Source organism: Azospirillum brasilense (genome assembly GCF_001315015.1).
Classification (GTDB): Bacteria; Pseudomonadota; Alphaproteobacteria; order Azospirillales; family Azospirillaceae; genus Azospirillum; species Azospirillum brasilense.
This window is the reverse complement of the sequence record NZ_CP012914.1, coordinates 1,686,904-1,727,500: the sequence shown is the minus strand read 5'-3', so window position 1 is coordinate 1,727,500 and position 40,597 is coordinate 1,686,904. Positions and strand designations below refer to the sequence as shown.

The window sequence follows — 40,597 nt, the reverse complement described above, 5'->3', positions numbered from 1 at the left end:
GCGCTCCGTCGATCCGGAGCCGGGACCCTGCATGGCGGGTAGTTTGACTGGGGCGGTCGCCTCCCAAAGTGTAACGGAGGCGCGCGATGGTGGGCTCAGAGCGGTCGGAAATCGCTCGACGAGTGCAATGGCATAAGCCCGCCTGACTGCAAGACAGACAAGTCGAGCAGAGACGAAAGTCGGCCATAGTGATCCGGTGGTTCCATGTGGACGGGCCATCGCTCAACGGATAAAAGGTACGCCGGGGATAACAGGCTGATGACTCCCAAGAGTCCATATCGACGGAGTCGTTTGGCACCTCGATGTCGGCTCATCACATCCTGGGGCTGGAGCAGGTCCCAAGGGTTCGGCTGTTCGCCGATTAAAGTGGTACGTGAGCTGGGTTTAGAACGTCGTGAGACAGTTCGGTCCCTATCTGCCGTGGGTGTCGGAGTTTTGCGAGGATCTGTCCCTAGTACGAGAGGACCGGGATGGACATACCTCTGGTGCACCGGTTGTCACGCCAGTGGCATGGCCGGGTAGCTAAGTATGGACGGGATAACCGCTGAAAGCATCTAAGCGGGAAACCCACCTCAAAACCAGAACTCCCTTGAGAGCCGTGACAGACCATCACGTCGATAGGAGGCATGTGGACGGGCGGCAACGCCTGAAGCTGAGCCTTACTAATCGCTCGATCGGCTTGATCCTTCCCAGTCGGTAGCCCGCGCGCAGCGGCAAGCCCTGGGCGCACGAGCCAACACCGCAAAGAACAAGAGCAAACGTCCTCGCTCAAACGAAACCCTCTGCCGTCCCTGTCCGGATGGTTCGCGTGTGCCTTGGTGACCTGGTGGTCATGGCGAGGCTCCCAACACCCGATCCCATTCCGAACTCGGCCGTGAAACGCCTCAGCGCCGATGGTACTGCGTCTTAAGACGTGGGAGAGTAGGTCGCCGCCAGGTCACCACGGCACACGCCAAACCAAAACGGACGCGGACGCAGCAGGCTTCAAGCACACTTGACAATCGGCTTCATGAACGGCAAGGCCGGCGCTTTTCCCTGCGGGAAGCGCCGGCTTTTCGTTGTGTCTGGGGTCCGCCACGGGCCCCCTCCCTAACCCTCCCCCGCTCCGCGGGGGAGGGGACAGACGGGCGGGGAGTGGGGGAGGCGGACGAGGAAGAACAGGAAAATGCTATGCTGACCGAGGATGGCGTACCGGATTGCGAAAGCTGCGGGGCCTGTTGCGCCTACTCCTGGGAGTGGCCCACCTTCATCGGCGATTGGGACGGCGACGGGATCATGGAGCACTTGAAGGAGGACGGGCGCATGCGGTGCAATGGCAACCGCTGCGCCGCACTGATGGGAACCCTCGGCGAGTCCGTCTTTTGCAGCGTCTATGAGCACCGCCCCTTGGTGTGCCGGGAATTCACGGCGGGAAGCGACGCCTGTCACACCGTCAGGGCTCAGTTGGGGTTGCGAGATTGAACCATGCGCCGACCCGGTGACGCAGGCTGCGCCAGCGGTTTTCCTCCGGGGCCGGGGCAATGTCCCAATCCCAGGCGCGGTCGGGAGAGGGAAGATCGAGCCCCCAGAGCGAAGTCTCGCGCTCCTGAACGGCGCCACTCTCCATCCAGAGACTTTCCGTATCGGTGAAGAGCGTGGCCTGTTCGGCGATGCGGGAAAGCCAGGAGCGATGAGTCTGCGCCAGGGTTCGGGCGAAGCGGTCCCGCTCCGCCTCCGGCGTGTTCGGTGCCTTGCGGTCGATAGCGTCCAAGGGCAGAAGCGGGAGCTGTGACAGGAGATTGCAGGACAGGGCAAAGGCGAACCGCTCCCCCGGCAGGTTCGGCGGTGAGGGTAGGGGAAGCGGGGAACCATCGGAGAGAGCGGTATCCAGCGGCGCCAGCGCGCCGGTGACGTCGAGAGTGAGCAGTCGGACGTTGGGATGGCGCCGCGCCTGCAGGCGAGCGGTGTGTGTGTGAACCATGTCGACCAGCACCACCTCGCCGAATCGCTCGGCCAGCAGCGGCAGCGGAACCTCGATCAGCAAGCCGGACCCCGCCACCAGCGCCCGCCCGCCTCGCGGTGCCCTCTCCGCAGCTTCCTGGACGAAGCGGCGGCAGGCATCGACGTGGGGAGCCCAGGCCCGCCGCTGGCGCCGGTGGCGCGCGCCGAGGGCAACCGCTTCCGCCAGATAGCCGTAACGGCGGGCCAGAGGCGGGCAAGGCGTGGTCAGATACTCGAAGGCTTCTCTCAGCATGGCCGCGTCCCGCTCCGCGCGTCTTTCACCGATCCGGTCATTGACCGAAGGGAACCCTCTTGACCGGAACGGGTGGCAGGGTACCTATGGCGGCATGGTGGAGATCAAGAGGAAAGCGGCCCTGGTCACCGGGGCGGGAAAGCGGATCGGACGCGCCATCGCGCTCGACCTCGCGGTGCGTGGCTGGCGGGTGGGAGTCCATTTCGGGCATTCCCGCAATGAGGCCGACGCGGTGGTGACGCAGATTGTCGGGCAGGGCGGCGTCGCCGTCGCGCTCCAAGCCGACCTGGAGCGTGAGATGGATGCGCAGGCGTTGGTGCCTGAAGCCGTCGAGCGGCTGGGCACTTTGTCACTGCTGGTCAACAACGCTTCCCGCTTCGAGCGGGACGAGGTGGAGGACGTGACCCGCGAGTCCTGGGACCGCCACATGGAGGCTAATCTTCGCGCCCCCTTCGTGTTGAGCCAAGCCTTCGCGGCTCAGGTGCCGGGCGACGCCGAGGGACTGATCGTCAACATGATCGATCAGCGGGTGTGGAACCTCACTCCGCACTTCATCTCCTACACCTTGTCGAAGGCCGGCCTGTGGACGTTGACCCAGACACTCGCCATGGCACTCGCCCCGCGCATCCGGGTCAACGCGATCGGACCAGGCCCGACGTTGAAGAATGTCCGGCAGACGGACGAGGAGTTCGCCGCGCAACGCGACGCGACTCCGCTGAGACGCGGCCCCTCGCCGGAAGAGATTTGCGCGGCTTTGCGTTTCCTCATGGACGCGCCGTCGGTCACCGGGCAAATGGTCGCGCTCGACGGCGGCGAGCATTTGGGATGGGCGCAGCCGTCCTTGGGATTCGTGCCGACGGAATAGGCGGTTCGGCCAGGATCCGTCTGGCCGTCAAGCGAACAACCCCATGGTCGATCGGGCCCCCCGGCATGACGACCGCGCGTTGTACACATCCGGCTTCATCGGCGCAAGGGGCTGTTCGCGCGATTCGGAAAAATAGCGACGCAGCGCCAAAGTGCCGACTTGACTTGGGGTGCCCCCAATAAAAACAGTAGCTTACAAGGAGTGCTCAATTTTTGTGCATAGCCTTGGAATCCCTTGGGTTATCATGGGTCCGCTGGGGTAACTCTTGGGTTATCGACATACTTATCCACATGAGTCGTGGATATCCTGACGGATGCCCACCCAAGGGGTGAGTCGTTCGTCTTAACCATTCAGGACGGGGGGTGGTTGACCCCCTCCCAGGATCCGACGACATTCGAGACATGGCCGACACCGCAGACACCCCCACGGACCTCATCCTCCCGGAGACGGAAGGCGCCGATCTTTTGGGTGCCGACGCTTCAGACGCGGATCCCCAAAGCGTGGACAAGACGCCACGCCCGCGACGGCGCCCCGCCGATCTCGCCCGGGGGGCAGAGGTGATCCGCGACCACCTGAAAACCCTGCCGCAGACGCCCGGCGTCTATCGCATGCTGGCGGGCGACGGAGCCGTGCTCTATGTCGGCAAGGCCAAGAACCTGAAGCGGCGGGTGTTCAACTACACCCAGGTCAACCGCCTGCCCGTGCGGCTGCAGCGCATGGTGTCGGAGACGGAGACCATGGAGTTCGTCACGACCCACACCGAGGTCGAGGCGCTGCTCCTCGAATCGAACCTGATCAAGCGGCTGATGCCGCGCTACAACGTGCTGCTGCGGGACGACAAGACCTTCCCGCACATCATGATCACCAAGGACCACGACTATCCGCAGCTGACCAAGCACCGGGGGGCGCGGTCGCGCGACGCCGACTATTTCGGTCCCTTCGCCTCGGCGGGGGCGGTCAACCGGACGATCACGGCGCTCCAGCGCGCCTTCCTGCTGCGCAACTGCGCCGACACGGTGTTCGCCGCGCGCACCCGGCCCTGCCTGCAGTACCAGATCAAGCGCTGCACCGCGCCCTGCGTGGAACGGGTCAGCCCGGCGGAGTATCAGGCGCAGGTCGATCAGGCCCGCGCCTTCCTGTCCGGCAAGAGCCGGGACATCCAGACGGAGTTCGTCGCCAAGATGACCGAGGCGGCGGAGAATCTCGACTACGAGACCGCCGCCCGCTACCGCGACCGTATCCGGGCGTTGACCGCGGTGCAGGCGCACCAGGACATCAACATCGAAGGGGTGATCGAGGACGCCGACGTGATCGCCGCCTACGCCGAGGGCGGGATGACCTGCGTGCAGGTCTTCTTCTTCCGCGGCGGGCGCAACTACGGCAACCGGGCCTATTTCCCCAGCCACGACAAGACCGCCGAGACCCCGGAGGTGTTGGCCGCCTTCATCGCCCAGTTCTACGAGAACAAGGCCGCCCCCGGCCTTGTCCTGGTCAGCCACGACCTGCCGGAGCAGGAACTGCTGACCGAAGCCCTGGCGCTGCGCGCCGGCCATCGGGTGGAACTGGCCGCGCCGAAGCGGGGCGACAAGCGCCGCATCGTCGAGCACGCCCTGACCAACGCGCGGGAGGCCCATGGGCGTCGGCTGGCCGAAAGCTCATCCCAGGCGCGGCTGCTCGACGGGGTGGCGACGGTGTTCGGGCTGGACGGCCCGCCGCAACGCATCGAGGTCTACGACAACTCGCACGTCCAGGGCGCCCACGCCATCGGCGCCATGATCGTCGCCGGGCCGGATGGCTTCATCAAGAACGCCTATCGCAAGTTCAACATCAAGACCGAGGGCGCCGCCGGCGACGACTTCGCGATGATGCGTGAGGTCATGGCCCGCCGCTTCGGCCGGGCGATCAAGGAGGACCCGGAGCGGACGCAGGGCACCTGGCCCGATCTGGTGCTGATCGACGGCGGCATCGGGCAGCTCAACATGGCGCTGGGCGTGCTGGCTGATCTGGGGATCGACGACGTGACGCTGGTCGGCATCGCCAAGGGGCCGGACCGCGACGCCGGGCGTGAGCGCTTCTTCATGCCGGACCGCGCGCCGTTCCAGCTGGAAATGCGCGACCCGGTGCTCTATTTCCTGCAACGGCTGCGGGACGAGGCGCACCGCTTCGCCATCGGCACCCATCGGGCGAAGCGCACCAAGGCGTTGGGCAAATCGATGATCGACGAGATTCCCGGAATCGGACCCAGCCGCAAGAAGGCCCTGCTGCACCATTTCGGGAGCGCCGTTGCCGTCTCCCGCGCCGGACTGGCGGATTTGGAGTCGGTCGAAGGGATCAGCAAGACAGTGGCGAAAAAGATATACGATCATTTCCATTCAGACGGTTAGAATGACGCCGCCCGCCGCGCGTTTCCCCCGATTCCAGAGTTGCGACCGATGCTGACCAGCCTGCCGAACCTGCTCACCCTGTCGCGCATCGCGGTGATTCCCGTCGTGGTCGGGTTGTTCTATGTACCGGAGGCGTGGGCCGCCTATACAGCCTGCGCCCTGTTCGCCGCGGCCTGCATCACCGACTGGTTCGACGGCTATCTGGCCCGCGCCTGGGAGCAGGAAAGCGTCATTGGCAAGTTCCTCGACCCCATCGCGGACAAGCTGCTGGTCGCCGCGACGCTGATCATGCTGGTCGCCTTCGCCCGGCTGTCCGGGCTGTCGGTGCTGGCCGCCGTGGTCATCCTGCTGCGCGAGGTCCTGGTGTCCGGCCTGCGCGAGTATCTGGCCGGGCTGAACGTCGGGGTGCCGGTCACCTGGATGGCCAAGTGGAAGACGACGATCCAGATGGTGGCGATCGGCTTTCTGATCGTCGGCGACTACGGCCCAACCCACATTCCGGTCACGCTGATCGGCACGCTGGGCCTGTGGGCGGCGGCGATCCTCACCTTCGTCACCGGGTGGGATTACATGCGCGCCGGGCTGAAGCACATGATGGCCCACCAACCGGCCAAGCCCCGGAAGGGCGCCCCGGGCAACCCGGCCCGCACGCCGGGCTGAGCCGTGTTTCGGAGCCGAGTCGCTTTTTTTCGCAAACGGCTTTCCGGCTGGCGGCAGAGCGGACCACAAATCCGGTTTGTCCGTTCGCATGCCCGTGTGTTTCTGCTATGTGACCGGGGAACGCCCGCGCAGCGATGGGCGGCAAGGCGGAGGATAGAGGCTTCCATGAAGATGTTCGGCCTGACGGGGTGGAGCGGCAGCGGCAAGACGACGCTGATCGTTCGTCTGATCCCGGCGCTGATCCGGCGTGGCCTGACCGTTTCGACCATGAAGCACGCGCACAAGGGCTTCGACATCGATCATCGCGGCAAGGACAGCCACAACCACCGCGAGGCCGGCGCCACCGAGGTGCTGGTCAGTTCGCCCCGCCGCTGGGCGCTGATGCACGAGATCCGGGACGACGAGCCGGAGTTGTCCCTGGCGGAACTTCTGCCGAAGCTGTCGCCGGTTGATCTGCTGCTGATCGAAGGCTTCAAGCGCGAGCCGCATGAGAAGATCGAGGTGTGGCGCGCCTCGGTGGGCAAGTCGCTGATCGCGCGCGACGATCCGAGCATCGTCGCGATCGCCAGCGACGGGCCGGTGCCGGACGCCGGGGTGCCCGTCTTCGACCTGAACGACGAGGAGGCCATCGCGTCCTTCATCATCGAGCGTTGCGCGCTGGACCGGTGCAGGGCGACGGGGCAGGCTGTCTGAGACGGCGGATGGCCTGAAGCAGGTTGGTCCGACATAAGGTCATCGGTCGGCGGTGTGCGGGGTGGAGTGGGGCGATGGCTCAGCTTAGCGACGATTGCTTCGCCTTCGGCGGAGAGATGATGGCGGTGGACCGGGCGCTGGCGCTTCTTTCCGGCCGCCTCCACCCCGTCACGGAGGCCCATAGGATCGGCCTTGCCGATGCGCTGGGCCATGTGCTGGCCGAGGATGTCGTCGCTCCGTTCAATGTGCCGCCCCACGACAATTCGGCGGTGGACGGTTACGCCGTCTTCTTCGACGACCTGACGCCCGACGCGGCCACGTTGTTGCCGGTTACGGCGCGCGTCGCCGCCGGCCATGCGCTGAATCGTCCGGGACGGCGCGGCGAGGCGGTGCGCATCTTCACCGGTGCGCCGATGCCCGAGGGCTTCGACACCGTGCTGATGCAGGAGGACTGCAAGGCGGAGGAGGGCTCCGTCGCCATTCCCCCCGGCATCCGCCGCGGCGCCAACCGCCGCCGCGCCGGGGAGGATATGACGCAGGGCAGCACCGTCCTGACCGCCGGCCGCCGGCTGCGGGCGGAGGACATCGGCCTGCTCGCCTCGCTGGGACGGCAGGAGGTGACGGTGCGCACCGCCTTGCGCGTCGCCGTCTTCTCCACCGGCGACGAGGTGCGGGAGCCGGGCGTGCCGCTTGAGCCGGGCTGCATCTACGACGCCAACCGCTTCGCCCTGATCGCCGCCCTGCGCCAGCTCGGTTGCCGCGTGACTGACCTCGGCATCCTGCCCGACCGCCTCGACGCTGTTCGCGGCGCGTTGGAGGCCGCGGCGGGGACGCACGACGTCCTCATCACCTCCGGCGGCATGTCCACCGGGGAGGAGGACCACGTCAAGGCGGCGGTGGAGGCTCTCGGCGGGCTGCATTTTTGGCGGCTGGCGATCAAGCCGGGACGCCCGGTGGCGCTGGGCACGGCCAAGAGCGCGGTCTTCGTCGGCCTGCCGGGCAACCCGGTGGCGGTGATGGTCACCTTCCTGCGCATCGCCCGCCCGATTCTGTTGCGCCTGATGGGGGCGGCCGACGAGGTGCCCGCCTTGTTCCCGCTGCGCGCGGGCTTTACCTACAAGAAGAAGGCGGGGCGGCGCGAGTATGTGCGGGCCACGCTCGCCCGCGCCGCCGACGGGGTTTTGACCGCGGTCAAGCACCCGCGCGACGGGGCGGGCATCCTGTCGTCGATGGTCGAGTCCGACGGGCTCGTCGAACTGCCGGAAGAGATCACCCGCGTCGAGCCGGGAATGATCGTGGATTTCCTGCCTTTCAGTGAGGTTCGGTGATGAAGATCCTCTATTTCGCCTGGCTGCGCACCAAGATCGGCGTGGCGACCGAGACGGTGGACCTGCCGGCGGAGGTCCGGGACGTCGGCGCCCTGGTGGAGTGGCTGAAGACCCGCAGCCCGAAGCACGCCGACGCGCTCGCCAACAGCACGGTGGTCAAGGTCGCGGTGAACCAGGAGCATGTGCCCTACGACCACCCGGTCGGCGCCGGCGACGAGGTGGCCCTGTTCCCGCCCGTGACCGGCGGCTGAGGAAGGAAACTTTGCCGTGACGGTGAAGGTGCAGGGCGAGGATTTCGACGTCGGGGCGGAACTGGCCGCGATGACCGGCGGCAAGACGGGCATCGGCGGGGTGACCCTGTTTGTCGGGCTGGTGCGCGACATGGCCGGCGGCGAGTCCGTCAGCGCCATGACGCTGGAGCATTATCCCGGCATGACCGAGCGGCAGTTGGAGGCGATCGAGGCGGAGGCGCGGGCGCGCTGGCCGCTGGACGACGCTCTGATCATCCACCGCTATGGGCGGCTGGAGCCGGGCGACCGGATCGTGCTGGTCGCCACCGCCAGCGCCCACCGCGAGGCGGCCTTCGAAAGCTGCCATTTCCTGATCGACTGGCTGAAGACCAGGGCGCCTTTCTGGAAGATGGAGGCCACCCCGGAGGGCGAGCGCTGGGTGGAGGCCAAGGACTCCGACGACGCGGCGGCGGCCCGCTGGACGAAACCGGGGTGAGGTGAGAGGCAGGGCACAGACGGCGCCCTCCTTACGGTGATTGGATCCGCTCCCGCGCAAGGCTGTGCGCGCATGCGGAGTGTCCGATCATGCGAACCCGGTTCCTGCTTGCCGGACTGGTGGCCCTGTCGCTGGGCGCGTTCCTATCGTGCCCCGTCCAAGGGAAGGAGCGGCAAACGGCGGAACGGGTCCTGACCGACCCGGTCAGCGGTTGCCGCGTCCACGACCACAAGCTGAGTCCGGGGAGGTCCGTCCGATGGAGCGGACCCTGCCGCAACGGCTTCGCCCACGGCACTGGAGTTCTTGAAATGTTCGATGGCGCGGAACCGGCGGACTGGATCGAGGCGGTCTTTGTCGATGGTCGGGCCGAAGGGCCTGGACGCGGTGGACGTGAGGATGGGACGGTTTTTCAGGGCCGGTTCCGGCATGGCCTCGCCACCGGTTTCGGGACGTTGACCCTGCCGGAGGGTCACCGTTATGTCGGCGAATTCGCGTTCGGGCGCCCGACCGGGCAGGGGGAGTTCATCGCCTCCATGGGGTTGCGCTACCGTGCGCGGGTCGACCGGGACGGGCGGGTGTGGCCCGGCGCGCTTCTCGGCGCGAAGACTTCCGAGCCCATCCAGTCGGCCGAGCGGCCGGATCTGAAGGGCCGGGCATTGCCGGGCAGCCTGGAGGAGTGGCTTCGCACGCCGCCATGGGATTACCGTGATCCAGGCCGGCCCAACCTGGACGGGCGTTGACCAGCTTTGCGCAGGCGGCGTTTGCCAGACGCGCCGCGTCGTGGTGACATCCTGGACCCCTTCGGAAGACGGCGATGAACTGGCAGACCCTCGGATTCTTCTTCGCGACGGCCTTCGTGCTGTCGATGACTCCCGGCCCCAACATGCTGCTGGCGATGAGCCTCGGCCTGCGCTACGGCGTCCGCCGCGCGGCCTGGGGAGGGTTCGGCATGTGCGTGGCGCTGACGACGATGGCCACCCTGTCGGTGCTGGGCCTCGGCGCCTTGCTGGCGGCGTCGGAGCCGGCCTTCCAGGCGGTGAAGTGGGCGGGCGTCGCTTATCTGACCTGGCTCGGCATCGCCGCGTGGCGGGCGCCGGTGCCGGACGGCTCGCCGCGCGTCGGCGGCGCCGCGGCGGCGGAGGAAGCCCCGGCCCATCGCCTGTTCCTGCGCGGGCTTCTGGTCGCCTTCAGCAACCCGAAGGCGCTGGTCTTCATGGCGGCCCTGTTCCCGCAGTTCATCGACCCGGCGGCCCCGCTGATGCCGCAACTCGTGGCGCTGGTGGCGATCATGGTGGTGATCGAGTTCGGCTGGATCATGGCCTACGCCACCGGGGGCAACAGCATCGGCGCCCGACTGACCAGCGGGTCCGCCGCCCGCACCCTCAACCGCCTGACCGGCGGCCTGATGATCGGCGCCGGCGGGCTGTTGGCGCTCGCCCGCCGGCTGTGATCACTCAATCCATCCGGCGGAGGGTCGTCTCCAGACGGCCCTTGCCGGAGCGGTCCAGCCACGTGGCGGACAGGCGCCCGTCCGTCCGGATGCTGTAGCGCAGCACGTTGCGCCCCTTCTCGTCGAACACCAGTTCGTCGTTCTCGATGCGGCCCTTGCGCTGGGCGCGCTCCATCGGCTGGTCGGCCTCCATGCCCGGCCCCAGCACATAATCGGCATAGACGGCGTCGCCTTCGACGCGATCCACCGCCAGCGCGATCTCCCGCCCGTTGATGTAGGCGCCGTACCAGACGCCGAGGAAGGAGCGGGCCCCGGTGCCCGCCGGAGAGGAGGTGCCGCTGCCGGTGCGCGGCTCCGGCGCCGCGGCCCGCATCAGTTCGGCGCTCGGCGTGCGGCCCCAGGATTCGTCGCAGGACGGATCGCCCTGGCGCGGCGGCGCCTCGGCGAAGCGCAGGATGCAGGCTCCGAAGCGGCGGACGAACATCCCGGTCGTCGCGGCACCGTGGCCGGTCAACAGCGCCGGCTGATCGACCACGATGTGGTCCAGCCTGCGCGAGGACAGAATGCTGCGCGCCGACTCCCCGCGCCCGCCGGGGTCGAAATCGTCGCCGTGAAAGAAGAACAGCATCACCCGCGCGCTGTGGATGCCGCGCAGGATCGGCCAGAGCTGCGCCGCATTGTCGCGGAAGCTGTCGTAGGAGTCGGAGAAGTTGCCGAAGGCGGCGGGGGCGGTGCCGACGACAGCGTCCACCCGGTCGCTCTGCCCGGCGGCCATCAGCGAGAGGAAGGCGCCGAAGGACTGGCCGGTCAGCACGACCTTGCGATAGCCGCGGTCCTTCAACTGGTCGGCGTAGCCCGCCAGCGCGCGGGAGCTGTTCGGCAGCGTGTCGCTGACCCGCATGCGGTCCAGCCGGAACACGTCCCACCCGGCGTCCCGCATGGTCTTCATGTAGAGCGGCGTGGGGGCGTTCGAATCCTCCACCTCCACGGACCGGCCGTGGCTCCACACCACCGCGCCGCGGGCCATCGTCGGGCCGAGCAGGGTGCCGTCGCCATAGGCCGGGTTCAGGTGAATCTGGGCCGCCGCCGTCTGCGCCGTACCGAGCATTGCCAACGCCACCACCAATCCGAGCAGCGCCTGTCCGACTGTCCGCCTCATCCTTCCACGCTCCTGTTTGCGGGCGTGGAAAGGGTCTCGGAATATGGTTAACCCGACCTTTCCATCGGACCGGGCCGGCCTTTGTCACGGTGCGTTGTCACAGCCCCCATCGGCGCGGGTGCCCTGCGTCAGAAGGTCCGTTAATTGCAAATGCGAATGACTCGCAAATTAGGCGCGGATCGTCTAAGGTCAGTTCCGTCACTTCAGTCGGGAGGGGTCAACATGTGCGATTCGGTGGGCGAGGGGCGGTTGTCCCCCTGGACGGTGTCCGATCTGACGACGGCTGAGCGCGCGCTTCTGACCGGCTTCCGGCAGTGGTTCCGTCACGGCACCGCAGGCGGGATGGCCGCCATGCGGGCCAGCTTCGGCGTCGCCGGGGTGCCGTCGTCGGCTCTGCTGCCGCTGTTCGCCCTGTTGGGCACCTTCGCCGTGACCAACGCCAGCCGACCGGCGTTCCGCTGCCCGTCCTGCTCGCGGGTCGGGATGGACGAGATGGCGGTGCTGGACGCGCTGGCCGCCATGCAGGCCGGGGAAGGGGACGTGACAACCCAGGTGCTCGACCGCTGGCTTCCCCTGGTCGCCCTGACCATGGCCGCGGATTCCGCGCGGGAACTGGCGGACATCCTGGACAGCGCGCGCATCCGTCTGCCGCGCCGCCGCCCGGCGCGGCTCATAGCGCTGGCGGCGGAATGACCGGCGCGAAGCCGGCACTGGTCTGCCACGCCGCCTGCCGGAACAGCGGCTTGCGCATGATCCACTGATCGATGGGCACCTGGACCAGTTCGCCGGCCGGGGTGCGGTAGGAATAGCGCCCCCGCTCGGTGCCGCGCAGTTCGTATCCCAGGCGTTCGTAGAAGGCGAGGACCCCGCCGTTGTCCCGGTCCACGCCCAGTTCCGATTCCGAGTAGCCATGGTCGAGCGCGGCGCCCTCGGCCGCGGCCATCAGACGCGTGGCGATGCCCCGGTTGCGGAAGGGTTGGAACACCCGCAAAGCCCATAGCGTGGCGCGGCGCAGATGTCTCCTGCGCTGAAAGTCGATGCAGATCTGGCCGGCGGGAAAGGCGTTGATCTCCGCCACCAGGAGTGCGCCGCTTCCGCGTTCTTGGGCGCGGAAGGCTGTGGCGAGGATTTCGCGGTGTGGCGTGTGCAATCCGAACCATTCCAGATCCGACAGATCGGTCCGGCAGGCCGGGCGAATTGTGACAGGCAGGCTGATGACATCCTGCGACGCGGTGGCGGCGTCCATTCCTCCTCCGGACTTCGAACCATCTGAGGGAATGAACGGACCGACGCTGGCGGCGTTCCTTGCGCCCGATGAAAGTCTTACCGGGAAAAATCTGGCTACGAGCTTCGATGCAAAGGAAAGTATTTAGAAAAATTGCATATAAAACAGAGATCTCTCGGCGGCCTTAACAACTCAAAGGATATGACGATCGGCCTTGTTGACGAATTAGGGTGATTCTTGATAAGTCTCTAAACGAATTGGAGCTGGGAGGCAGCCGTTCGGTGATGAGGTGCCTCTCTCACGCAGAAAGAGTGCTCGGAGACAGGGAGGACCGTGCGATGATCAAAATTATCAACCTGGGGCGCACCGGCCTTTTCGTGGCTATGCAGAATGGTGCTTTGACCACCATCGGCGGCCGCAGCCATTGGCGCTCGCTTGACGATATCCGTTCGGCGGCCAACGCGGCGAAGATCAAGATCAGCGATACGGTTCTCCGCACCGTTCTTTGACGACAGCGCCAGCGTTCTCCGCCCATACAGCGGGCCGGTCCATCTCATGAGCCGGCGGCACCGCCTCGGGCCGCCGGCTACAAACCGTTCCAGCGATCAGCCGGCCCGAACCCGCGCCAGAAAACGGTCTACCTCCGCGTGCAGATTGTTCGATTGAACGGACAGTTCATTCGTCGCCGACAGGACGCTGCGCGCTTCGGCCCCCGTGTCCGACGCCGAGGAATTGACACGCACAATGGTTTCGCTGACCTCGCGGGTGCCGATCGACGCCTGCTGGACATTGCGGGCAATCTCGGTGGTGGCGGCACCCTGCTCCTCCATGGCCGAGGCGATAGAAGTCGAAATGTCGTTGATGCGCGCGATGGTCTCCGAGATCGAGCGGATGGCGAGTACAGCGTCCTGCGTTGCGCCCTGAACCGCGCCGATCTGGGAGTTGATCTCCTCCGTCGCCTTGGCGGTTTGGTTGGCAAGGCTTTTCACTTCCGACGCCACGACCGCAAAGCCTTTGCCGGCCTCCCCGGCGCGCGCCGCCTCAATGGTGGCGTTCAAGGCGAGGAGGTTGGTCTGGCTGGCGATGTCGTGGATCAGCTTCACCACCTGACCGATCCGGCTGGCGGCGTCGGCCAGCCCCTGAACGGTGGTGTTGGTGCGTTCCGCCTGTGACATGGCCTCACCGGCGATGGCCGCCGACTGGGTCACTTGGTGGCTGATCTCGCCGATGGATGCAGTCAGTTCCTCCGCCGCCGCAGCGACGGTCTGGATGTTGACGGAGGCCTCCTCCGCCGCCGCGGCCACCTGTGTGGACTGAGCGCTGGTCTCCTCGGCGGTGCGGCTCATGTTCTGAGCGGTGCCCTGGAGCTGCTGCGCGGCGGAGGCTACGGCCTGCACCACGCTCTTCACCTCGCGTTCGAACGAGTCGGCGGTGGTTCCCAGCTCGCGCGAAATGATCGCGGCGGTATTCAGGTCGACATAGACGGAGGTCGCCAGATCCATGTCCAGGAAGACCGCCTTATTGATCGCTTGCATCAGCTGGGCAAGCTTCTCCGGCTTCTTGCGGTAGACTTGATAGGCGAGGTCGATCAGTTTGTTCAACGTGAAGCAATAAGCACCCGTGTACCAGCGCGGTTCCAGACCGATGCGCTGGTGGGCCTGCCCGATCTTCAGAACCTGCGCCATGTAGGCGTCGTCGAAGGTGCCGGTGAAAACGTTCTTCAGCCAATGCTGCTTCTGCATCTCGCGCGCCCGGCTGACCACCGTGGGGTTGGCGAGCAGCGTCGCGATCTGCGGGACCGAGCGCAGGTAGCCGTAAAAATCCTCAAGGACCTGATCGATGCGCTGGGCGAGATGAGGTTGGAATTCTCGAAGAATGGCCTTTGAGGGTTCGTCGATTCGCAAGAAGGAGATTCGGTCGAGGATGGACTGTGTCTGGTCGGAATGCGACATGGATCGACTTCCCCGCGAAAATGGGACCGCATCAGATTAGCAAAATTTGTTTTTAATGCAAAGAAACTAACCTGCGCGCGCACTATGGAGGGTTACGATCGGTGTGGAAACCGGCAGCATTGTCGCAGGCCTTGCAAATCATCAGGTGTTAATGAAATAGAAACCGGCGGAGCCGTTTGGCATCCGCCGGTATGTTGTGAACCATCGTGAAAATGTCTGTTCGGCTACATCAGGCGGCCATATGGGCCGGGGCGCGGCGCAGAGCCTGGGCGGCACTCAGGACGGCCTTCTGCAGTTTTTCGAAGGCCCGAACCTCGATCTGGCGCACCCGCTCACGCGACACGCAGAACTGCTGGCTCAACGACTCCAGGGTGGACGGATCCTCCTTCAGGCGGCGCTCGAACAGGATGCGGCGTTCACGGTCGTCCAGGCGCTCCAGGGCCTGTCCGACCAGCCGGCGGCGCAGCGCCAACTCGTCGGCATCGGCGATCACGCTCTCCTGGGTTGGGCGGTCGTCGGCCAGAAGCTCCAGCCAGTTGGTTTCGCCATCGCTCGACATGGCGGCGTCGAGCGAGCTGTCGTTGGACGACAGCCGGCGGTTCATCTCGATCACCTCCTGCTCCGGCACATCCAGCTCGGTCGCGATGGCGGTAACGGTGGACGGAGACAGGTCGCCCTGCTCCAATTCCTGCATTTGGCTCTTCAGGCGGCGCAGGTTGAAGAACAGCTTCTTCTGCGCGGCGGTCGTGCCCATCTTCACCAGGGACCAGCTGTGCAGGATGTATTCCTGTATGGCCGCGCGGATCCACCAGGTGGCGTAGGTCGCGAAACGGAATCCACGGCCCGGATCGAATTTTTGAGCGGCCTGCATCAGACCCACATTGCCTTCGGCGACGAGGTCGACCAGCGGCAGACCGTAACCGCCGAAGCCGCGGGCGATCTTGATGACAAGCCGCAGGTGGCTACCCACCAGACGCTCCAGCGCATGGCCGTTCCCGCGGTCGCGCCAAGCGACGGCCAGCTCGCGCTCTTCGTCGGGGGCCAGGATGGGGAACCGCTTCGACTCCTCGACGTAACGGGTCAGGCTGGCGTTTTCACCAGTCAGGAGTTTCTTGAGCACACCGGCCTCCTCTCTCCAACGCTCCACCGTCTCTTGCCGTGGAACCTTTTCGATGGCCGTTCGCAGCCGCCCATCGTTTCGGCATTCTTATTGTGGGGATTTGCCGAAATTATCCAGGAACACGTCAATCAGACATTGATACTGTGCCGCCACCACCAAGTTGGATCAAGCCTTGAAACGGCGGGTCAGAAATATTTTTTGGCGTATATCCGGACTATTCGGTCCTTATGAATGCCAAAAAGATCGGGAGAACTTTTGGGAGATTGGCGAAAATATGACGGCTTTCGTTTGGAGTGAAGGCAGATGCGGCCATCTCCGCTTTGTCATCACTCAGCCGGAGATAGGTATCCATTTCATAAGCCATGGCCATACAGGCTAGATTGATTGGTCTTTTTGCATATTACCTTTTTCGGGGATGAGCAGAGCGGCGCAGGCGCGGTCCATGGTGACGCTTCTGTTCGGCGGGGTTGCCGGCGTGCTATTCCGGAAGGAAACCCAGGAAGACGCAAGGCGGGAGGCCCTATCATGAACATTCGCAGCAGCCGACCGGACGATCTGGTGCGCATCCAGGCGATCTACGCTCACCATGTCCTGACCGGTGCGGCCAGCTTCGAAGAAGTCCCACCCGGTCTGGAAGAGCTTGCCCGTCGGCGGGACGACGTGCTGGCTCGGGGTATGCCCTATGTCGTTGCGGAGATGGATGGGAGGGTCATAGGGTATGCCTATGCCGGTCCGTACCGGCTGCGCACCGCTTACCGCTACAGCGTCGAGGACTCGATTTATCTCGATCCGGAGTGCATGGGGCGCGGTGCTGGCCGGGCTTTGCTCTCGGCGGTGATCGATCGCTGTGAGGAGGCTGGATGCCGCCAGATGATCGCGGTGATCGGCGACAGTGCAAACGCCTCATCCATCGGTCTGCATCGCAGCCTGGGCTTCGAGCCGGCGGGCCTGCTGAAGGCGGTGGGGTTCAAGTTCGGGCGCTGGGTGGACAGCGTCCTGATGCAGCGCCCGCTCGGCAACGGGGATGCATCACCGCCTGAGGCGCCCTGAGGGGCATTGACGGGATTGGGAAAAAGGGCTGTTGGTTCGTCCAACGACCGGAGTTCAGGAAGGAAACACTCCGGAAGCGCATGCTGGGTTTTTTATGCCCCGCCGCACACGATGTCGTCGCGCTGGAGCGCCTTGATCGTTTCCCTGGCGTCGTTCCATGGCCGCTGAACGCAAGAACGGGCGCATCCTCACGATGCGCCCGTTCTTGCGTATACTGCGTAGGGCAGGGAATCAGTCTTGAACCACCCGCTTGCGGCCCAGGCCGAGCTTCGTGGCCATCTCCGACCGGGCCTTCGCATAGTTCGGGGCGACCATTGGATATTCCGCCGGCAGGCTCCATTTGGCGCGGTAATCGTCCGGGGACATGTCGTAGACGGTCTTCAGATGCCGCTTGAGCATCTTCAGCTTCTTCCCGTCTTCCAGGCAGATGATGTATTCTGGGGTCACCGACTTCTTGATCGGCACCGCGGGGACCAGATCGGCCTTGGCCGGTGCGGATTTCTCTTCGCCAAGGCCGTTGAAGGCCGTCTGCACGTTGAGGATGAGCGCCGGCAGGTCGGCGACCGGCACCGTGTTGTTGCCGACATAGGCCGCAACGACCTTGGCGGTCAGGGCCTGCAGTTCCGATGCTTCGATGGTCATGGCCGCGTTCAGCTCCGTTCCCCTGTGGATCAGCCGTTTGGAACAGCCTTGGATTTGGGCGATTTCGATCAGACGTTCACCACGTCGCGCAATTGCTTGGCCGGCTTGAACCGTGGCGCCTTGGACGCGGCGATCTGCACCACCTCGCCGGTGCGCGGGTTGCGCCCTTCGCGGGCGGCGCGCTCGGCAACCTCGAAAATGCCGAACCCGGCGAGGCGCACATCCTCACCGCGACCGAGCGCCGAGGAAATGCCTTCGAACACCGACTGGACGACCTTTGCCGCATCGGATTTGCGGATGCCGGCGTTGGTTGCGACGGTCTCGATGAGCTCGGCCTGGTTCATGCGAAACTCCTGATGCCTGTGCGCGTGTGGATTTTTCCGTGTTCTTGGCAGATTGAATCCATCGACACAAGAGCGATGGCCGTAAAGGCAACCATAAGTGTTTTGCCAATGATGAGTTCTTGCATCCCCTGTGGCCCGGATGCATCAAAGCGCCCGCCCACCGCGGCACAACGGTGTTGAGCGAGCGGAAAACGGAGGATGTTTTCTGTCGATAGTTGATCGACTCGCCGGAACCAGGCCTTGAACGGAAAAACAGCAACACCACTTGAGCGGCGTTCGGGTCCGGGCCCCTCTGACGGCTGAGGCGTCAGCCGTGATGTCGGACACCGCTTGAATTCACTGCAGACGCAGCGCAATCAAGTGGGTCTTGTTATGGATTCCCTTATCGCACCCATCTTTCTCGATTTCATGGGAAAGCCGGTGTGGGTCTGGCTGACCTTCGTCGGCCTCGTTCTGGCCTTGCTGGCCTTCGACCTCGGCATCCTCAACCGCCGCCGCGACCGTGAGATCGGCGTCAAGGAAAGCCTCCGTCTCTCCGCCTTCTACATCGCCGTTGCCTTGCTGTTCGGCGGCTGGGTCTGGTGGTCGATGGGCGACACCGCGGCGGCCCAGTACTACACCGGCTTCTTCATCGAAAAGAGCCTGTCGCTCGACAACGTCTTCGTCATCTCGTTGATCTTCACCTACTTCGCGGTCCCGCGCTCCTACCAGCACCGCGTGCTGTTCTGGGGCATCCTGGGCGTGATCGTGATGCGCGGCCTGATGATCGCCGCCGGCGCCGCGCTGGTCAGCGAGTTCCATTGGGTGCTCTACGTCTTCGGCGCCTTCCTGCTGCTCACCGGCGTGAAGATGCTGTTCGCCGTGGACAAGGAGCCGGACCTCGCCAACAACCCGGCGCTGCGCTTCCTGAACCGCCACCTGCGGATCACCGACGGCTTCCGCGGCCAGAAGTTCTTCGTGCGCGAGGCAGGGCCGGACGGGCGGACCGCCCTCTACGCCACGCCGCTTTTCCTGGCGCTGATGATGGTCGAGTTCGCCGATCTGATCTTCGCGGTGGACAGCGTGCCGGCCATCTTCGCCATCACCACCGATCCCTACATCATCTACACCAGCAACATCTTCGCCATCCTCGGCCTGCGCGCGCTCTACTTCGCGCTGGCGGCGATGGTCCACCGCTTCCGTTACCTGAAATACGCGCTGGCGCTGGTGCTCGTCTTCATCGGCGGCAAGATCTTCTACACGCAGGTCTTCGGCAAGCCGGACCCGCTGATCTCGCTGGGCGTGACGCTGACCCTGATCGCGGGGGGCGTGGTGGTCTCGCTTCTCAAGACGCGCAGCGAGGGCAAGCGGCTGCCGGCGGAGTGACGCCGCCGGTCAGCCGGTGAAGCCCAGGCGCTTCAGGGCGGCGATGCTCTCCTTCGCGCCGGTGTGGAGGATGAAGTCGCCGCCCGCCTTTGTCCAGGGATCGCGGGCCTTCTCACGGTCATCGACCAAAACGGTGCCCGGCCCGCCATGGCGGTGCTTGTCACGGGCCATGCAGGTGATGACCCGCACGTGGGGACCCAGCATATGGGTGACCCAGCGCCGTTTCTGCTCCGGCGCCCAGGAGCCGAGCGGCAGACCGGTCAGGATGGTCGGCGCGTAAGGTTCGCAAAATCGCCAAAGATCCTGCGCGTCGTGCATGAAGTCGAGCGTGCCGAAGAAGTCGGGATGGCGGGACAACTCCCGCCACATGACCTTCATCGGGATCTCCTCCGGGCGTTTGCCGGTGACCGCCTTCACGCCGCGGTCGAAGTCGGCCAGAACGCCGTCGAGGTCGAGAAACAGCTTGGGTCTCTGCATCGTCTGCCCTGTCTTCCCCTTCCAACATCCTGCTCGTCCGACTCCGGATGAACGCGACCGCAGAGTACCGATCGCATGGAACCTTCGCCAGCCGGTCGGGTTGCACCCGAAGGCATAGGCGCACGGCTTCGGTGCGGCAGGGGGTTCGGATGACGGTCATAGGCATTTCAGGGTCGTACGGCGGCTTGAATCTGGGGGACGAGGCGATCCTCACTTCGGCCATCGAGCAGTTGCGCGCCACGGTGCCGGGGGTGGAGGTGGTCGTCTTTTCGCGCAACGCCGCCCACACCCGCGAGAGCCATGCGGTGGACCGCGTCCTGAATCCGCGGGAAGCCATGAAGGACGAGATCACGCCGGAGGTCGAGCGGCTCGATCTGCTGCTCCTGGGGGGCGGCGGCATTCTCTACGACAGCGAGGCGCAGACCTACCTGCGCGAGGTCACCATCGCGCAGAAGCTGGGTGTCCCGACCTACACCTTCGCCATCGGCGTCGGTCCGCTGAAGGACCGGGTTGAGCGCGACGCGGTGCGCGAGGGGCTCAACCGCATGAGCGGTATCACCGTCCGCGAACCGAGCGCCAAGCGGCTGATTGAGGAGATCGGCGTGCAGGTCCCCGTGACGGTCACCGCCGATCCGGCACTGTTGCTGAAGCCGGAGCCCTTCACCGAAGATATGCTGGCCGAGGCCGGCATCCCGCGTGGCCGTCCGCTGGTCGGCCTGTCGGTGCGCGAGCAGGGCGCCGCAGCGCCGGAACTCACCGACGCGGCCTATCACCAGCTTTTGGCCGAAGCGGCGGACTACATCGTGCAGCGCTTCGGCGCCGATGTGGTGTTCGTGCCGATGGAGCGCGCCGACGTGCGGGAGGCTCACCGTGTCATGGGCCGCATGGCCGTGTCGGAACGCGCCCATCTGCTGCAGTACCGTTACACGCCGCGCCAGATCATCGGGTTGATGGATCATTTCGAAATGGCCGTGGGGATGCGGCTGCATTTCCTGATCTTCGCGGCCATCACCGGCACGCCGCTGATTGCGCTGCCCTACGCCTCCAAGGTGTCGGATTTCCTGTCCTCGGTGGGGCTGGAGCCGCGGGCGAGCGTGTCCCACACCACAGCCGGAACCTTCCTCGCCGATCTCGACCGCCTGTGGGACCACCGTGCGGAGCAGAAGGGACTGCTGCGCGACCGGATTCCCGTGTTGATGGACCGCGCCCGCGAAACGGCGCCGCTGGCCCTACGGACAGTGACCTCGCGCGCCGAAGCCGCGGTCGAGCCGGCGGAATGATAGTCGGCGGAATGACGAAAGGAGCCTGTCTTGCCCGTTCTGCCCTGTCCTCCGAACCCTGAATCGGTCACCCTGCCGCCGCGCCGCGCCATGAAGGTGGCGCGCTGCCACGTCCTCGTCGTCGGCGGCGGACCGGCCGGCATGGGGGCGGCCATCGGTGCGGCCCAGTCGGGGGCCGAGACCATCCTGGTGGAGCGTTACGGCTTCCTCGGCGGCAACGCCACGGCGGCGCTCGTCATGCCCTGGATGAGCTTCTACACCCAGCGCGGCTCGGTGGCGGTGGTGGACAACACCCGCCTGATGCCGCAGGACCACGGCCCCGGCGAGCCGGTGGTGGGCGGGGCGCTGGCCGTCTTTCTGGGGCGTCTCTACACCAACCAGGGGGCCGTTCCGCCCTCGCCGGACACCGGCTTCACCGTTCCCTTCGACCCGGAGGTGCTGAAGGTCACCGCGCAGCAAATTCTCGACGAGGCCGGGGTGAAGGTGCTGCTGCACGCCTTCGCCTCCACCGTCCTCGGCGAGCCTGGGAAGCCCGGCGCGGTGGTCTTCGAGACGAAGTCCGGCCCGGTGGTGATCGAGGCCGACGTGATCGTCGATTGCACCGGGGACGGCGACATCGCGGCGCTGGCCGGCTGCGACTACGAGGTCGGGCGGGAGGAGGACGGGCTGACCCAGCCCATGACGCTGATGTTCCGCATGGTCGCCTTCGACCACGACGCCTTCAACGGCTATGTGCGGGAGCATCCGACGCAATGGCGCGGCGTGCATGGGCTGTGGGACCTCGTGTCGAAGGCCACCGCCAACGGCGATCTCGATCTGGCGCGCGAGGACATCCTGTTCTTCGCCACCACCCACCCCGGGGAGATCGCCTTGAACTGCACGCGGGTCACCGGCGCGCTGGGAACCAACGTCTTCGACCTGACCCGCGCGGAATGGGAGAGCCATCGGCAGGCCGCGCAGATCGCCAATTTCCTGCGCAAATACGCCCCTGGATTCGCCAACGCCTACACCTGCCAGACCGGCACCGGCGTCGGCATCCGCGAGACGCGGCGCATCGTCGGCGACTACGCCATGACCGCGGACGACGTGCTGGGCGCGGCGAAGTTCAAGGACGCCATCGCGCGCGGCACCTACCCGGTGGACATCCACAGCCCGACCGGCCGCGGCACGGTTCTGAAGCGCGTGCCCTCCGGCGAATGGTACGAGGTGCCGATGCGCGCCCTGTTGCCCAAGGGCATGGAAAAGCTGCTGGTGGCGGGCCGCTGCATCTCCGGCAGCCATGAGGCCCATTCCTCCTACCGGGTCACGCCCACCTGCATGGCGACGGGGCAGGCCGCCGGCGTGTGCGCCTCGATGGCGGCGCGGCGCGGCGAACGCACCCGCGACATCCCGGTCGGGGCCATCCAGCGCGAACTGCTGCGCCAGGGTGCCCTGCTGCGCGAGCCGGAGGCGTAAGGTTTTTTAAGGTCAGCGCATTGCGAAGAGTTCCTGGTGGAAGCGCTGGTCCACCGGCAGGCCGTGGGCCGCGAAGTCGTGCCGCAGCGCCTGCCCAAAGCCGACCGGCCCGCAGAACCAGACGCTGGCGTCGCGCCATTCCGGCACCAGCGCACGGATGCGCTCGCCGTCCAGGCGGCCGTCGCGGCCGTCGATCAGGACATGGAGGCGAACCCCCGCCGCCGCAGCGTCGGCGGTGAGCTTCGCGATCGCGTCCCCGTCATACTCGCTGGTGGTGTGGAAGAAATCGATGGTTTGCCGTGGCCCTTTGGCGCTTGCCGCCAGGAACTTCATGCGGGCGATGAAGGGCGTGACGCCGATCCCGCCGCCCACCCAGATCTGGTGCGGGCAGGAGTCGTCGAAGGTGAAGCAGCCGTAGGGACCTTCGACCGTCACCGCCTGGCCAACCGCCAGCCGTTCCCGCAGCCGCCGGGTGTGGTCGCCCAGTTCCTTGACCACGAAGGTGATCTTGCGCTCGGCGTCGTTCCAGGCCGAGGCGATGGTGTAGGGATGGGCACCCTCCGCCCTGTCCGAGGTGGCGAAGGCGAACTGGCCCGCCTTGTGGCCCGGCCAGCCCTGCGGAACGTCAATCGCCACCTCCAGCGTGCGCACGCCTGGAAAGTAATGGAGGGCGTTGATTGTGCCGGGAACCCGCCGGTCGGCGGCGATCCGGCCGAGAAGCACGACGATAGCGGCCCAGGCGCTGGCGGCGAGCAGCGGCGCCATCACCCAGCCGATGGGCGAACTCCAGTAGGCGAAGTCGGTCAGCACGACGGCGTGGAAAACCAGCACGAGATAGGCGATCGTCAGCAGGCGGTGCGTCTTGAAGAACAGCCGGTAGGGGAGGCGCTTGAACAGTGCCAGGGCAATCAGCAGCACGGCCGCATAGAAGGCCCATTCGCCGAGCCATTCGGCGGTGCCGCGCAGGCTGCGGAGCGACTGTTCGAGGGAGCTGTCGGGAATCGCCCGCGGTCCCCGCTGCGGTCGGGCCAGCCATCCCCAGCCCACCGCCCATTTCGGCCCCTGGGCCCACAGCCAATGGACGACCGCCGCGACAAGGCCGGCGATGCCCAGCCATTTGTGCAGGCGGTACATCTTGTCGAGACCGCCGAACCACGCCTCCGGCCAGCGCGGCCGCAACGCCAGGATCATCGCCACGGCCATGCAGCCGATGGCAATGATTCCGCTGTATTGAACCAATTGGGCGCGAAGGCTGAAGAAACCATCCGCCAGAAACACGCCGGGTTCGGCGGCGATCCATAAAATCGTGAGAAGGGCTAAAATTCCCCATAAAGACAGCTTGATTGCTCTCATGGCGACATCCTCCGTGTCGGCCACCGTCAAGGTGTGGATGGAGGGATGTTTGGTGAGCGCCTTTCCGGTGACAAGCCGATTTCGATCATCGCAGCCATTCGAATCTTCGGCCACGGCAACGGCGGGGGAGGGCGGAGAATTCGGTTACTTGCGAATCCAGACTTTGGTTTCCATGAAGCGGTTGGCGAGGAAACGGTAGGTCTGCTTTTGCAACTGTTCGATGGCGGTGGACTTCTCTACCGGTGTGGTGTCCCAGGCCTGGAGGATGTCCTCCCACTCCAGAAGCCGGGCGCGCAGGTCGTCGCGGATCTTGCGGATGAAGGTCACGGTGGTGTCGAAGGACTTCAGCGCGCCGAAGATCTCGCCGGTCTGGGCATCCGCCTGTTCGAAGATGGCGTCATAATCCTTCAGCGGCTTGCCCAGCAGGCCCTGCATGCGCGCGACCTCGTTGCACAGGGTGCGATCGGTCCGGTAGATCTGGGTCAGCCGGGTCAGCTTGCCGCTGATGGCGCGGATCGCGTTGAAGCGGTCGCGCAACGCCTCGATGTAGGACAGCTCCTGGGTCAGGTCCTCGATGCGGTCGGTCAGGTATTGCTCATAGTTGTCCTTCAGGCCGAGCTTCGCCGCGATGTCCTTGAAGGCGGCCTTGACACGCTGCTTGGTCTGCGGGTCCTCGACGATCTGTTCCAGCTCGTCGGCCTTCACCACGATCATCTCAGTCCCGGAGATCGAGGAGACGAGCTGGACGGTCAGGCGCCCGCGCGCGATGGTCCGGTGCTTCTCCTCCACCGACCAGGAGGCCCGGCCGTCCAGCAGCTCGCCGGGAATCTGCTCGCCGGGGCGGATCTGCTTCACATACGCCAAGCCCTTTTCCACCACATCCAGCAGCTTGGCGTCGCGGCTGTCCTCCTTGATGTCGAAGGACTCCATCAGCGTGTTGAAGGGCAGGGCGGCCTTCAGATCGCCCAGAAGGATGTGCAGCACCGGCTGCTTGGACGAGGGGTCGATGCAGAAGAAGGCCCCGGACAGGCTGAAGACCTTGTGCTCGAAATCGAAGTGCGTGTCCCGCATCGGCGCAGCCGGAGAGGAATCGGGCGGCGCCGCGACGGCTGGCGCCGCCGTGGCATCGGCATCCGTGCTTCCGGTTTCGGGATCGGTAACGTCGGACATGGGCGGGGACCGGAAGCGGGAATGGGACGGGCAGGTTACAGCAGATCGCGCAGCCGGAACCAGAGCATCGCGAGGACAAGGGCGGGTGTGCGGAATCGCCGCCCGCCGGGGAAGGGCAGGTGGGGCACCCTGGCGAACACGTCGAACCGCTCCGCCGCGCCGCGGATCGCCTCCGCCATGACCCGACCGGCCATGCCGGCCAGCGCCACCCCGTGGCCCGAATAGCCGTGGGCGAAATAAGTGGTCGGCGTCAGCCGCCCGACCTGCGGCATGCGGTTCATGGTGATGGCGACATGGCCGCCCCAGAAGTGATCGACCGCGGCGCCGCGGAGCTGCGGGAAGACCGCCAGCATCTTGGACCGCATGGCGATCTTCAGCCCCGGCGCGTCCAGGCCGGAATAGCTGACGCCGCCGCCGAACAGCAGCCGGTGGTCGGCGGAGCGGCGGAAGTAGTTGAGCACGAAGTTCATGTCGCTGACCGCCAGATTGGTCGGCAGCAGGGACGTCGCAGTGGCCTCGCCCAGCGGCTCGGTGGCGATCATGTAGGTGGCGACGGGCATCACCACAGCCGACAGGCGCGGCGCCAGCGCCCCCAGATAGGCGTTCCCGGCCAGCACGAGGAAACGCGCTGTCACCCGGCCCTTCGCCGTGCTGGCAAAGGGACGATCCCCGGTGCCGATAGCGGCGACGCGGCTGTCCTCGAAGATGCGCACGCCGGCCCGCGCGGCGGCATCGGCGAGGCCCAGCGCGTAGTTCAGCGGGTGCAGGTGCCCGCTTCCGTCGTCGGCCAGCCCGCCGACATAGGCGTCGCTGCCCACCACCGCCCGCATGGCCTCGCGGTCGAGCGCGCGGACCTTGTCGTAGCCGTAGCGGTCGCGCATCTCGCGCTCCATCGCCGCCACGTCGTCCATGTGGCGCGGCTTCACCGCCGCGTGGGCGAAGCCCCAGGTGAGGTCGCAGGGAATGGCGTGCTTCGCCACCCGTTCCGCCAGCAATGCCTTCGACTCCTCGCCGAGGTCCCACAGGCGCCGGGCGTCCTCCGCCCCGACCCAGCGCTCGATGGTGCTCATCGACTTGTTGTAGCCGGTGATGATCTGCCCGCCGTTGCGGCCCGAAGCCCCCCAGCCGACGCGGTTGGCTTCCAGCAGAACCACGTCGTAGCCTTGCTCGGCCAGTTCCAGCGCGGTCATCAGCCCGGTGTAGCCGCCACCGACCACGCAGACGTCGCAGGACAGCGAGTCCTCCAGCACCGGGTGCTGCGGGTATGGAGTCGCGGTGTCGGCGTACCACGAGCGGATGTGGGATGATGTCGGCATGACCGCCGAGTTAGGGGAGGGACCCCCGCCCCGTCAATGATTCCAGCGGTCATATGGGCAGGATCTTTGTTCCCCTCTGGCGCGAGGTGGGGGTGCGGGATCATAGTAAGGCGGTCGTTCACAGCAGGGAGGGGCTGCCCACCGTCCGGTGCGGTCCATACGTTCATGGGTTTCATGGAAGACTTCATCAAGAAGAACCGCATCACCGAAGTGGAATGCCTCGTGCCCGACATGTCGGGCATCGCGCGCGGCAAGATCGTGCCCGCCGAGAAGTTCCTGCGCATCCTGCGCGACCGCGGTCTGCGGCTGCCCGAGGCGATCTTCGTCCAGACCGTCACCGGGGAGTACCCGGAGGACGACGCGGTCACCTCGGACGAGAATTCCGACATCTACATGATCCCGGACGAGCGGACGATCCGCTTCGTCCCCTGGTACGAGGAGCCGACCGCCCAGGTCATCACCGACTGCGTCTACGCCGACGGCAGCCCGGTGAACTTCTCGCCCCGCCATGTGCTGAAGCGGGTGCTGTCGCTCTATGAGGAGCGCGGCTGGAAGCCGATGGTGGCGCCGGAGCTGGAATTCTTCCTCGTCCAGGTCAACAAGGACCCCGATTATCCGCTGGTGCCGCCGGTCGGCCGCAACGGGCGGGTGGAGAGCGGGAGGCAGGCCTTCGGCATCGACGCGGTGAACGAGTTCGATCCGATCTTCGAGATGGTCTACGACTTCTGCGAAGCGCAGGACATCGACATCGACACCCTGACCCACGAGGCCGGGGCGGCGCAGATCGAGATCAACTTCAACCACGGCGACGCGCTGGAACTGGCCGACCAGGCCTTCCTGTTCAAGCGGACGGCGCGCGAGGCGGCGCTGCGCCATCAGGTCTACGCGACCTTCATGGCCAAGCCGATGCAGAACGAGCCGGGCAGCGCCATGCACATCCACCAGTCGGTGGTCGATGCGGATTCCGGGCGCAACCTGTTCTCCGACGCCAACGGGGCGGACACCCCGCTGTTCATGTCCCACATCGCCGGACTTCAGAAGTATCTGCCCTACGCGATGCCGCTTCTGGCGCCGAACGTGAACTCCTACCGCCGGCTGGTGCCGAACTCCGACGCGCCGATCAACGTGCATTGGGGCCGCGACAACCGCACCACCGGCCTGCGCGTTCCCGTCTCGCCCGCCGATTCGCGCCGGGTGGAGAACCGGGTGGCCGGCGCCGACGCGAATCCGTACCTCGCCATCGCCGCGTCGCTGGCCTGCGGCTATCTCGGCATGGCCCAGGGGCTGGAGCCGACCGACCCGGTGAAGGGGTCCGCCTACCGGCTGGCCTTCACCCTGCCGCGCCACCAGGGCGACGCGCTTCAGAAGTTCAACGCCTGCAAGCCCCTGAAGGAGGTGCTGGGCGAAAAATTCCTGGACGCGGTGACCTGCGTGAAGGAGGCGGAGTACGAAGCCTATCACCGCGTGATCAGCTCCTGGGAGCGCGAGAATCTTCTGCTGAACGTTTGAGCATATTTCCGCCCCCTTCCGCCGCCGCCGCGGAAGGGGGCGTTTCCGTTCCGCAAAACCCGCAAAACCACCCGCAAACCGTTGACAACGAACCCCCCCGTGGGTGCAATAGCGCTCGCGCCGGGGACGCCGTGCGATGCGCGCCGCCCCCCACGTCGAATGGAAAAAAGTCGACCAGTCACGAACTGACGAACGATCCAGAATTCGGGGGCTTTCTGCATGAAACGTTTCGCTCTCAGCGTCATCGGCGCCGTCGCGGCGATCGCCATCGCCGGCCCGGCGCTGGCCCAGGCCAAGAAGCCGGTCAACATCTACATCTGGAACGACTATCTGGGCGAATCGACGCTGGCGGACTTCACCAAGGCCACCGGCTACGACACCAAGGTGGACCTGTACGACAGCCTGGAACTGCTGGAGCAGAAGGTGCTGGTCGGCAAGTCGGGCTACGACGTGATCGTCCCCACCGCCGAGCCGACCCTGTCGCGCATGATCCAGGCGAAGGTCGTGGCGCCGCTCGACAAGGCGAAGATCCCGAATCTGAAGAACGTCGACCCGAAGGTTCTCAAGCTCCTCGAGAACTCGGACCCCAGCAACAAGTTCGCCGTGCCCTATCTGGGCGGCACGGTCGGCATCGCCATCATCCCGGAGAAGATCAAGGCCGTCGCCCCCGACGTCCCGCTCGACAGCTGGGACCTGATCTTCAAGCCGGAGGTGGCGAAGAAGGTCGCGGCCTGCGGCATCACCGTGATGGATTCGGCCATCGACGTGATCCCGTCGGTGCTGAACTACCTCGGCCTTGATCCGAACTCCGAGAAGAAGGAGGATCTGGACAAGGTCGAGAAGACGCTGCTGGCGGTCCGCCCCTACATCAAGCAGTTCGTCACCGGCCAGAACATCAACATCCTGGCGGGCGGCGACGCCTGCGTCGTCATGGCCTACAACGGCGACGCCATCCAGGGTGCCGCCCGCGCCGAGGAAGCCAAGAACGGCGTGAAGGTCGAATACATCACGCCGAAGGAAGGCGTGCAGGTGTGGTGGGACACGCTGGCCATCCCGGCGGACGCGCCGAACAAGGAGGGCGCGCACGCCTACATCAACTTCATCCTGGACCCGGCGAACACCGCCGCGATCTCCAACACGGTCAGCTACGCCAACGCCGTTCCGGCCTCGCTGGCCTCGGTCGACGAAGCGGTGAAGACCAACCCCGCCGTTTTCCTGCCGGAGAACAGCACCGTCAAGCTGTTCGCCCTGAAGTCGATCAAGCAGGCCACCGACCGGGCCCGCACCCGCGTCTGGACCAAGGTGAAGACCGGCAAGTAAGCGCGCCGCGCAAGCCGGCATGAACGACACGCGCCCCGGTCGCTCCCTGTCGGGAACGGCCGGGGCGTTCCCTTGAGAAGAGGACGCCGAGAGGAGCCGCATGGCCGTCCAGCCGATCCGCAAGCCCACGCGCCTGGAGCCCTGGCAGGACCCGGGACAGAAGCCCTATGTGCGAATCGAGAAGGTGACCAAGACCTTCGGCGATTTCGTCGCCGTGGACGAAGTCAGCCTGTCGATCTACCGGGGGGAGTTCTTTGCCCTGTTGGGCGGCTCCGGGTCCGGAAAGACCACTTTGCTGCGCATGTTGGCCGGGTTCGAGACGCCGACCGAGGGCAAGATCTTCATCGACGGCGTCGATATGGCCGGCATTCCGCCATACGAGCGGCCGGTCAACATGATGTTCCAGTCCTACGCCCTGTTCCCGCACATGTCGGTGGAGCAGAACGTCGCCTTCGGCCTGAAGCAGGACGGCGTCGCCAAGGCGGAGATCAAGGAGCGGGTGGGGGCGATCCTCGATCTCGTCCAGCTCGGCCAGTTCGGCAAGCGCAAGCCGCACCAGCTCTCCGGCGGCCAGCGGCAACGCGTGGCGCTGGCCCGCTCGCTGGTCAAGCGGCCCAAGCTGCTTCTGCTGGACGAGCCGCTGGGCGCGCTGGACAAGCGGCTGCGCGAGCGGACCCAGTTCGAGCTGGTCAACATACAGGAGAAGCTGGGCGTCACCTTCATCGTGGTCACCCACGATCAGGAGGAAGCGATGACTATGTCCTCGCGGATCGCCGTCATGAATCACGGCGTCATCGCCCAGACCGGCACGCCGACCGAGATCTACGAATACCCGCAATCCCGCTTCGTCGCCGAGTTTATCGGCTCGGTGAACATGTTCGAGGGCAGGGTGGTGGAGGATCAGGCCGACCATGTGCTGATCCGCTCCGAGGACGCCGGCTGCGACCTCTACATCAACCACGCGGTGGCGGTCCCCGCCGGCGCCACGGTGGGCGTCGCCGTCCGCCCTGAGAAGATCGCGCTGAGCAAGGAGCCGCCGGCCAACACCGATGGGCGCAACGTCACCAGCGGGATCGTGCGCGAGATCGCCTATCTTGGCGACGTGTCGATCTATCTGGTCGAGCTGAAGACGGGCAAGACGGTGCGCGTCACGGCGCCCAACGTGGTGCGGCGCACCGAGATGCCCATCACCTGGGACGACGAGGTGTATTTGAGCTGGCGTCCCTTCGCCGGGGTGGTGCTGACGCAATGATCGATCTTCTGCGCCGGATCGGCCTGTGGGGGCGGGGGGTGGTGGTCGCCATCCCCTACCTGTGGCTTCTGCTGTTCTTCCTGGTGCCCTTCCTGATCGTGTTCGGCATCAGCCTGTCGGAGGCGATGCTGGCGCAGCCGCCCTACGCGCCGCTGATCGACTGGCTGGTGGACGAGGACGCGGGCACGACCAAACTCCAGATCCTGCTGAACCTGTCCAACTATCTGCGGCTGGGCGGGGACGATCTCTACATCCTGGCCTATCTGAATTCGGTGAAGATCGCGCTGGTCACCACCGTCTGCTGCCTGCTGCTCGGCTACCCCATGGCCTACGCCATCGCCAGGGCGGAGCCGTCCAAGCGCGGGCCGCTGATGATGCTGGTCATCCTGCCCTTCTGGACCAGCTTCCTGATCCGTATCTACGCCTGGATCGGCATCCTGAAGGCCAACGGTGTGGTGGACAACCTGCTGCAATGGACCGGCCTGACGACCGAGCCGTTCGAACTGCTCTACTCGGACTGGGCCGTCTACATCGGCATGACCTACTGCTATCTGCCCTTCATGGTGCTGCCGCTCTACGCGACGCTGGAGAAGCTGGACCCGACGCTGCTGGAGGCGGCGGCGGACCTCGGCTGCCGGCCCTGGAAGGCATTCCTGACGGTGACTCTGCCGCTGTCGCTGCCGGGCATCATCGCCGGATCGCTTCTGGTCTTCATCCCCTCGGTCGGCGAGTTCGTGACTCCGGAACTGTTGGGCGGTCCGGACACGCTGATGATCGGCCGCGTGCTGTGGAACGAGTTCTTCGCCAACCGCGACTGGCCGGTTGCCTCGGCGGTGGCCATCGCGCTTCTGCTGTTCCTGGTGGTGCCGATCATGGTCTTCCAGCATGTCCAGGGGCGTCAGACGGAGGCCGGGCGATGAAGCAGATGGGAAAACTGGCCTGGGCGCTGTGGTTCGGCTACGCCTTCCTCTATGTGCCGATCGCCCTGCTGATCTTCTACTCCTTCAACGAGTCGCGGCTGGTCACGGTGTGGGGCGGCTTCTCGACCAAATGGTACGCGGAGCTTCTGCAGAACGACCAGCTTCTCGGGGCGGCGTGGCTGTCGCTCAAGGTGGCGGCGATGTCGGCGACCGCGTCGGTGGTGCTCGGCACCGTCGCCGGTCTGGCGCTGGCCCGCTTCGGGCGGTTCCGCGGGCGGACGCTGTTCGGCGGCATGATCACCGCGCCGCTGGTCATGCCGGAGGTCATCACCGGCCTGTCGCTTCTGCTGCTGTTCGTGGCGCTGGAGCAGGCGATCGGCTGGCCGGACGGCCGCGGCATGACGACGATCACCATCGCCCACACCACCTTCACCATGGCCTATGTGGCGGTCATCATCCAGTCGCGCCTCGTCAGCCTGGACGAGAGCTTGGAAGAGGCCGCGATGGACCTCGGCGCCCGCCCGGCCAAGGTCTTCTTCGTCATCACGCTGCCGATCATCGCGCCGGCCATCGTGTCGGGTTGGCTGCTCGCCTTCACCCTGTCGCTCGACGACGTGGTGGTCGCCAGCTTTGTGTCGGGTCCGGGCTCCACCACGCTGCCGATGGTCATCTTCTCCAGCGTGAAGTTCGGCATCAGCCCGCAGATCAACGCGCTGGCGACGCTGATGATGGTGGTGGTCGCCACCGGTATCTTCATCGCCAGTCTGGTGATGGCGCGGCAGGACCGGCAGAGGAAGCGGGACGAGCAGATGGCGGTGCAGGGGGGCTGACAAGGCCCCCCCGTTACCCCCAAATATCGCCTCATAGGCGCTATGCCGTTCGGCCGCAGGCGGCGGGGGTGGCCGTTTGCCGTTGCATTTGCTATTGTGTGGGCATCTGCAACAGCGAATGAGGCCGTATCGTGCGTGCGCTCTTATGGTTCCCGATGCTTCGTCTTGGTTTTTCGATGCCTTTTTCGGCGCCCAAGCGCCGTTATTCGGACCGTCCGCCCTCCCGCCGCTGAGCGGTCGAGCGCGCCGCCCTTCCGGGCATTCCGATGGGCCCTTTGGTGGCCGTTGCCAAATCCTCCGCTCCGTGGTTAGGGTGAGCGTGGGTCACGGGTGACGCCGTGACGACCCGCTCCGGCCATGCACAAGAGCCGGGCCATTCAGGGATTTGGCAGGAGATTCAAAGATGACGACACCGGCGGCGGAAGGCTTCACCATGCCGGGCGAATGGGAACGGCACACCCGCTGCTGGATGGCGTGGCCGTGCCGGCCCGAGACGTGGCCCGAGGGGGCCTTCGACGCCGCCGCTGCCGCCTACACCGACGTCGCCCGCGCCATCAGCCGGTTCGAGCCGGTGACCATGGTCTGCGATCCCGCCGACGTCGCCGACGCTTCCCTGGCCTGCGGGCCGGGCGTTGAGATCCTGCCTCTGCCCATCAGCGACTCTTGGATTCGCGACACCGGACCCAGCTTCGTCACCGACGGGAAAGGGCTGCTGGCCGGTGTCCATTGGCGTTTCAACGCCTGGGGCGGCAACTATCCGGACAGCGCCAAGGACCAGCAGGTCGGGCGCCTGATGCTCGAACATCTCGGCCTGCGCCGCTTCGAAGCGCCATTGGTCATGGAGGGCGGCTCTTTCCATGTGGACGGGGAGGGCACGCTGCTGACGACTGAGCAGTGCCTGCTGAATCCCAACCGCAACCCGAATCTCGGCAAGGTGGAAATCGAGGCGCTTCTGAAGGAGCATCTCGGCATCTCCAGCGTGATCTGGCTGGGTGAGGGCTATCAGGACGACGAGACGGACGGCCACATCGACGAGATCGCCCTGTTCGTGAAGCCCGGCGTCGTCATGGCGATCACCACCGACGATCCCGGCGACGCCAATTTCAAAGCGTTCCAGGACAATCTGGACCGGTTGAAGTGCGCCCGCGACGCCCAGGGGCGGGAACTGGAGGTCATCCCGGTCCGCCAGCCGGCGCGACGCGATGAGAACGGCGTGCGGCTGACCCTGTCCTACACGAATCTCTACATCGCCAATGGCGGCGTCGTCATGCCGGCCTTCGAGGATTCGGCGGACGACGAGGCTTTCCGCATCGTGCGCCGAGCCTTTCCGGACCGCGAGGTTGTTCAGGTTCCGGCGCTGGACATCGTGCGCGGCGGCGGCGGCATCCACTGCATCACCCAACAGCAGCCGGCGCTCTGATCCGGCACCTTCGTTGGTTTGCAGAAAGGCGAGGGCACTTGCAGCCTTCGCTTTTTAATCGATCACTGCGTCGATTCGGATCTTGAATCGGCGGGTGCGCGGGCGCATGTTCTTAACATGCAGTTAAACCCGCTCAATATGCCTCCGTTGGCAAAGCCTCAGCCGCCGATCACACCGGCGATGCAGATGGCCATGTCTCCGGCGGTTCAGGCGGCGCAGCAGACCACCCCCACCGTTCGCACCCAGACGGTCCAGGCGACCCAGGCGGTCGGCAAGATGGACCAGACACGGGATACCCGCAACGCGACCCAGTCGGGGCAGGCGGTGGACCCGCAGACGGCGGCCGTTCAGGCACGGACCAACGGCACCGGCTACGGCGCCAAGCAGCGCGGCACGCTCCTCGACGTCAGCGTCTGAGGCGTTTTTACGCGTCCTTTCCTGCTGTTCAATCTGCAGGCTCTCCTCCATTATCTTATGCAAAGCCGAGGCGGTTTTTCGCGTTGCCGAAGGCTGTTTCCAGGAAGCTGGTTCGGCTGTAACGCGCTGGAGCCGTTCGCGTGATGCATTCCGCCCTGATCGACATGATCGCTGTCGGACAAACGGATGTTGGCCGTGTCCGTTCGCGCAACGAGGATTCGTTTCACCTCGACCCGGCGCGCGGCTTGGCGGTGATCTGCGATGGCATGGGAGGGCACGCCGGTGGCGACATCGCCAGCCGCACCGCGGTGGAGGTGGTTGCCGCGGTCATCGCCGCCCAGGACCGTGCTGAAGAAGGCCGGACGCCATCCCAGGCGGAGGAGGAGAGGGCGGCTGCGGACGCCGCATCGATGGTGCGTTCTGCGGTGGTGGCTGCCAACCGCCGGATCAACGCCCTGAACCGCCAGCGCGGCTTTGCTGAGGGGCGCGGCATGGGAACCACGCTGGTTGGGCTCTGGCGGGTGCCGGGAACCGACCGCGTTATCGTGTTCCACGCCGGGGACAGCCGGCTGTATCGCCTGCGCGGCGGCGAGTTGCGCCTGCTGACGCGCGATCACAGTCTTTATCAAGTCTGGCTGGACAACGGACGCCGTGGACAGGCTCCCCATCGCAACATCATCGTTCGCGCGCTTGGCACCGGCGAGCAGGTTGAGCCCGAAATCGCCGTACATGATCTGCAGCCGGATGACTTGTATCTTCTGTGTTCGGATGGGCTGACCGGCATCGTGCCGGAGGGCGTGATCCAGCGCATTCTCACCCAACAGCCGCCGCTTACTGGCGAAGACGCCTGTGCCCGGTTGATTGCCCTCGCCAACGGTGCGGGCGGGCCGGACAACATCACCCTCATCCTTGCGCGATTCGTGCGTCTCCCGCCCTGACCCAACGGCGCATCAAGGCGCTCTGGTTTTGAGGAAGCGTGCGGTGGCCACGGTGGCCGGTGCGGCGGAGTCCAAAGCCTGTTTCAAAGCGGGAAGATAGGACGCCACCGCCTCGGCTTCGGGACGCGGCGCGGCGAACAAAGGTGCTGGGCTGGCCACCACGACGATCAACTCGTGACCGTAGGGCGGCCCGACGCTCCAGAAGCGCCCTCCGGCGCCGCGCTCACCCAGACGGCGAACCGCACCGGACTCCACGCGGCCGCTGATCTCCAGAGGGTTGGGCAACAAATGAATCACGTCGCCGTCCGACGTGAAATAGTCCACCTGCAGGTGCGCTGGAAAATCAGGGGCTACAATGTCAAACATCAAATCCTGGCCGTCCACGAACGATGTTCCGGCGGCTTCCTTGAAGCGGATCGATAAGGACGCCGCCGAGCCGGCGTTGGAAGCCCGAAAAGGGCCGATCAGGGTCAGCGGTTCGCACAGGGCAGGGGATACCCGCTCGATCTCCACTGCGGCCCGCTGGCCGGTAAGGAAGTCCTGGGCGAGCAACGCAAGACTGTCCGGATCGGTGTCACCCGCGGTCAAGCCGGAAATCGCAATCCTCTGATCCTTGCCGACGGCGACCTCCAACTCGGCGCAATGAAACTCCGTCAAGGCCGTCCGCAACGCTGACAGATCGGGCACCGCGGGAATCGGCGCATCGTCCGGTGCGGTAAGCGCCTGAGCCGGTGCGGTTTCGCCGTCCGTGGAGGAGTTGGAGGCATGGACCGGCCACACGCTGGCTCCGATGACAGCGGCAAGCAGCGCAGCGGCGCATCGATGCCGCCATGTCGTCGGCGCAAACGTCAGCGCGAAGGCGTCGTTCACCGGAACCTGACCGTTGGGTATAAACTGTGGTTTATGTAGCGTGCATTCTGGGCACCGCCAAGGGCAGAGGCGCCCACCGAGCGGTGGCCGTCGTTGGGCAGCAGGACGTGAAAGCGGCTATGCTGCTCCTCACCCCAAAGCCGATGTCGATCATATAATCTGTATTATGGAAAATAATGTCACAAAGAAGCGAGGAGGGCACCAATCCGTCCCTTCCGGCGTTCCGGCCGATGGATTATCGTCACGGCTCGCTCCCGCATCCATTCCCTTCCCTTCGATGAAGGCTGCGCCTTATGCCTCGCTCCTCGTGGCTTTTCGGCCCCGCGTTGTCGCTCTTTCTGATTCCGTTCGCCGCCATGGCTCAGACGCCACCCGATTGCGCCAAACCATCCAGTCGCGCTGAACGGACCATTTGCGCCAGTGCCGACCTGAAGGTCGCCGCCGAGGACATGGCGACGCTCCTGCGTGACACCTTGGGAAACTCCGCTGACGACCGGGATGCCATTGAGCGTGCGCAGAAAGCGTTCCTGACCGAACGTGACGGCACCTGCGCCGACAAATCCACCATCCCGGCCTGTCGAGCCCTATACGAGAAACGCGCCGCCGACCTCGCCGCTCAGAATTCAGCGGCGCAGAAGAAACTGGCTGCGGTTGTCGCCGGCATTCCGAAGGATGCCAAGGCCGCGGCCGCGGCGCTCCTGCGCTACAGCGGTGCGCCAGCAAAGGCATGGCTGGTGTATCTCTACCAGAGTGGCGCCGTGGCGGTGCCCGACAAGGACGCCACGGTACGCCGGCTGGTGGATGAGATCTTGAACCAAGGTCTCCCGAAAGATCCCTATCTCCTTGAAGAAATGGCGAATCTCGGCGACGTTCAAGGAGCGCCACTGAGCACGTCGCTGCTGTTCCTGCGCCACGTCCTGTCGACCACGGAAATGGACGCGCCCTGCTTCCTGTTCACCAAGCATGGACAGCCGGCCTTCGAAGCCTTCGGCGCCTTCTGGGGCAACGCGCGCGACGAGACGCCCGGCCTGTGCAATCCGCCGTCCTCCCTGTTCGATTTGCCGGAATGGCAAGCCGTATCCACCCACATGGACCCGGCCATCGAGCCGGCCCTGGTGGAACGGGGCAGCATCCGCCATGGCTATGAACGCCAGTTCGAAGTGGACGATCTTCAGGCGTCGCTGGTGCCCAGCACGCTTCTCGAAGCGCCCATGTCCGCCGAAGCCAAGAAGATGGCCGAGCAGCGCGGCCGGGCCGTGGCCGCTTTTCGATCCTGGAGCGATTTCGACGTTTGGCCGGAGAAGGAGTATCGCGCGGCGGTGCACACCCTGCCCGCGGCCATTACTGCAACATCAAAGCTTTACAGGGAAAAATTCAAGCTGAATCCCCAGACGGCGGATCAGGCGGCCAGGGCGGCCGCAGACCGTTTCATCGCCGGGCGGCTGGGTCTCATCATGCCGGACGACTGACCGTTGCCCTGCCCCATCCCATCATCAAACAAACCTTAAAGCTCAATGACGAGTCCATCATAGGCGGGTTCGACACCAGCGGGAAGCAGTCGGCGGAGCGTATCGTAATCCATAGTCTGGTCCATGTGCGTCAGGTAGGCCCGCTTGGGGCGCACCCGCGCGATCCACTCCAGCGTCAGGGCGAGATGGGCGTGAACCGGATGTGGCGGCTCGATCCGAGCGCAGTCCACCACCCAGACCTCGACGCCCTCCAGCGCCACAAAGGCGTCTTCATCCAATCTCACAACATCGGTCGAATAGGCAAATTTATCAAACCGGTAGCCGAGGGTCTTCAAGTAGCCGTGATCTTGCTCGAACGGCACGATCCGGTGGCCGCGCACCGAGAACGGGCCCTCCACCGCGTGGGGCGTCAGCACCGGACGATAGAAGGGATCGCCCGGACGCAAGGGTTCGAAGCAATAGCTGAAGCGCCGCTCCAACTCGGCCAGGTCGTCGGCGCGTCCGTAGGCGTCGATGGGAGCCTGCATCGCACGGCACAGCTCCCGCAACTCATCGATGCCGTGGGCGTGGTCGGCGTGCTGGTGCGTCCACAGCACGGCGTCCAGCTGCCGCACATCCGCGTTGAGAAGCTGCTGGCGCAGGTCCGGCGAGGTGTCGACCAGGACGTTGACGCCGTTCTCCTGCCGGCCGCCCAGCTCGGCCCCCTGCCCCTGCTCCCACTCCACCAGAATGGATGGGCGCATCCGGTGGTTCCGGGGGTTCGCCGGGTCACAAGCGCCCCAGCCGAGACCAATCACGGGGACGCCCCGCGATCCGCCGCAGCCAAGGATCGTGACCCGTTGACCGGTCATGCAACGGCCTGTTCGGCCGAGCCGGCGCGGGGGAACAGGCGGAAGAAGTTCTCGGTGGAGATCCGGGCCATCTCCGCCTCGTCCACGCCCTTCACCCCGGCGACGCAGGCCGCGGTATGCGCGACGTAAGCCGGTTCGTTGCGCTTGCCGCGGAATGGGATCGGCGCCAGATAGGGCGCGTCCGTCTCCACCAGAATCCGGTCCAGCGGGACGTCCTTCACAATGGCGCGGAGGTCCTCCGACTTCTTGAAGGTGACGATCCCCGACAGGGAAATGTAAAAGCCGAAATCCAGTGCTTCTTCAGCGAGTTGTCGCCCTGAGCTGAAGCAATGCAGCAAGCCGTTGACCGGCTGGCCGGCAGCCTCTTCGCGGACGATCCGCATGGTGTCGTCGTCGGCGTCGCGGGTGTGCACGATCAGCGGCAGGCCGGTCTCCAGGCTGGCGCGGATGTGCCGGCGGAAGCACTCCTGCTGAACGTCGCGCGGGCTCTTGTCGTAGAAATAGTCGAGCCCGGTTTCGCCCAGCCCGATCACCTTCGGGTGCTTCGACAGCTCGACGAGGCGTTCGACGGACACCCCGGCGATCTCCTCCGCCGCCTGATGCGGATGGACGCCGAGCGAGCACAGGACATCGTCGTAGCGTTCGGCGACCGCCAGGATGCGGTCGAAGCGCGACAGGTAGGTGCAGATGGTCACCATCCGCCCCACCCCCGCCCGCCGGGCGCGGTCGACGACCGCGTCCAGCTCCTCGGCGAAATCGGGAAAGTCGAGATGGCAGTGGCTATCGACCAGCATCGTTCGTCAGCTCTTCGCTTCGTCCACATAGCGGGGGAACACGCCCTGCGGCGTGGGCAGCGGCGTGCCGGCGACCAGTGCCCCACCCGCCCCCAGCCGGTCGAACCCGCGGGCTTCCGGCCCCTGCGCCAGCTGGTCCAGGATCTTCGCCGAGGCTTCCGGCATGATCGGCTGGGTCAGGATCGCGAGATGGCGGATGGTCTCGGCCAGCACGTACAGCACCGTGGCCATGCGCGCCGGATCGGTCTTCTTCAGCGCCCAGGGGGCCTGTTCGTCCACATAACGGTTGCCGTCGCCGATCACCGCCCAGATGGCGTCCAGCGCCTTGTGGAAGGACTGCGACCGGATCTCCGCCCGGACGATCGGCAGCAGGTTGCGGGCGGCGCCGAGCAGGGCGTCGTCGGCCTCGGTGAAGGCGCCCGGCTGCGGCACGGCGGCCCCGCAGTTCTTGCCGATCATCGACAGTGAGCGCTGCACGAGGTTCCCGTAATCGTTGGCGAGGTTGCCGTTGATCCGCTGCACCATCTGCTTGTGCGAGAAGTCGCCGTCGTTGCCGAAGGGCACCTCGCGCAGCAGGAAGTAGCGGGTCTGGTCCAGGCCGTAGGTGTTGACCAGCGTCTCCGGCGCGATGACGTTGCCCAGCGACTTCGACATCTTCTGGCCTTCGATGGTCCACCAGCCATGGGCGAAGACGCGCTTGGGCGGGGCCAGCTTGGCGGCCATCAGGAAGGCCGGCCAATAGACGGCGTGGAAGCGCAGGATGTCCTTGCCGACCATGTGCAGGTTGGCCGGCCAGTATTTGGCGTACTCGCCGCTCTCGTCCGGGAAACCGACCGCGGTGATGTAGTTGGCCAGGGCGTCCAGCCAGACATACATGATGTGGTCGGGGTTGCCCGGCACGGGGATGCCCCACTTGAAGGTGGTGCGGCTGACCGACAGGTCCTTCAGCCCCGACTTCACGAAGGCCATCACCTCGTTGCGCTTGCCGGCAGGGGCAATGAAATCCGGATTCTGCTCGTAGAACTCCAGCAGGCGGTCCTGCCAAGCCGACAGGCGGAAGAAGTAGGACGGCTCCTCCACCCACTCGCACTCGGCGCCGGTCGGGGCGATCTTCTTGCCGGACGGCGACGTGGTCAGCTCATCCTCGCCGTAGAAGGCCTCGTCGCGCACCGAGTACCAGCCGGCGTAGCTGCCGAGATAAATCTCGCCGGCCGATTCCAGACGGCGCCACAGTTCCTGCACCGATGCGATGTGCCGCGGCTCGGTCGTGCGGATGAAGTCGTCGTTGGAGAAGTTCATCAGCGAGACGAGGTCGCGGAAGTTCTTCGACACGCGATCGGTGAACTCCTGCGGCGCGATGCCGGCGTTCATGGCGGATTTCTCCACCTTCTGGCCGTGCTCGTCGGTGCCGGTGAGGAACTTCACGTCATAGCCGTCCAGCCGCATGAAGCGGGCCAGCACGTCGCAGGCGAGCGTGGTGTACGCGTGCCCGATGTGCGGCACGTCGTTCACGTAATAGATCGGAGTCGTCAGGTAGAAGGTCTTCGACCCGGTCATGGCAGAGGCTCTCCCGAGAATGCGCCGGCCCGGCGCGTTGCCGGCCCGGATGGGCGTGGTGTGTCGTCCGTGTTAAGTAGCAGCCGCTTCCAGCGTCGCCAAGGCGTTCAGGACCACCTGTTTGCGGTCGAGATTGGCGGATTCCGCACGGGCGAAATGGCGTTGGACCTTTTCCCACACCTCCACCCAACGTTCAAGGCCGC

General features: G+C 65.7%; 41 protein-coding genes and 2 rRNA genes (2 of these 43 running past the window's edge). 27 read left to right on the top strand and 16 right to left on the bottom strand.

Translation table 11 applies throughout. The features are described 5' to 3' along the window. The 3 genes from AMK58_RS08000 to AMK58_RS07990 all read left to right on the top strand — a co-directional run. Nucleotides 1–687, top strand: a 23S ribosomal RNA gene (locus AMK58_RS08000) (it extends 2,060 nt beyond the left edge of the window). A gap of 135 nt (nucleotides 688–822) precedes the next feature. Continuing rightward, nucleotides 823–938: ribosomal RNA gene (gene rrf, locus AMK58_RS07995) — 5S ribosomal RNA — on the top strand. Nucleotides 939–1,170: 232 nt separating this feature from the next. Continuing rightward, nucleotides 1,171–1,461, top strand: coding sequence for a YkgJ family cysteine cluster protein (locus AMK58_RS07990; protein ID WP_035673931.1), 291 nt, complete (start codon nucleotides 1,171–1,173; stop codon nucleotides 1,459–1,461). Here the strand turns inward: AMK58_RS07990 and AMK58_RS07985 are convergent. Next, the gene (locus AMK58_RS07985; RefSeq protein WP_035673929.1) at nucleotides 1,433–2,233 is read right to left on the bottom strand and encodes a hypothetical protein; all 801 of its coding nucleotides are present in this window, start codon (nucleotides 2,231–2,233) and stop codon (nucleotides 1,433–1,435) included. The genes AMK58_RS07990 and AMK58_RS07985 overlap by 29 nt on opposite strands. Before the next feature lie 94 nt (nucleotides 2,234–2,327). Between AMK58_RS07985 and AMK58_RS07980 the strand changes: the two genes are divergently transcribed. The 9 genes from AMK58_RS07980 to AMK58_RS07940 all read left to right on the top strand — a co-directional run bounded on the left by AMK58_RS07980 (nucleotide 2,328) and on the right by AMK58_RS07940 (nucleotide 10,339). Next, on the top strand, nucleotides 2,328–3,098 hold the full coding sequence (locus AMK58_RS07980; RefSeq protein ID WP_035673926.1) for an SDR family oxidoreductase: 771 nt from the start codon (nucleotides 2,328–2,330) through the stop codon (nucleotides 3,096–3,098). 401 nt (nucleotides 3,099–3,499) lie between these two features. Further along, nucleotides 3,500–5,482, top strand: a complete 1,983-nt coding sequence (uvrC, locus tag AMK58_RS07975) for an excinuclease ABC subunit UvrC (protein ID WP_035673923.1) — start codon at nucleotides 3,500–3,502, stop codon at nucleotides 5,480–5,482. Between the two features lie 48 nt (nucleotides 5,483–5,530). Then, entirely contained in the window at nucleotides 5,531–6,142 is a 612-nt protein-coding gene (gene pgsA, locus AMK58_RS07970) for a CDP-diacylglycerol--glycerol-3-phosphate 3-phosphatidyltransferase (RefSeq protein ID WP_051140242.1), read from the top strand. A gap of 165 nt (nucleotides 6,143–6,307) precedes the next feature. Next, entirely contained in the window at nucleotides 6,308–6,835 is a 528-nt protein-coding gene (gene mobB / locus AMK58_RS07965; RefSeq protein WP_035673920.1) for a molybdopterin-guanine dinucleotide biosynthesis protein B, read from the top strand. A 74-nt stretch (nucleotides 6,836–6,909) separates the two neighbouring features. Continuing rightward, entirely contained in the window at nucleotides 6,910–8,163 is a 1,254-nt protein-coding gene (gene moeA / locus AMK58_RS07960) for a molybdopterin molybdotransferase MoeA (protein ID WP_035673918.1), read from the top strand. Beyond that, nucleotides 8,163–8,414 (top strand): molybdopterin converting factor subunit 1, encoded by a 252-nt coding sequence (gene moaD, locus AMK58_RS07955; protein WP_035673916.1) that lies wholly within the window; start codon nucleotides 8,163–8,165, stop codon nucleotides 8,412–8,414. Before moeA ends, moaD begins: the two co-directional genes overlap by 1 nt. A gap of 16 nt (nucleotides 8,415–8,430) precedes the next feature. Then, a complete protein-coding gene (locus AMK58_RS07950) occupies nucleotides 8,431–8,889 on the top strand; it encodes a molybdenum cofactor biosynthesis protein MoaE (protein WP_035673913.1) in 459 nt (152 codons plus the stop codon). Between the two features lie 308 nt (nucleotides 8,890–9,197). Further along, nucleotides 9,198–9,629, top strand: coding sequence for an MORN repeat-containing protein (locus AMK58_RS07945; protein WP_158283149.1), 432 nt, complete (start codon nucleotides 9,198–9,200; stop codon nucleotides 9,627–9,629). Between the two features lie 74 nt (nucleotides 9,630–9,703). Continuing rightward, complete coding sequence (locus AMK58_RS07940; protein ID WP_059398790.1) at nucleotides 9,704–10,339, top strand: LysE family translocator; 636 nt, start codon at nucleotides 9,704–9,706, stop codon at nucleotides 10,337–10,339. 4 nt (nucleotides 10,340–10,343) lie between these two features. Here AMK58_RS07940 and AMK58_RS07935 read toward each other — a convergent pair whose 3' ends face one another. Next, nucleotides 10,344–11,498 carry an alpha/beta fold hydrolase gene (locus tag AMK58_RS07935; protein WP_035673908.1) on the bottom strand — a complete coding sequence of 385 codons (1,155 nt, stop codon included), beginning with the start codon at nucleotides 11,496–11,498 and terminating at the stop codon, nucleotides 10,344–10,346. A gap of 222 nt (nucleotides 11,499–11,720) precedes the next feature. Here AMK58_RS07935 and AMK58_RS07930 point away from each other — a divergent pair, with 222 nt between their 5' ends. Next, complete coding sequence (locus AMK58_RS07930; protein ID WP_035673907.1) at nucleotides 11,721–12,191, top strand: hypothetical protein; 471 nt, start codon at nucleotides 11,721–11,723, stop codon at nucleotides 12,189–12,191. Here AMK58_RS07930 and AMK58_RS07925 read toward each other — a convergent pair. Continuing rightward, nucleotides 12,169–12,744, bottom strand: coding sequence for a GNAT family N-acetyltransferase (locus AMK58_RS07925; RefSeq protein WP_035673904.1), 576 nt, complete (start codon nucleotides 12,742–12,744; stop codon nucleotides 12,169–12,171). The genes AMK58_RS07930 and AMK58_RS07925 overlap by 23 nt on opposite strands. 317 nt (nucleotides 12,745–13,061) lie before the next feature. Between AMK58_RS07925 and AMK58_RS30830 the strand changes: the two genes are divergently transcribed. Beyond that, nucleotides 13,062–13,232 (top strand): hypothetical protein, encoded by a 171-nt coding sequence (locus AMK58_RS30830; RefSeq protein WP_167555887.1) that lies wholly within the window; start codon nucleotides 13,062–13,064, stop codon nucleotides 13,230–13,232. Between the two features lie 96 nt (nucleotides 13,233–13,328). On the opposite strand, the gene AMK58_RS07920 is transcribed toward AMK58_RS30830, so the two are convergent. Together AMK58_RS07920 and rpoH are read right to left on the bottom strand one after the other, a co-directional pair. Next, a complete protein-coding gene (locus AMK58_RS07920) occupies nucleotides 13,329–14,675 on the bottom strand; it encodes a globin-coupled sensor protein (RefSeq protein ID WP_035673900.1) in 1,347 nt (448 codons plus the stop codon). A gap of 229 nt (nucleotides 14,676–14,904) precedes the next feature. Then, nucleotides 14,905–15,795 carry an RNA polymerase sigma factor RpoH gene (gene rpoH, locus AMK58_RS07915; protein ID WP_035673897.1) on the bottom strand — a complete coding sequence of 297 codons (891 nt, stop codon included), beginning with the start codon at nucleotides 15,793–15,795 and terminating at the stop codon, nucleotides 14,905–14,907. Nucleotides 15,796–16,320: 525 nt separating this feature from the next. Between rpoH and AMK58_RS07910 the strand changes: the two genes are divergently transcribed. Then, a complete protein-coding gene (locus tag AMK58_RS07910) occupies nucleotides 16,321–16,845 on the top strand; it encodes a GNAT family N-acetyltransferase (protein ID WP_035673894.1) in 525 nt (174 codons plus the stop codon). Between the two features lie 231 nt (nucleotides 16,846–17,076). Here the strand turns inward: AMK58_RS07910 and AMK58_RS07905 are convergent, their stop codons facing one another. Together AMK58_RS07905 and AMK58_RS07900 are read right to left on the bottom strand one after the other, a co-directional pair. Then, a complete protein-coding gene (locus AMK58_RS07905; RefSeq protein WP_035673891.1) occupies nucleotides 17,077–17,487 on the bottom strand; it encodes a Ros/MucR family transcriptional regulator in 411 nt (136 codons plus the stop codon). A gap of 68 nt (nucleotides 17,488–17,555) precedes the next feature. Continuing rightward, complete coding sequence (locus AMK58_RS07900; protein ID WP_276509462.1) at nucleotides 17,556–17,882, bottom strand: HU family DNA-binding protein; 327 nt, start codon at nucleotides 17,880–17,882, stop codon at nucleotides 17,556–17,558. A 321-nt stretch (nucleotides 17,883–18,203) separates the two neighbouring features. Here AMK58_RS07900 and AMK58_RS07895 point away from each other — a divergent pair, with 321 nt between their 5' ends. Further along, nucleotides 18,204–19,196 carry a TerC family protein gene (locus AMK58_RS07895; protein WP_035673889.1) on the top strand — a complete coding sequence of 331 codons (993 nt, stop codon included), beginning with the start codon at nucleotides 18,204–18,206 and terminating at the stop codon, nucleotides 19,194–19,196. Nucleotides 19,197–19,205: 9 nt separating this feature from the next. On the opposite strand, the gene AMK58_RS07890 is transcribed toward AMK58_RS07895, so the two are convergent. Then, the gene (locus tag AMK58_RS07890; protein ID WP_035673887.1) at nucleotides 19,206–19,673 is read right to left on the bottom strand and encodes an HAD family hydrolase; all 468 of its coding nucleotides are present in this window, start codon (nucleotides 19,671–19,673) and stop codon (nucleotides 19,206–19,208) included. Nucleotides 19,674–19,822: 149 nt separating this feature from the next. Between AMK58_RS07890 and AMK58_RS07885 the strand changes: the two genes are divergently transcribed. Next, nucleotides 19,823–20,953 carry a polysaccharide pyruvyl transferase family protein gene (locus AMK58_RS07885; RefSeq protein WP_051140241.1) on the top strand — a complete coding sequence of 377 codons (1,131 nt, stop codon included), beginning with the start codon at nucleotides 19,823–19,825 and terminating at the stop codon, nucleotides 20,951–20,953. A 30-nt stretch (nucleotides 20,954–20,983) separates the two neighbouring features. Beyond that, complete coding sequence (locus tag AMK58_RS07880; protein ID WP_059398789.1) at nucleotides 20,984–22,408, top strand: FAD-dependent oxidoreductase; 1,425 nt, start codon at nucleotides 20,984–20,986, stop codon at nucleotides 22,406–22,408. A 12-nt stretch (nucleotides 22,409–22,420) separates the two neighbouring features. Here the strand turns inward: AMK58_RS07880 and AMK58_RS07875 are convergent, their stop codons facing one another. The 3 genes from AMK58_RS07875 to AMK58_RS07865 form a co-directional block, all read right to left on the bottom strand. After that, nucleotides 22,421–23,761 (bottom strand): ferredoxin reductase family protein, encoded by a 1,341-nt coding sequence (locus tag AMK58_RS07875; protein WP_035673963.1) that lies wholly within the window; start codon nucleotides 23,759–23,761, stop codon nucleotides 22,421–22,423. A 144-nt stretch (nucleotides 23,762–23,905) separates the two neighbouring features. Then, the gene (locus AMK58_RS07870; RefSeq protein WP_035673878.1) at nucleotides 23,906–24,931 is read right to left on the bottom strand and encodes a hypothetical protein; all 1,026 of its coding nucleotides are present in this window, start codon (nucleotides 24,929–24,931) and stop codon (nucleotides 23,906–23,908) included. Nucleotides 24,932–24,966: 35 nt separating this feature from the next. Continuing rightward, nucleotides 24,967–26,247, bottom strand: coding sequence for an NAD(P)/FAD-dependent oxidoreductase (locus AMK58_RS07865; protein ID WP_035673876.1), 1,281 nt, complete (start codon nucleotides 26,245–26,247; stop codon nucleotides 24,967–24,969). Nucleotides 26,248–26,412: 165 nt separating this feature from the next. Here AMK58_RS07865 and AMK58_RS07860 point away from each other — a divergent pair, with 165 nt between their 5' ends. From AMK58_RS07860 to AMK58_RS07825, 8 genes are all read left to right on the top strand, one after another. Then, nucleotides 26,413–27,756, top strand: coding sequence for a glutamine synthetase family protein (locus tag AMK58_RS07860; protein WP_035673873.1), 1,344 nt, complete (start codon nucleotides 26,413–26,415; stop codon nucleotides 27,754–27,756). A gap of 219 nt (nucleotides 27,757–27,975) precedes the next feature. After that, on the top strand, nucleotides 27,976–29,076 hold the full coding sequence (locus tag AMK58_RS07855; protein WP_035673871.1) for an extracellular solute-binding protein: 1,101 nt from the start codon (nucleotides 27,976–27,978) through the stop codon (nucleotides 29,074–29,076). Between the two features lie 100 nt (nucleotides 29,077–29,176). Beyond that, complete coding sequence (locus AMK58_RS07850; RefSeq protein ID WP_059398788.1) at nucleotides 29,177–30,328, top strand: ABC transporter ATP-binding protein; 1,152 nt, start codon at nucleotides 29,177–29,179, stop codon at nucleotides 30,326–30,328. Continuing rightward, the gene (locus AMK58_RS07845; protein ID WP_035673867.1) at nucleotides 30,325–31,248 is read left to right on the top strand and encodes an ABC transporter permease subunit; all 924 of its coding nucleotides are present in this window, start codon (nucleotides 30,325–30,327) and stop codon (nucleotides 31,246–31,248) included. Before AMK58_RS07850 ends, AMK58_RS07845 begins: the two co-directional genes overlap by 4 nt. Then, nucleotides 31,245–32,078: an ABC transporter permease subunit gene (locus AMK58_RS07840; RefSeq protein ID WP_014240466.1), complete on the top strand. Its 834-nt coding sequence runs from the start codon at nucleotides 31,245–31,247 to the stop codon at nucleotides 32,076–32,078. Before AMK58_RS07845 ends, AMK58_RS07840 begins: the two co-directional genes overlap by 4 nt. A gap of 403 nt (nucleotides 32,079–32,481) precedes the next feature. Further along, nucleotides 32,482–33,498, top strand: coding sequence for an agmatine deiminase family protein (locus AMK58_RS07835; protein WP_035673863.1), 1,017 nt, complete (start codon nucleotides 32,482–32,484; stop codon nucleotides 33,496–33,498). Nucleotides 33,499–33,684: 186 nt separating this feature from the next. Further along, nucleotides 33,685–33,915: a hypothetical protein gene (locus AMK58_RS07830; RefSeq protein ID WP_236778074.1), complete on the top strand. Its 231-nt coding sequence runs from the start codon at nucleotides 33,685–33,687 to the stop codon at nucleotides 33,913–33,915. A gap of 143 nt (nucleotides 33,916–34,058) precedes the next feature. Continuing rightward, a complete protein-coding gene (locus AMK58_RS07825; RefSeq protein ID WP_035673857.1) occupies nucleotides 34,059–34,853 on the top strand; it encodes a PP2C family protein-serine/threonine phosphatase in 795 nt (264 codons plus the stop codon). Between the two features lie 12 nt (nucleotides 34,854–34,865). On the opposite strand, the gene AMK58_RS07820 is transcribed toward AMK58_RS07825, so the two are convergent. Continuing rightward, a complete protein-coding gene (locus tag AMK58_RS07820) occupies nucleotides 34,866–35,723 on the bottom strand; it encodes a DUF4384 domain-containing protein (RefSeq protein ID WP_137165096.1) in 858 nt (285 codons plus the stop codon). Nucleotides 35,724–36,016: 293 nt separating this feature from the next. Here AMK58_RS07820 and AMK58_RS07815 point away from each other — a divergent pair, with 293 nt between their 5' ends. Next, nucleotides 36,017–37,192, top strand: coding sequence for a lysozyme inhibitor LprI family protein (locus AMK58_RS07815; protein ID WP_107685983.1), 1,176 nt, complete (start codon nucleotides 36,017–36,019; stop codon nucleotides 37,190–37,192). Between the two features lie 35 nt (nucleotides 37,193–37,227). Here AMK58_RS07815 and AMK58_RS07810 read toward each other — a convergent pair whose 3' ends face one another. From AMK58_RS07810 to AMK58_RS07795, 4 genes are all read right to left on the bottom strand, one after another. Further along, nucleotides 37,228–38,043: an MBL fold metallo-hydrolase gene (locus AMK58_RS07810; protein ID WP_035673850.1), complete on the bottom strand. Its 816-nt coding sequence runs from the start codon at nucleotides 38,041–38,043 to the stop codon at nucleotides 37,228–37,230. Beyond that, nucleotides 38,040–38,837, bottom strand: coding sequence for a TatD family hydrolase (locus AMK58_RS07805; protein ID WP_035673847.1), 798 nt, complete (start codon nucleotides 38,835–38,837; stop codon nucleotides 38,040–38,042). Before AMK58_RS07805 ends, AMK58_RS07810 begins: the two co-directional genes overlap by 4 nt. Nucleotides 38,838–38,843: 6 nt before the next feature. Beyond that, nucleotides 38,844–40,394, bottom strand: a complete 1,551-nt coding sequence (metG, locus tag AMK58_RS07800; RefSeq protein WP_035673843.1) for a methionine--tRNA ligase — start codon at nucleotides 40,392–40,394, stop codon at nucleotides 38,844–38,846. Nucleotides 40,395–40,466: 72 nt separating this feature from the next. Then, nucleotides 40,467–40,597: the 3' end of a DNA polymerase III subunit delta' gene (locus AMK58_RS07795; RefSeq protein ID WP_035673837.1), read on the bottom strand. Its footprint extends 988 nt past the window's final position; the window shows 131 of its 1,119 coding nt (coding positions 989–1,119); the start codon falls outside the window, past its right edge; it ends in the stop codon at nucleotides 40,467–40,469.

Coding starts and splice junctions, on each gene's coding strand:
- AMK58_RS07925 (WP_035673904.1), bottom strand. CDS start 12,744: ATGGACGCCGCCACCGCGTCGCAGGATGTCATCAGCCTGCCTGTCACA.
- AMK58_RS07990 (WP_035673931.1), top strand. CDS start 1,171: ATGCTGACCGAGGATGGCGTACCGGATTGCGAAAGCTGCGGGGCCTGT.
- AMK58_RS07945 (WP_158283149.1), top strand. CDS start 9,198: ATGTTCGATGGCGCGGAACCGGCGGACTGGATCGAGGCGGTCTTTGTC.
- AMK58_RS07825 (WP_035673857.1), top strand. CDS start 34,059: ATGCATTCCGCCCTGATCGACATGATCGCTGTCGGACAAACGGATGTT.
- moaD (WP_035673916.1), top strand. CDS start 8,163: ATGAAGATCCTCTATTTCGCCTGGCTGCGCACCAAGATCGGCGTGGCG.
- moeA (WP_035673918.1), top strand. CDS start 6,910: ATGGCTCAGCTTAGCGACGATTGCTTCGCCTTCGGCGGAGAGATGATG.
- AMK58_RS07810 (WP_035673850.1), bottom strand. CDS start 38,043: ATGACCGGTCAACGGGTCACGATCCTTGGCTGCGGCGGATCGCGGGGC.
- AMK58_RS07885 (WP_051140241.1), top strand. CDS start 19,823: ATGACGGTCATAGGCATTTCAGGGTCGTACGGCGGCTTGAATCTGGGG.
- AMK58_RS07805 (WP_035673847.1), bottom strand. CDS start 38,837: ATGCTGGTCGATAGCCACTGCCATCTCGACTTTCCCGATTTCGCCGAG.
- AMK58_RS07920 (WP_035673900.1), bottom strand. CDS start 14,675: ATGTCGCATTCCGACCAGACACAGTCCATCCTCGACCGAATCTCCTTC.
- AMK58_RS07855 (WP_035673871.1), top strand. CDS start 27,976: ATGAAACGTTTCGCTCTCAGCGTCATCGGCGCCGTCGCGGCGATCGCC.
- AMK58_RS07835 (WP_035673863.1), top strand. CDS start 32,482: ATGACGACACCGGCGGCGGAAGGCTTCACCATGCCGGGCGAATGGGAA.
- AMK58_RS07870 (WP_035673878.1), bottom strand. CDS start 24,931: ATGTCCGACGTTACCGATCCCGAAACCGGAAGCACGGATGCCGATGCC.
- AMK58_RS07890 (WP_035673887.1), bottom strand. CDS start 19,673: ATGCAGAGACCCAAGCTGTTTCTCGACCTCGACGGCGTTCTGGCCGAC.
- AMK58_RS07850 (WP_059398788.1), top strand. CDS start 29,177: ATGGCCGTCCAGCCGATCCGCAAGCCCACGCGCCTGGAGCCCTGGCAG.
- AMK58_RS07830 (WP_236778074.1), top strand. CDS start 33,685: ATGGCCATGTCTCCGGCGGTTCAGGCGGCGCAGCAGACCACCCCCACC.
- mobB (WP_035673920.1), top strand. CDS start 6,308: ATGAAGATGTTCGGCCTGACGGGGTGGAGCGGCAGCGGCAAGACGACG.
- AMK58_RS07865 (WP_035673876.1), bottom strand. CDS start 26,247: ATGCCGACATCATCCCACATCCGCTCGTGGTACGCCGACACCGCGACT.
- AMK58_RS30830 (WP_167555887.1), top strand. CDS start 13,062: ATGATCAAAATTATCAACCTGGGGCGCACCGGCCTTTTCGTGGCTATG.
- AMK58_RS07910 (WP_035673894.1), top strand. CDS start 16,321: ATGAACATTCGCAGCAGCCGACCGGACGATCTGGTGCGCATCCAGGCG.
- AMK58_RS07935 (WP_035673908.1), bottom strand. CDS start 11,498: ATGAGGCGGACAGTCGGACAGGCGCTGCTCGGATTGGTGGTGGCGTTG.
- AMK58_RS07895 (WP_035673889.1), top strand. CDS start 18,204: ATGGATTCCCTTATCGCACCCATCTTTCTCGATTTCATGGGAAAGCCG.
- AMK58_RS07985 (WP_035673929.1), bottom strand. CDS start 2,233: ATGCTGAGAGAAGCCTTCGAGTATCTGACCACGCCTTGCCCGCCTCTG.
- metG (WP_035673843.1), bottom strand. CDS start 40,394: ATGACCGGGTCGAAGACCTTCTACCTGACGACTCCGATCTATTACGTG.
- AMK58_RS07875 (WP_035673963.1), bottom strand. CDS start 23,761: ATGAGAGCAATCAAGCTGTCTTTATGGGGAATTTTAGCCCTTCTCACG.
- AMK58_RS07905 (WP_035673891.1), bottom strand. CDS start 17,487: ATGACCATCGAAGCATCGGAACTGCAGGCCCTGACCGCCAAGGTCGTT.
- pgsA (WP_051140242.1), top strand. CDS start 5,531: ATGCTGACCAGCCTGCCGAACCTGCTCACCCTGTCGCGCATCGCGGTG.
- AMK58_RS07980 (WP_035673926.1), top strand. CDS start 2,328: ATGGTGGAGATCAAGAGGAAAGCGGCCCTGGTCACCGGGGCGGGAAAG.
- AMK58_RS07840 (WP_014240466.1), top strand. CDS start 31,245: ATGAAGCAGATGGGAAAACTGGCCTGGGCGCTGTGGTTCGGCTACGCC.
- AMK58_RS07845 (WP_035673867.1), top strand. CDS start 30,325: ATGATCGATCTTCTGCGCCGGATCGGCCTGTGGGGGCGGGGGGTGGTG.
- AMK58_RS07815 (WP_107685983.1), top strand. CDS start 36,017: ATGCCTCGCTCCTCGTGGCTTTTCGGCCCCGCGTTGTCGCTCTTTCTG.
- AMK58_RS07930 (WP_035673907.1), top strand. CDS start 11,721: ATGTGCGATTCGGTGGGCGAGGGGCGGTTGTCCCCCTGGACGGTGTCC.
- AMK58_RS07940 (WP_059398790.1), top strand. CDS start 9,704: ATGAACTGGCAGACCCTCGGATTCTTCTTCGCGACGGCCTTCGTGCTG.
- uvrC (WP_035673923.1), top strand. CDS start 3,500: ATGGCCGACACCGCAGACACCCCCACGGACCTCATCCTCCCGGAGACG.
- AMK58_RS07860 (WP_035673873.1), top strand. CDS start 26,413: ATGGGTTTCATGGAAGACTTCATCAAGAAGAACCGCATCACCGAAGTG.